This is a genomic window from Nocardiopsis sp. CNS-639 (assembly GCF_000381685.1).
GTDB classification, from domain to species: Bacteria; Actinomycetota; Actinomycetes; order Streptosporangiales; family Streptosporangiaceae; genus Nocardiopsis; species Nocardiopsis dassonvillei.
Genome location: NZ_KB906863.1, coordinates 170,767 through 228,437 on the forward strand (window position 1 = coordinate 170,767; position 57,671 = coordinate 228,437).

A 57,671-nucleotide genomic window follows, 5' to 3' on the forward strand; every position below is an offset into this window, starting at 1 on the left:
CGCGATGATGACCTTGGCCATGATCGGGTCGGACGCGCCGAGCGCGAGGAGCTCCTCGGGGGAGCTGTTGAACTGGGCCGCGACGGGCGCCTCGAAGATGAGCGCCGCACGCGCGCTCTCCACCAGCTCCGGGGTGAAGTTGTACTGGGCGTTGCCCTCGGCGACGCTGCGCAGCACGCTGAAGAGCGCGAAGAAGACCGGCATCTGCAGGAGGAGCGGCAGGCAACCCATGATCGGGTTGGTGCCGCTCTCCTGGTAGAGCTTCATGGACTCCCGCTGCAAGCGCTCCTTGTCGTGCTTGTAGCGCTCGCGGAGCTTCAGGATCTTGGGCTGAATGTCCTGCATCTTGCGCTGCGTGTTCATCTGCTTGACGAACAGCGGCACCAGCAGGAGCCGCATGAGCACGGTGAGCAGGACGATCGACAGGCCCCAGGCCCAGCCGCTGTCCGTGTCGAGGCCGATGTAGGTCAGACCCGAGTGGATCTGGACCAAGATCCAGCCGACGATGTTGTAAAGCCAGTCCAGCACCGGCCAACTCCTATGTGATTCGCTTCAGCTACTGGTCCCCGGGAGGGGTTCCGGTGTGGCCGGCTCCGCCCGCAGACTCCTCGGACTCCCCGTTCCGGCGCCCCCTGGGCGGCGGAACCGGATCAAGCCCCCCCGGATTGAAGGGGTGGCAACGGGCGATACGCCGGGCTCCCAGCCACAACCCGTACAGAGCTCCGTGCACGCGCAGCGCCTCGACGGCGTACGCGCTGCACGAGGGGTAGAAACGGCAGACCGGGGGGAAGAGCGGGCTGATGAAGCGCTGGTAACCCCGGATGGGCAGGATCAACACGCGCGCGAACACCGTCGGTCTGTGCTCGGTCATCGGCCCCACCGCTCTCCGCCCTCGTCCGGGCGTCGGTTCCCTGCTGTCTCGCGCACCGCGGGATCGGCCACCGGGGGCCGAGGCCGGCCCCGGCCAGACCGGCGGCGCGACGACGTCCCGCGGGGGCGCGTCGCCGCGGCGATCGCGCTGTCGAGTTGGGCGGCCAGGTCCTCGTGCCGCGCGGTGGCGGCGGCGGGTCGGGCGCGCACTACAAGCAGGCTACCGTTTGGCAGAACAGCCAACCGAGACCGCATCAGGTGGCGCAGTCTGCGCTGTACGCGCTTGCGCACCACCGCTCCCCCGACCGCCTTGCTGACCACGAACCCGACCCGCGGGGGGTCGGCGTCCGCGACACCGGAGGGCGGGGGGAGGTAGACGACGCCCAGGCAGTCCCTGGACGCGCGCCGTCCCGAACGCATGACGGAGCCGAACTCGGCGCTGTGGCGCATCCGGTTCCTCGGCGAGAGCATCGGCTTCCTTCGTGCTTCGGTACTTCTCCCACGACAAAGGGACCGGCCGGCGAGAAGGCCGGACGGTCCCGAAGGGCTTGGTGCTGGGCGTGGCCTAGTGGCTCACGGTCAGCGCCGCGCGCCCCTTACGACGGCGCGAGGCGATGATGGCGCGACCGGCGCGCGTACGCATGCGCAGCCGGAAGCCGTGGACCTTCGCGCGACGCCGGTTGTTCGGCTGGTACGTACGCTTGCTCACTACTGGCTCCAGGGGCGTGTCAGGATAAGTACTACGACAGACCCCCAGGATATGCGGGGCCTACGGGTGCATGAGCCGTGGCCGCGCCTCCGTGCGAACACGGGCGCAGGCAGATCGTCGGCATAAGCATAAAGAAGATACGACCTGGTCCGGCCGGGGTCAAATCGGGCCTGTGGACGGCGGTTCCACGCGTCCGGCCCGGCCCCTCCCCTCCCCGCCTCCGCGCTCGCTCACGGACGGTCGGCGTGGGACCCGCACCCGCCTCTCCCCCGGCCCGCCCTGTGGACGACTCGTTGTCCACAGGCGTGTGAGACTTCCACACCCCCCGGCGTCTGTGGATAACCTCAGCCTGTGGATAACTTGCCCCTCGCACTGGTCGGCGCTCCCCCGATGCCGGGAGCAACCCTCTTACACACCTTCTGATCTGCACATTGTGGATAACTCTGCGCGGCGAGCGGAGATCTGCCATCCTGTGGACAAGCCTGTGGAAAACCTGTGGACAACCCCCTGAAGCTGTGGATACCGGGGCTGTGGCCACAGAGGCGCAGCTCAGGGGGCCGTGAAGTTATCCACAGGCACATAACCACCCAAACAAGCTGATTTCGCCCCCTGACCCGACCCGGCACCGCCGTGGGAGGAGGACAATGGGAAGTCGCTCCCCGCGGCCCCAGGTCCCGCGAGCGCCCACCCGACCGACGCGCCACGGGCTTCGCCGTGGTCACCACGTCCCCTTCCGCCCCCCACTCCGCACCGCACAGACCCGTACCGAAGGGACAAGCACCCATGGCAGGTCGTCTTGGCTGACGCACAGGTCAACCTCGCAGTGGTCTGGTCCAGCGTCCTGGACGGGATCGACAACGACTCCCTCCCCGCGCACCAGCGCGCATGGCTGCCGCAGACCCGTCCGCTGGGCCTGATCGAGGACACCGCGCTCATCGCGGCGCCCAACGAGTTCACCAAGAAGGTGCTGGAGACACGCCTGTACCCGGCGATCAGCAAGGCGCTCTCCGCCCACCTGGGCCGGGAGATCCGGGTCGCGGTGACGGTCGACCCGACCGCGGTGCCGACCCCGCCGCCCACCCCGACGCCGCCCGCCGCCCCGGGGCCGCAGGGCCCGCGCAGCGTGGAGGGGCACACCGCGCCCGCCTTCTCCCCCGTCGTGCCGGGCACCGCCCCCGGCCCGACCCGGCCGACGGCTCCCCCGGCGGCGCCCGCGGACGCCCAGCGGGCCGTGACCGGCTCCCGGGGACAGCACGCGCGTCCGGCGGCCGAGGCGGCCGAGCAGCCCGCACCGTGGCCCTCGGCCCCTGCTCCGGCCCCGGAGCAGGCCGACCTGCTGGGACCCACGCCCCCGGCCGACCCCTCCCCCACCGACGAGGCGCCGCACACGGTCCGCGACGCGCCCGCGCCCTGGGTCCAGCAGACCTTCGCCTCCCCCCAGGAGACGCCCACCGCGCCCCCGCTGTGGGAGCAGCCCTCGGCGCTGGAACGGCCGCAGGAGCCCACGGGGTGGCAGCAGCAACCCTGGACGGACCCGGAGTGGGACCGCCCCAACCGCTGGGAGACCCCGCGGGAGGAGGCGCCCGCGGCGCCGGGGGCGGAGTCGGCCGAGGAGGCCGCGCAGCCCGCTCCGGAGGCCGTGGAGGCCCCCGTGGAGGACGAGGCCCCGAAGGCCCCCTCCTCTCCCCCGGGGCGCTCGCAGGAGGTCCCGCCGGGCGAGCACGCGCGCCTGAACCCGAAGTACACCTTCGACACCTTCGTCATCGGCTCCAGCAACCGCTTCGCGCACGCGGCGTCGGTGGCGGCCGCCGAGGCTCCGGCCAAGGCCTACAACCCGCTGTTCATCCACGGCGGTTCGGGGCTGGGCAAGACCCACCTGCTGCACGCCATCGGGCACTACACGCACCGCCTCTACGAGGGTTCGCGGGTGCGGTACGTCAGCTCGGAGGAGTTCACCAACGAGTTCATCAACTCGATCCGGGACGGCAAGGCGGACGGGTTCCGCCGCCGGTACCGCGACATCGACGTGCTCCTGGTGGACGACATCCAGTTCCTGGAGAACAAGGAGCAGACGCAGGAGGAGTTCTTCCACACCTTCAACACGCTGCACAACTCCGACAAGCAGATCGTCATCTCCAGCGACCGGCCGCCCAAGCAGCTGACCACCCTGGAGGACCGGATGCGCAGCCGGTTCGAGTGGGGGCTGCTCACCGACGTCCAGCCGCCCGAGCTGGAGACCCGGATCGCCATCCTGCGCAAGAAGGCGGCGCAGGAGGGGCTGGCGGCCCCGCCCGAGGTGCTGGAGTTCATCGCGAGCAAGATCTCCACCAACATCCGGGAACTGGAGGGCGCGCTGATCCGCGTGACCGCCTTCGCCAGCCTGAACCGGCAGTCGGTGGACCTGGACCTGACCAGCCAGGTGCTGCGGGACCTGGTGCCCAGCACCGAGGTCCCCGAGGTCACGGCGGGGGCGATCATGTCCCAGACGGCCGCCTACTTCGGCCTGACGGTCGAGGACCTGTGCGGGACCTCGCGCTCCCGGGTGCTGGTGACCGCCCGGCAGATCGCCATGTACCTGTGCCGGGAGCTGACCGAGCTGTCCCTGCCCAAGATCGGGCAGCAGTTCGGCCGCGACCACACCACGGTCATGCACGCCGAGCGCAAGGTCCGCGGGCTGATGGCCGAGCGCCGGTCCATCTACAACCAGGTGCACGAGCTCACCAGCCGGATCAAGGACCAGCCCTCGCTGACCTGATCCACAGACTGTGCACGAGCCGCGGGGCGGCCTCCGGGACGGGGGCCGCCCCGCGGCGTTCGGTCCGCGGCCCGCAGCGGTGTGTCGGCCTGTGGACACGGCCACCTGTCGACACAGCCACCTGTCGACACGTCCCCAAGGCGACGCAGTCACAAGGCGGCACACGTTATCCACAGGGCCCCACCACGCCTGCGGCCGAGTTATCCACAGGCTTGTGCGCACGAACGCCCGTCTCTGGAGGGGTTCGCCGCCTCTGCCGACCTCCGGACGGGTTCGTGCCCGGCACGCCCTGTTCTCCCTGTTTTCCAGGCCTTCCGGGGCCGCTGTTGCCCTTCCCACACCTGGTCGGAGGCCTCCGCGCCGGTGTTCTGCCCGAGGAAGGGGAAACTCCCCTGTGGACAAACCTGTGCACAGACCCTTTGTCGGGGTTCGGGTGTTCTGTGGAGGGGCTCGGAAAAAAATTTTGGCGCTCTCTCGCCCAAGTTATCCACAGGAGGGGGGTCAAATCTGTGGACAACCCTGTGGACAACCTGTGGAAAAGCGCGTCGAGCCTGTGGGTAACCACCCCTGTCCCTGTGGACACGGCGGTGGGCCATCCGATGACTGAACCACCGATCCTTGTGGAGAACCTGGGGAAAACCTGTGGACGAAGCTGTGGACGGAGTGTGGAAAACCTGGGGACGGCTTCGTTCGTCCACAGGGGGGCCAAGTTACCCACAGGGTTACCCACAGGCCCTGTGGACAAAAATCCGCAGGTTGACCTGCGAAAACAAGGGTTATCCACACTATCCACAGGCCCTACTACTACTGCGCACCTTCATTAACCAAGATGTGGCTTCACAACCGCTCCGCGGAAAATCTGTGGACAACTCTCCGAGACAGGCGCGACGACAGCCCGGTGCTGAGCTGTCAGCGGCAGCGGGTGAATCCGGGTAACGTGTGGTCTCGCCCCTGTCCTCCGCCGCCCGCATCCGAGCGGTGACCCCGTACGGGATCCGAGACAGCTCCCGGCGCCACCGGCGCGGCCTCCACAGCCCTGTGGACGGAGCCCTCGGCGGACCCACAGATCCACGAGCTGCAACGTTGAGGCTTCGACCGGCACGCCGGTCGTGCGGAAAGTGAGTCGGAAAGTGAAGTTCCGGGTCGAACGCGACGTACTGGCCGAGGCGGTCGCCTGGACCGCGCGCACACTCCCGACGCGCCCCTCGGTGCCGGTGCTCGTCGGCATCCTGCTGGAGGCCGGTGAGTTCGACGGCCGCCAGCAGCTGCGCCTGTCCGGCTTCGACTACGAGGTCTCCACCCAGGCCGCGGTGGACGTCGAGGTCGAGGAGCCGGGGACGGTCCTGGTCACCGGTAAGCTCCTGGCCGAGATCACCCGCAACCTTCCCGCGCAGCCCGTGGAGATCTCCACCGACGGCGCCAAGGTCGTCGTCACCGGCGGCAGCGCGAAGTTCACCCTGACCACCATGCCGGTGGAGGACTACCCCACGCTCCCGGAGATGCCCGGTGTGAGCGGGACCGTCGGCAGCGACGCCTTCGCCGCCGCGGTCAGCCAGGTGGCCGTGGCCGCCGGGCGCGACGACACCCTGCCGATGCTCACCGGCGTGCGCGTCGAGATCGAGGGCGAGACCATCACGCTCGCCTCCACCGACCGCTACCGCCTGGCCGTGCGCGAGTTCACCTGGAAGCCGGAGAACCCCGACCTGTCCGCGGTCGCGCTGGTCCCGGCCAAGACCCTCCACGACACCGCCAAGTCGCTCACCTCGGGCGCCGAGGTCTCGATCGCCCTCTCGGACGGCGGCTCCGGCGAGGGCATGATCGGCTTCGAGGGCGGCGGCCGCCGCACCACGACCCGCCTGCTCGACGGCGAGTTCCCCAAGTACCGGGCGCTGCTGCCGGACACCTTCAACTCGGTGGCCGAGGTCAGCCGCTCCGAGTTCGTCGAGGCGGTCAAGCGCGTCTCGCTGGTCGCCGAGCGCAACACCCCGCTGCGGTTGTCCTTCAGCCAGGGCCAGCTGGTCCTGGAGGCGGGCACCGGCGAGGAGGCGCAGGCGGTCGAGGTCCTGGAGGCCGACCTGGACGGCGACGACATCCAGATCGCCTTCAACTCCGGGTTCCTCCTGGACGGGCTCGGCGCCATCGGCACCGACGTGGCCCGCCTGCACTTCACCACCTCGACCAAGCCGTCGATCCTGACCGGCAAGCCCGCGGAGGAGGGTTCCTCCCCCGAGTACCGCTACCTGATCATGCCGGTGCGTCAGCCGGGCTGATCCGCGGCCGGTTCGATTGACTGGCACCTGCCGGATCCGGTCCGCGACCCGGGCCGGCCGGCGTCCATCCACAGGCGGCGAAGGGGAGCAGAGCAACCATGCAGCTCGGAATGATCGGTCTCGGCAAGATGGGCGGCAACATGGCCGCCCGGCTGCGGGAGAAGGGCCACGAGGTCGTCGGGTACGACGTCGCCTCGCCGGAGCGCGACGTCGACACCCTGGCCGGACTGGTCGAACGGCTGGCCGCCCCCCGGGTGGTCTGGGTGATGGTCCCCGCGGGCGACCCCACAGCCGCGACCATCGCCGAACTGGGCGAGCTCCTGGACGAGGGGGACCTCGTCATCGAGGGGGGCAACTCCCACTACGCGGACGACCGCGTCCGCGCCAAGGCCCTGGCGGAGAAGGGCGTCGGCTACCTCGACGTCGGTGTCAGCGGCGGTGTCTGGGGCCGCCAGAACGGTTACGGCATCATGGTCGGCGGCCCGGCCGAGGAGGTCGAGAAGGCCCGTCCGGTCTTCGACTCCCTCGTGCCCGAGGAGGGCGTGGGCTTCGTCCACGCCGGAGCGGTCGGCGCCGGACACTTCGTCAAGATGGTCCACAACGGCATCGAGTACGGCATGATGCAGGCCTTCGGCGAGGGCTACGAGCTCATGGTCGCCTCCGGCCTCGTGGACGACGTCCCCGGCACGTTCGAGAGCTGGCGCGAGGGCACCGTGGTGCGCTCCTGGCTGCTGGACCTGCTCTCGCGGGCCCTGGAGGAGGACCCCGAGCTGTCGCGCCTGCGCGGCTACGCCGAGGACTCCGGCGAGGGCCGCTGGACCGTCCAGGCCGCCGTGGACCTCGCGGTCCCGGCCCCGGCGATCACCTCCTCCCTGTACGCGCGGTTCGCCTCCCGCCAGGACGACAGCCCGGCGATGAAGGTCGTGGCGGCCCTGCGCAACCAGTTCGGCGGACACGCCGTGCACCGCGCCGAGACCTCCGACGACATCGACGTCTGAGGCGTCCTCCCCCCGACCCGGGGACGCAGCCCACGGGCCGTCCCCGGGAGCGACCCCTTCCCCCGACCGCCGCCGCCCCAGGAGGAAGGCCGGATGTACGTATCCCACCTGCAACTGGCCGACTTCCGGTCCTACCGTGAGGCCCTCGTGGAGATGGGCCCCGGTGTGAGCGTGTTCGTCGGCGCCAACGGCCAGGGCAAGACCAACCTGGTCGAGGCGATCGGCTACGTGGCCACCCTCGGCAGCCACCGGGTCTCCTCCGACACCCCGCTGGTCCGCCAGGGAGCCCCCCGCGCGATCGTCCGGGCCAAGGTGGTGCGCGACGAGCGGTCCATGGTCGTGGACCTGGAGCTCAACCCCGGCAGGGCCAACCGGGCCCGGATCAACCAGGCGCCCGCGGGCCGTCCGCGCGAGGTCCTGGGGATCCTGCGCACCGTGCTCTTCGCCCCGGAGGACCTGGCCCTGGTCAAGGGCGACCCCGGCGAGCGGCGCCGGTTCCTGGACGACCTGCTGGTGGCGCGCGCGCCCCGGATGGCGGGCGTGCGCTCGGACTACGACCGGGTGCTCAAGCAGCGCAACGCCCTGCTCAAGTCGGCCTCCGGCCGGATGTTCCGCCAGCGCTCGGCGCCCGACCTGAGCACGCTGGAGGTGTGGGACTCCCACCTGGCGGAGACGGGCGCGGAGCTGCTGGCGGCGCGGCTGGAGCTGGTGGAGGAGCTGCGCCCGAGGATCGCCGAGGCCTACGCCGGGCTGACCGACTCCGGGGGCCCGGCCGTCCCCGACTACCGCAGCGGCGCGGTCCCCGAGGGGGTCGAACCGCCGACCGGCCGTCCACAGCTTGTGGAAACCCTGCGCGCGGCCATGGCCGAGGCCCGCGACCGCGAGCTCCAGCGCGGCGTCAGCCTGGTGGGCCCGCACCGCGACGACCTGGTCCTGCGACTGGGCGGGATGCCCGCCAAGGGCTACGCCAGCCAGGGCGAGTCCTGGTCGTACGCCCTCTCGCTCAAGCTGGCCGCCTTCGACCTGCTGCGCTCCGACGGCGACGACCCGGTGCTGATCCTGGACGACGTGTTCGCCGAGCTGGACAGCGAGCGCCGCCGCAGGCTGGCCGAGCGCGTCGGCGACGCTGAACAGGTCCTGGTGACCGCGGCCGTGCCCGAGGACATCCCCAAGGAGCTGGACGGGGCCCGGTTCGGCGTGCGCGAGGGGGGCGTCGCGGGTGAGTGAGCGTTATCCACACCCTGTGGACCGGGGATCGGCCTCCGGCGCGGCCGACCACGGCGGCGGAGGCCTGCGTCCACAGCCTGTGGACGGGGCGCGGCGTCCGTCGGAGCCGGGGCCGTCGGCTCCCCCCGCCCCGACGGGGGCCGACCTGGCCCGCCAGGCGCTCGCGCGCGCCCGGGCCGAGGCCAAGGACCGAGGTGCGGTGCCCCGAGGCCTCCAGCGCTCGCGTCGGCGTGGCCGGTTGCGGTCACGCAACGAGCCCCAGATGTTCGGTGAGGCCGTGCGCACGTGGCTGATCGAGCACGGCTGGCAGGAGCAGGTGGCCATCGGCGGCGTGTTCGGCCGCTGGGCGGATATCGTGGGCGATTTCAACGCAGAACACCTGCGTCCGGAGAGCTATTCGGACGGGGAGCTGGTCGTGGTGGCCGATTCGCCCACCATGGCGGCCCACGCGCGAGCGATGGTGCGCGATCTCATGCGCCGTCTCAACGAGGAGCTGGGTGACGGCACGGTCGTCGCCATCAAGGTCCGAGGACCCGGTTTCCGGCGCCGCTGAGGCGCGCCCGCCCGGGCCGCGGTACCGGGGCATCCCTTTCCTCCCCTTTCGCGTCTTGTGGATATCCCCAGGTGAACGCCGTTCCGGAGGATGTCCGGCGCGACCGGGGAGGGGTGCGGGCCGCGTCGGGGCCGCCGGTCGCCGCAGGCGCCACTCAACCGCACCGGGACTTGCGCGCAGCCCCTCCCGCGTGTAGGGAGTCGTCTCCCTCCCTGAACGTTCGTTGTGAGGCGGCACAGGGCCGCCAATGCCACTTTGTCGCACCGTGCGGGGTATCATGGAGACGGTTCTTCAGACGCCTGTAGCCGGTCCCACGCCCCCAGAAGAGGGTGGGCGGACGGCCCCTGTGGCGAACGGTGATCCCCCAGGTGTCGCGGCACGCAGACCCTCCCGATCACCGTGTCACGGGTGACCGTCGCCGCTCGGCCGCGGTCGGCAGGCGTCCCCAGCAGGAGGGTGTTCCCACTTGGCCTACGACGCAGGTTCAATCACGGTTCTGGAGGGGCTTGAGGCGGTCCGCAAGCGCCCCGGAATGTACATCGGTTCCACAGGGGAGCGGGGCCTGCACCACCTGGTCTACGAGGTGGTCGACAACTCCGTCGACGAGGCGCTGGCGGGACACGCCGACGCCATCGAGGTGACCCTGCTGGCCGACGGCGGCGTGTGCGTGGCCGACAACGGCCGCGGCATCCCCACCGACCTCCACCCGGTGGAGAAGCGCCCCGCCGTCGAGGTCGTCCTCACCACGCTGCACGCGGGCGGCAAGTTCGACGGCAAGTCCTACGCGGTCTCCGGCGGTCTGCACGGCGTCGGCGTCTCCGTCGTCAACGCGCTGTCCACCGCGCTGGAGGTGGAGATCCGCCTCCACGGGCACGTGTGGCGCCAGCGCTACGAGATGACCGCGCCCACCGGCGAACTCGTCAAGGGCGAGAGCACCGACGAGACCGGCACCCAGATCACCTTCTGGCCGGACGGCGACATCTTCGAGACCACCACGTTCTCCTTCGAGACGCTCGCCCGCCGCATGCAGGAGATGGCCTTCCTCAACAAGGGGCTGTCCATCACCATCCGCGACGAGCGGCCCGAGCACACCGACGGCGGACCGACGGTCAACACCTTCCACTACGACGAGGGGCTGTCGGACTACGTCCGCCACATCAACGCCAAGAAGGAGCCGGCGCACGCGTCGATCATCTCCTTCGAGGAGGAGGGCGAGGGGATCTCGGTCGAGATCGCCATGCAGTGGAACCAGTCCTACACCTCCTCCGTGCACACCTTCGCCAACACCATCAACACGGCTGAGGGCGGCACGCACGAGGAGGGCTTCCGCTCCGCGCTGACCACCCTGGTCAACCGGTACGCCCGCGACCAGAAGCTGCTGCGCGAGAAGGACGACAACCTCACCGGCGACGACATCCGCGAGGGTCTGACCGCCATCATCTCGGTCAAGCTGGCCGACCCGCAGTTCGAGGGCCAGACCAAGACCAAGCTGGGCAACACCGAGGCCAAGTCCTTCGTCCAGAAGGTCACCAACGAGCACCTGCGCGACTGGTTCGAGCGCAACCCCGGCGAGGCCAAGGACATCGTGTCCAAGGCCAGCCAGGCCGCCCGCGCGCGCGTGGCCGCCCGCCAGGCCCGCGACCTGACCCGCCGCAAGACGCTGCTGGAGACCACCTCCCTCCCGGGCAAGCTGTCGGACTGCCAGTCCACCAACCCGGAGGAGTGCGAGGTCTACATCGTCGAGGGCGACTCGGCCGGCGGCTCCGCCAAGGGCGGCCGCAACCCGCACAACCAGGCCATCCTGCCCATCCGGGGCAAGATCCTGAACGTCGAGAAGTCGCGCATCGACCGCATCCTCAAGAACGCGGAGGTCCAGGCGATCATCACCGCCCTGGGCACCGGCATCCACGAGGAGTTCGACGCCGAGAAGCTGCGGTACCACAAGGTCATCCTGATGGCCGACGCCGACGTCGACGGCCAGCACATCCGCACGCTGCTGCTCACCCTGCTGTTCCGCTTCATGAAGCCGCTGGTCGAGGCCGGGAACGTCTACCTGGCCGCGCCGCCGCTGTACAAGATCAAGTGGGACCAGAAGGGCAGCGACGCCAGCTACGCCTTCTCCGACGCCGAGCGCGACCGGGTCATCGAGGCCGGGATCGCCCAGGGCAAGAGGGACCCGCGCCCGCGCGACATGGTGCAGCGCTTCAAGGGTCTGGGCGAGATGAACGCCAACGAGCTGTGGGACACCACGATGGACCCGGACCGCCGTGTCCTGCTCCAGGTCAGCCTGGAGGACGCGGCCCAGGCCGACGAACTGTTCAGCGTGCTCATGGGTGAGGACGTCGAGTCGCGGCGCGCCTTCATCCAGCGCAACGCCAAGGACGTCCGCTTCCTGGACATCTAGGCGGTGTCTTCCGGACCTCCGCTCCGCTTCGGTCCGTGTTCGGACGCCCGAACCGGCCCCCGCGAGCTGAGGCCGCTCCGAGAGGCACAGCCTGGGCCCCGAGGACCCGGGCCCCGCTCCCACCCGTGCTCAAGCAAGCTTCGTAGAAGGGACCGACATCCGTGACGGATGCGAACAACCCCGACGCCCCTGAGGGCGGGGACTCCACTGTGGAGGCCCCGCCGCGCGTGACCGACCGGATCGAGCCCGTCGACATCCAGGTCGAGATGCAGCGCAGCTACCTCGACTACGCGATGTCCGTCATCGTCGGCCGCGCCCTGCCCGACGTGCGCGACGGCCTCAAGCCGGTCCACCAGCGCGTGCTCTACGCGATGTACGACGGCGGCTACCGCCCCGATCGCGGCTACTTCAAGTGCGCCCGCGTCGTCGGCGACGTCATGGGCAACTACCACCCGCACGGTGACAGCGCCATCTACGACACCCTGGTGCGCCTGGCGCAGTGGTGGTCCATGCGGATGCCGCTGGTCGACCCCAACGGCAACTTCGGCTCGGCGGGCAACGACCCGGCCGCCGCCATGCGCTACACCGAGTGCAAGCTCGCGCCGCTGGCCATGGAGATGCTCCGGGACATCGACAAGGACACCGTCGACTTCCGGCCCAACTACGACGGCCGCTCCTCCGAGCCCGTCGTGCTGCCCGCCCGCTTCCCGAACCTGCTGGTCAACGGCTCCTCGGGCATCGCGGTCGGTATGGCCACCAACATCCCGCCGCACAACCTGCGCGAGGTCGCCGACGGCGTCAACTGGTACCTCGACAACCCCGAGGCGCAGGACGAGGAGCTGCTCGACGCGCTCATCGCGCGCGTCAAGGGCCCCGACTTCCCCACCCGCGGGCTCATCGTCGGCAAGCGCGGCATCGAGGAGGCGTACCGGACCGGTCGCGGCTCCATCACCATGCGCGCCGTGGTCGAGGTGGAGGAGGACAAGCGGGGCCGCCAGACCCTGGTCGTCACCGAGCTGCCCTACCAGGTCAACCCGGACAACCTCGCGCTCAAGATCGCCGACCTGGTCAAGGACGGCAAGATCACCGGCATCGCCGACGTGCGCGACGAGAGCAGCGGCCGCACCGGACAGCGCCTGGTCATCGTGCTCAAGCGCGACGCCGTCGCCAAGGTCGTGCTGAACAACCTCTACAAGCACACCCAGCTCCAGGAGACCTTCGGCGCGAACATGCTCGCGCTGGTCGACGGGGTGCCGCGCACCCTGCGCCTGGACCAGATGATCCGGCACTGGGTCAAGCACCAGGTCGAGGTCATCGTCCGCCGGACCCGGTACCTGCTACGCAAGGCCGAGGAGCGGGCGCACATCCTGCGCGCGCTGCTGCGGGCCATGGACCGCATCGACGAGGTCATCAACCTCATCCGGGCCAGCGCCTCCGCGGACCAGGCCCGCACCGGCCTGATGGACCTGCTGGAGATCGACGACATCCAGGCCCGCGCCATCCTCGACATGCAGCTGCGCAAGCTCGCCGCCCTGGAGCGCAACGCCCTGACGGCCGAGTACGACGAGCTCATGGCGCAGATCGCCGACTACAACGACATCCTCGAATCGGACACGCGCCAGCGGAGCATCATCCGCGAGGAGCTCGGCGAGATCGTGGAGAAGTACGGCGACGAGCGGCGCACGCACATCATCCCCTTCGAGGGTGACATGCGCATGGAGGACTTCATCGCCGAGGAGGACGTGGTCGTCACGATCTCCCGCGGTGGATACGCCAAGCGCACGCGCATCGACAACTACCGCGCCCAGAAGCGCGGCGGCAAGGGCGTGCGCGGGGCCCAGCTCAAGCAGGACGACATCGTCCAGCACTTCTTCGTCACCACCACCCACAACTGGATCCTGTGCTTCACCAACCAGGGCCGGGTGTACCGCACGAAGGCCTATGAGCTGCCCGAGGCCGCCCGCGACGCGCGCGGCCAGCACGTGGCGAACCTGCTCCCCTTCCAGCCGGGCGAGGAGATCGCGCAGATCATGGCGCTGCGCGACTACGAGGCCGCCCCGTACCTGGTGCTCGCCACCCGTGAGGGCCTGGTCAAGAAGTCCCGTCTGGAGGACTTCGACTCGGCGCGCGCGGCGGGCATCATCGCGATCAACCTGCGCGAGGGCGACGAGCTGATCGCCGCCCGGCTGGTCTTCCCCGACGACGACCTGCTGCTGATCTCCAGCGACGCCCAGGCGATCCGGTTCCCGGCCTCCGACGAGTCGCTGCGCCCCATGGGCCGCGCCACCAGCGGCGTGATCGGTATGCGGTTCCTGGAGGACGACTACCTGCTGAGCATGGACGTCATCCGGCCCGGCGACGGCTCCACGGACGTCCTGGTCACCACCGAGAACGGCTACGCCAAGCGCACCCCGTCCGACCAGTACCCGGTGCAGAACCGCGGCGGCAAGGGCGTGCTGACGGCCAAGGTGGTGGAGGCCCGCGGCAAGCTGGTCGGCGCCCTGATGATCGACCCCGAGGTGGACGAGGTCTTCGCGATCACCTCCGCGGGCGGTGTCATCCGCACCGGTGCCGACGAGGTCAAGCGGTCCGGCCGCACGACCATGGGCGTCCGGCTGATGAACCTGGCCAAGGGCAACAAGATCGTGGCCGTGGCGCGCAACGCCGAGGCCGCCGAGGAGGAGGCCGTCGAGACGGCCGAGAACGCGGGTGAAGCGGCCGCCGACACGGCCGAGGACGTGAACGCGAACGCCGAAGGCAACCCGGAGGCCTAGACTTCGCGTTAGGCCCCATATGGGCCGCGGGGTTCGTTTTGCGCGGACCCCGCGGACACCCTGGTCGCGCCAATCACCCGTTCTCAAGGAAAGTCCAGCGGTAACGTTTCTATGTCTGACAACCAGCGGAACACCACCACGAACGAAACCGACCCGGACACGGCTGAGACCGCCCGGGACGGGGACGTGGAGACGACCGAGAAGGACACGGCAGAAGCGGGGGCCGCCGTGACCACCGAGGTCGACGACAAGGCCGAGGCGGCGACGGGCGCCACCGAGGCCGGCACGGCCGAGGAGTCCGGCGAGGAGTCGGGGAGCAAGCCCGGCGACGAGGACGAGGGCTCCGCCGACAAGGCGGGCACCGGGTCCGAGACCGCTGCCGGACCGGCCGAACCCGTGGCGGAGGACCGCGCCGAAGCGGGGGGAACGCCAGTGTCCGAATCGAAGACCTCGGTGCCTGAGGGCCCGAGCGCCGTGAAGGCCAGCCTGTCCAGCCGTAAGGCACACCTGTCGGTCTCCCGCGTGGAGCCGTGGTCGGTGATGAAGTTCAGCTTCGTCGTCTCCCTGGTGTGCTTCATCATCCTGTTCGTGGCGATCGCGGTGATCTACGCGACGCTGTCGATGCTGGGTGTCTTCGACGAACTGACCAACATGCTCACGGCGCTCCTGGAGGGCGACGGGACCGAGGACGAGCTCGGCCTCGACCCGGCCTCCTGGTTCTCGCCGGGCCGCGTCCTGGGGTACACCGGCGTGGTCGGCGCGCTGAACATCGTGCTGATCACCGCCCTGTCCACGGTGGGCGCCATGCTGTACAACCTCGTCGCCGACCTGGTCGGCGGCATCGACGTGACGCTGTCCGAGGCCGAGTAGCACCGCCGTGAGGGCCCGGTCCCCGCTGGGGCCGGGCCCTCACGCGTTGGTTCGGAGCACTTCCGCACCCGGGTAAAATGGGAGGTGGAAAGGGACGCGTGCGCCGCGTCCCGCCTCGCGTCCGCCCCGGATCACCGGTTCGCCCCGGTCCCGCCGATGCGGTAGAGTTCCACACGCAGCAAGGGCGTATAGCTCAGTCGGTTAGAGCGCATCCCTGATAAGGATGAGGCCCCAGGTTCAAGTCCTGGTACGCCCACACACGAGAAGGCTCCCCACGGGGGGCCTTTTCTCATGTCCGCGCGTCACACGTGCGTCGTCGGCGCCCGAGGCGCGGCCCGGCCGGGTGCCGTGTCCCCGTGTCGACAACGGGCCTTGTCGACCTGTCGACTCGTGCACCCGTCGACTCGGGGACCTGGTGCGGTCGGGGGCGCCTGTAGGATGCGGCGCACCGGGAGGGCGCCGTCACCTCCGCCCGGAGCGCGGGACGCGGGCGGCCTCCAGAGCGAGGACGGAGAAGCGTGGCCACGACCTTCGACTACCAGCTTCCGTTCCACATCGACCAGGTGTGGAACATGCTCCCCCACTCCGTGTCGCGCACCAAGGGGGCCTCGGGCCCGGGGAACCCGGTGCCCGGCGCCGGTTACCGCTACGCCTTCTCCACCGGCATGAGCCTGCTCACGTGGGGGTTCAACGTGTACGTCGACCTCTTCCCCCATCCCCAGGGCACGCACATGAGGGTGACGCCCAGCATGAAGTTCGGCGTCGTCGACTGGGGCGAGGGCAGCGAGGTCGCCGCCAGCCTGCACCACCACCTCGGCAACATGCTCCAGATCCAGATCAACCAGGGCTACGGCCGGGGCGGGCGGTAGGGCCCGCCCCGGAACCGGTCGGCGGAACGGGCGCCGTCCGGCTCCGCTGCCGCGCCCGGTCGAGCCGGGAAGACGCTCCGGGTCGACGTGTCGACTCGTGCACGTGTCGATTCATGTACCTGTCGACCCGGGGACCTGCCGCCCCGGGGACGTCAGCCGCACGTGCTGACCCTCCCGGCGAGCGCGGCGTTGAGCTCGCACACCATGTCCTCGGGGTGCGGGTCGGTCGAGCCCGGGCGGATCTGCGTGTCCACGTGGTCCCGCAGCACCTCGCTCACGTACGGGTAGTAGGGGGTGCGCGGCCGCAGCAGTCCCTCGCCGACGGCGTCGCGCAGCTCCTCCCAGTACCGCACGTCCCGGTCCTCGGCGTCGCTCAGCCGGTAGCCGCTGCCGCGGGCGGGGAGCAGACCGGCCTCCCGGAACTCCGCCTGGACCTCCTGCCCGGTCATGGCCGCGACCAGGCTCCAGGCCTCGTCCCGGTGCGGCGACTCCCCGGTGACCGCCAGGCTGTTGCCGCCGAGCACGGCCGCGGGCAGCCGGAGCACCCCGAACGCGGGGTCGCCGCCCTCGGCCTCCCCCGCCCAGCCGACCCAGCGCAGCCCCTCCCGGAGCGTCTCGGCGCTCTCGGAGTCGGCCTGGAGCTGGGGTACGACCCGGGGCCAGTGGCGCATGAACACCACCTCGCCGCCGCGGAACCGGTTCAGGCTCTCGGTCTCGGTCTCCTCCAGGGCCGCGCGCGGGATGACGCCCCCGGCCCCGGGCTCCAGCCCCGCCTCCAGCACCTCCAGGCCCTGGAACTCGCCGCTCGCACCGGCGGACGTGGCACAGCCGTCCTCCGCCCCGCCGCCGTCCGCCCCGTCCGACCCGTGGAAGGTCCCCCGGCTGTCCGCCTCCAGACCGGGGTGCCCGCCGAGGACGAACTCCAGGGCGTTGACGGTCAGGCCCTCGTAGTCGCCGAACTGGCCCGTGTACCCGTGCTCCAGGCCGTGCTCGTCGCGCACCTCGTCCGCGAGGCCGAGCAGCCCGCGCCAGCCGTCCTCCTCGATCCGGGCGGTGACCTCCTCGGGGCCGACCAGGTCGGCGCGGTAGTAGAGCAGGCCCACGTCCATGTGGAACGGCACCGCCCGCGCCCGGCCCTCGTAGCACACCGCGTCCCGGGCACGGCCCAGGAAGCCGTTCCACGCCAGCGGGCCGTCTCCGCCGGTGTCCACCTCCGCCAGCCAGCCGCGTTCGTGGAACTCCGGCACCCACTGGTTGTCGAGGAGGAGGACGTCGTAGGCCGCCGGGTCGGCCTGCATCGCCACGACCATCTGCGAGCGCTGCTCGTCCGCCCGGGGCGAGAGCCACCGGACGTCGACCTCCCACCCCTCGTTCTCCGCCTCCCAGCGCTCGATGAGCCGCGTGTACACCCCGCCCCCGCCCGTGTCCTCCGTGGCGGTGACGTCCACGGGGAGGGCGACGCGCAGGACCCGTTCGTCCCCTTCGCCCCGCGCGTCGCAGGCGGCGGAGCCCAGCAGCAGGAGCGACAGGAGCGCGCACACGACCGGCCGCGGCGGCCTCGGGCGGGCCCTCACGGCGTCGCCGCCCTGGTCCCGGCCACGATGCCGTAGACGACCTGTTCGAGTTCGTCGGCGCGCGGGTGGTGGCACTCGGCCCCCGCGCCCGCCAGCCGGCTGAGCAGCCCGTCCCCGCCGCACCCCTCGTCGCCCACGGACACCACGTGCACCCGCACGCGCTCGTCGAGGTTCTCCAGCACGGCGGCCACGTCGTCCGCCCGCGCGCCGCCGCGCGGTTCGGGGAGGGCGACGCCGTCGGTGAGGACGACCAGGGCGCAGGCGCCGGGCTCCCCCGGACGGTCGGCGCAGGACTCCAGCTCCTTGGCGCCGTCGCGGATGGCGTCGGCCAGCGGGGTGGCCGGGAACTCGGCGCTCAGCGCGTCGATCGCCTCGCGCGCCGACTCCTCCCTGCGCGCGTCCATGCCCGGTTCCGGGGGCAGGACGCGCTCCTGGCCGGTGACGTCGTTGCCCGGTCCGCCCTCGGGGAAGGCCCAGACCCCTACGGTGTCCTGCTCCCCCAGGAGGCCGACGGCGGTCCGGGCCAGCTGTTGCGCGGTCGCCAGCCGGGTGCCGCCCGTGCCGGGGCCGCTCATGGAGTCGGAGCGGTCGACCACGAGCAGGACCTCGACCGGGGTGCGGGAGCGCTCCTGCTGCCGCAGCCCGGACTCCAACCGCTCCCGCCACTCCTCGTCCTGCCGGGCCGAGTTGAGGTGTGTGACCTCCATCAGGGACCGCTCCGCATCCCCGCCGATCATGGCGCCCTCCACCGTCCGGTAGCCCTGGAAGGCCGCTGTCTCCCGGGGGTGTCGCATCCACTCCCCGAACGCCTCCACCTCCCGTTCGACCCCGTCGCCGCCCCAGTCCAGCCGTACGAACGGGTGGTCCAGGCCGGGCGTCTCGGAGAAGTAGACGGGGACCAGGGGCTCGTCCGGCGCCTCGCCCGTCGGCCCGCACCCGGGGCCGAGCCGCCCGCCCGTGTTGTAGGCGTTGATCGCGTACTCGGTGCTGAACACCCCGACGGAGGCGGGGTCGGCGCTCCCGCCGCGCAGTGCGCACAGCAGGCCGAGGTTGCCCTCGGCGTCGAGTCCCGCCGAGGTCGCGCGGGCCTCCGCGATCTGGATCTCCTCGGCGCCCCCGTCCCCGTACGCGGAGTACAGGGCCTCGGTCTGGATCAGCGCCGAGACCGAGGCCTCCGGTGAGGGGCGGGCCAGGAGGAGCCCGGCCTCCGCCGCCGCGGCCGTGCAGACGACGAGGTTCGAACGCGCTCCGCCCGGGTCGGTCCCGGAACAGGCGGGGACGTCGCCCGCGGACTCGGGCAGCCCCAGCACCACGGGTGTGAGCCTGGTGGCGCTCCCCTCCCCCGCCTCCAGGCCGGGCGCGTCACCCGGATCCCCGCGCAGCAGGGCGACGTCCGCGCTGGAGTCCGGCAGCCACACGTGCGGGCGGGGCCCCGCCCGCAGGTCGGTCCACCCCTCGCGCAGCAGCTCGCGCGTCCGCGCGGCCCCGCCCGCGACGGTGACGCTGACGCGCACGGGCACGCAGCCGCTCCTCTCGTCCCGGCCGCCGACGTGGGCGGAGAAGTCGTCGGCGGCCCGCTGGACGACGGCGTGCTGGTCCGGGGTGGTGAGCACGGTGAGCTCGGTGGGCGGGGCGCACTGGAGGACCAGCCCCAGGTGGCCGTTGGCCCGCAGCCAGTACACGCCGTTCGGGACGAGGGTGAGCAGCGCGACGGCGGCGACGGCCAGGGGCCACACCGGTCGCCCGGCACCACGGCGCTCCCGTCTCCCCGCCGTGGCACGGCTCCTCCGGGCGGGGACGGCCGCCGTCCCCGCCCGCGTGCCGTGACCGCGCCGTTCCCGGACGGCCACCGCGAGCGTGTGCGGAAGCCTGCGCAGGGAGGAGAGCCGGGCGCGGACGAAACGCCTGGCGGTGTTGCGCGCCGCGCGCGGGAGGTCCACCGGGACGAGCCACGGCTCCGCCCCCGCGTCCTCCCCGACCAGGCGCCGGAAGTCCCTGTCGCGGGCGAACCGCGTGGACCGGCGGGCGATCAGGTCCCCGTTGCGCCGGTCGTGGTCGACGATGACGCCCACCAGCCGTTCCCTGACGAACACGGCGGTGCCGGAGGCCCCCTTCCACGACACGTCGTTGCCGTACTCCCGCTGGACGTCGAGCCGGAGGTCCTTCCTGACCATGCCGTCCCACGGGCTGAGGGTCCCCCGCAGGTCCTTCAGGTCGCGGCCCCCGTCGTTGGCCGCGAGGTCGGGGTAGCCGAGCGAACGGTACGGCTGCGGTTCGTCCGCCGAGAGCTTCCCCCAGCGCACGGAGGGGTGGGGCCGCGGCTCCTCCAGCCGCAGCAGGGCGACGTCCGTGCCCCGGTCCGACCAGACGACGGAGCACCGCAGGAAACCGCTCGGCGGGTCGGCTCCCAGGCGCACGTCGACACGCTCGTGGCCGTCGAGCACATGGGCCGCGGTGAGGACGAGGGAGGGCCCGACGAGGTAGCCGGTCCCTCCCCTGGAGGCGCCCCCGGCCCTGGCGACGCGGACGTCCGCGACACACCTCGGGTCCATCAGTCCAGGTCCCTGCGGTCCTCCCAGACCGCTCCGCTATCAGAGGCGATCGCGAGTTTCCTTCCGTCCGCGTCGGTCAGGGCGAGCTTCAGCGTGATCCGGTGCGTGTCCTTGCGGCCGGCCTTGCCCTCGGCGTTGAGGGAGAGCACACCGAAGCGCACACCGGCCTTCCCGGCTCCCTCCTGGTGCGCCTCCAGGAGGAGTTCGACCTCGGCCTCGACGATCTCGATGCCGATCTCGTGGCCCTCCCCCTTCCGGCGCGCGGCGGCGAGCTCCCGGCGCAGTTCGTCGATGGCCTGGGACAGTCCGATGGTGGGCACCTGATGTCTCCCTGGGGGGCGTTTCGTCATGGGGATGGCGGGAACAGAGCCGTGGTCTACGTCACAGAACGGGTGTGGTAGTCAGTTTTCCACGCCGGTCCGTCGCTAACCGGGTGTTTTTCGCCGTACACGACCGCTCTCGGACGGAGCGCCCTGCTTCTCCCTGTTCACGGCCCCTTCCCGCCCCGAAACGGATTCGTCGCCATGTCGACTCGTCGATCCGCCGACATGTCGTCCGCCCGGCGCCGAGCCGTGGCTGGTCACGAGCCGCGAGCCACCGACAGTGCCATTCATCTAACCGACCGTTCGGTCAGGACATAGCTTTCGAGCTGCGAAAAGTAGGCCCCGGTGTAGAAAGTGCCTTGAGTCACATGGCATGGTGTCCTGGGGCTCAGTCCGGTGTCGGACATGTCCTTCCTGTCGCTTGTGCGTCTGGAGGGATGGGTGGTTGTCACCGTGACTGCCGATACCGGGAGCCCACGAGCGGAATCCGACCTCCGGTCGGTAGAGAACATACGGAGCACCAATGGCAACTTCCGACTCGACGGCCCCAGGGCCGGGCGGCGCGATCGAGACCAGGGAGCGGCGGCGCGTCCTCGCCGGGACCATGGTCGGCACCACCATCGAGTGGTACGACTTCTTCATCTACGCGCAGGCCGCCGGCCTCGTGCTCGCGCCCCTGTTCCTGTCGCCGCTGACCGAGGACAGCCCGGGGCTGGCCCAGGTCCTGTCCTTCGCGACCATCGGCATCTCCTTCCTCTTCCGGCCGCTCGGCGCGATCGTCGCGGGCGCCCTCGGAGACAGGTTCGGCCGCAAGCGCGTGCTCGTGGCGACCCTGGTCATGATGGGGCTCGCCACCTGCCTGATCGGCCTGCTGCCCACCTACGCCCAGATCGGTGTGGCCGCGCCCGTCCTGCTGATCATCCTGCGCATCCTCCAGGGCTTCTCCGCGGGCGGCGAGTGGGGCGGCGCGGCACTGATGTCGGTGGAGCACGCGCCGGTCGACAAGCGCGGCTTCTTCGGCGCCTACCCGCAGATCGGAGTCCCCTGCGGCATGATCCTGGCGACCTTCGTCGTCTGGGTGATCACGGCGGCCATCGGCCCGGAGGCGTTCCTGGAGTGGGGCTGGCGCATCCCCTTCCTCCTGTCCTTCCTGCTGATCATCATCGGCCACCTCATCCGCAAGTCCGTGGAGGAGTCCCCGGTCTTCAAGCTCATGCAGGCGCGCAAGGCCGAGACCTCCGCCCCGCTGGGCCGCTTGTTCCGCGAGCACACCCGTGAGGTCGTCCTCTCCGCGCTGATCTTCATCGCCAACAACGCCGCCGGGTACCTCGTCATCGCTTACCTGGCGACCTACGCCTCCCGGCCGGTCGAGGAGTTCGGCCTCGGCATGGACCGCGGCCCCGTCCTCCTGGCGACCACCCTCGCCTCGTTCGGCTGGCTCATCTCCACGCTCTACGGGGGCATCCTGAGCGACAAGCTCGGCCGGGTGCGGACCTTCCAGCTCGGCTACGTGCTGCTGGCCGCCTGGTCCGTGCCCATGTGGTTCATGGTCGACACCGGCAACATCTACCTGTACTTCGCGGGCGTCTTCATCTTCACGCTCACCCTGGGCCTGAGCTACGGCCCCCAGTCGGCGCTGTACGCGGAGATGTTCCCGGCCGAGGTCCGCTACTCCGGCGTGTCCATCGGATACGCCCTCGGCGCGATCCTCGGCGGCGCCTTCGCGCCCACGATCGCCGAGCTGCTGCTCACCGAGACCGGCGCCTCGTGGTCGATCGGCGTCTACATCGTCGTGGCCTGCGCGGTCTCCTTCCTCGGGGTCACCCTGGTGAAGGAGCCCAAGGGCGTGGACCTGTACGCGGACGGCGCCAGGCCGAACACGGTCGGCGAGTAGGCGGAGTCGGGGCGGCGGACCGGTCCGCCGCCCCGACGCTTATCGCCTTGTCGCCGCGTCGCCTTGTCGCTCCGTCGCCTTGTCGACCCGCCGCGGTCGGGACGCGGTCACCGCCCCCGCGTCTCCGCGCGCTGGCGCGCCGGGCCCCGCCGCCCAGCAGGGCGGCGAAGCGGGCGCCGGAGTCGAACCCTGGCGGGCACAGCCGGTCCACGCTCCCGTCCCCGCCGACCAGCGCCGGCGTCCGCATGCCACCCAGAAGCGCGTAGTCCTCGATGGGCGGAGCCACGCCCTGTCCCCCTCCGTCCACGGCCGGATCGTGCGCCCCCTCCCCGCTACCGCGTCAGCGGCCTCCCCGCCCGTCTCCCGGCAGGAACTCCTGCGCCTTGGACACGACGCCCCGCTTGACCACGGACCACGCCTCGGGGTCGCCCTTAGCCAGGGCCTTGGCCACGCTCTCCATCTGGTCGAGCGTCGCGTGCGGCGGGATCGGCGGGACGGCGGGGTCGGTGACGAACTCGACCACGCAGGGCCGGTCCGCCGACAGCGCCCGCTGCCAGGCGTCGCGCACGTCGGAGGGGTCGTCCACCTTGATCCCCCTCAGGCCGATGCTCTCGGCGAACCCGGCGTAGGGGAAGTCGGGGATCCGCTGCGAGGGGAGGAACTGCGGCGCTCCGCCCATCGCGCGCAGCTCCCAGGTCACCTGGTTGAGGTCGCGGTTGTTGAGGACGGCGACGACCACCCGCGGGTCCTCCCACTCCCTCCAGTAGTGGCCGATGGTGATCAGCTCGTTGATGCCGCTCATCTGCATGGCGCCGTCCCCCACGAGCGCGACCACCGGCCTGTCGGGGTGGGCGAACTTCGCCCCCGTGGCGTAGGGGACGCCGGGGCACATCGTGGCCAGCGTGCCCGACAGCGTTCCGCGCATGCCCTCCCGGAACACCAGGTGGCGCGCGTACCAGTTGGCCGCCGAACCGGAGTCCGCGGTCACCATCACGTCGTCGGGCAGCAGCGGGGACAGCTCGTGGAAGACGCGCTCGGGGTTGACCGGGTCGGCGTCCACGTGGGCGCGCCGTTCGAGGACCCGCCTCCACCGCGCGACGTCGTCCTCGACCTTCTCCCTCCAGGAGCGGTCGGTCTTGCGCTCCACGAGCGACAGCAGCATCCGCAGCGTCTGCGCGGAGTCGCCGACCAGGTTGCACTCGAACGGGTAGCGCATGCCGACCATGGTCGGGTCGATGTCGATCTGGACGGCGCGCGCCTGGTCGAACTCGGGCAGGAACTGGCTGTACGGGAAGCTGGAGCCCACCACGAGCAGGGTGTCGCAGTCCCGCATCATCTCGTAGGAGGGCCGGGTGCCGAGCAGTCCGATCGACCCGGTCACGAAGGGCAGGTCGTCGGGGAGCACGTCCTTGCCCAGCAGCGCCTTGGCCACCCCGGCGCCGAGCCTGTCGGCCATCTCGACGACGGCGTCCGCCGCTCCCCTGGCCCCCTGACCGACCAGCATGGCGACGCGCTCACCGGAGTTGAGGATCTCGGCGGCCTCGGCGAGCCCCTCCGGGGACGGCGTGGACCGCGGGGAGGGGAGGCCGAGGCTGGAGGGCACCATCTTGAACTCGTGCTCGGGCGGTGAGTACTCCAGGTCCTGGACGTCGGCGGGGATGATGACCGCCGTGACCGTGCGCCTGCTCGCGGCGATCCGGATCGCCCGGTCCAGCACGTTGGGCAGCTGCTCGGGGACGGTCACCATCTGGAGGTAGTCGCTGGCCACGTCCTTGTACAGCGACATCAGGTCGACCTCCTGCTGGTAGGAGCCGCCCATCGCACTGCGCGCGGTCTGGCCGAGGATGGCCACCACCGGCACGTGGTCGAGCTTGGCGTCGTAGAGGCCGTTCAGCAGGTGGATGGCGCCGGGACCCGACGTGGCCGCGCACACCCCCACCCGGCCGGAGAACTTGGCGTACCCCGTGGCCTCGAAGGCCGCCAGCTCCTCGTGCCGTGACTGGATGAAGCGGGGCTGGTCGTCGGCCCGCTCCCAAGCGGCGAGCAGGCCGTTGATGCCGTCGCCCGCGTAGGAGAAGACGCGGTCGACCCCCCACTCGCGCAGACGCTTCAGTACGTGGTCGGACACCAGTTCCGCCATGACCGCTTCCCTCCCGGGTTCGACGCCGTCGGTCGGCACCGTTCCCGCGGCGCCGCGTCCGCCGCGGGCGGGGGCCTCGCCCCACCGGCTCGCGGCCCCGGTCCACCGCGGGAGTGCCTCGCTGGCGCGACTACCCCGACTCCCGCGTCCGCACTCACCGCGCGGGCGGCGTTCCCGCACGTCCCGCTCCCGCGCTCCGGCCACCGCTCCCCGCGTCGCGGGCCGGACGTTCGCGCCTGGGACCGGTCGGCGGTGTGCGGCGGCCGCGGTCGGCGGACGTCGCCGCCGTCAAGGTGAGTGACTTGGATCACATCGGGTAATGGTTCACCACCAGCCCCTTTCGTCACAGGGGCTTATGAAAACGGACGTGACCACGCGTGGAGGTAACCATGTCCAACAGGACATCGACCCAGGGCGTGACCAGGGTTCCCGGAAAGCCGATCCGCCTCGCCGCGCTCATCTACGGCATCGTCTTCCTGCTGGTGGGCGTGCTCGGCTTCATCCCCGGCGTGACCACCAACTACGACCAGATGCAGTTCGTCGGCCACCACTCCGAGGCCCTGCTGCTGGGGCTCTTCCAGGTGTCCGTCCTGCACAACCTGGTCCACCTGGCCTTCGGCGTGGCCGGGGTGGCGATGGCCCGCACCGCTAGGACGGCACGGTTCTTCCTCCTCGGCGGTGGCGTGATCTACCTGGTGCTGTGGCTCTACGGCCTGCTGGTCGGGTCCGACGACCCGGCGAACTTCGTGCCGCTCAACAGCGCCGACAACTGGCTGCACCTCTTCCTGGGGCTGAGCATGATCGCGCTCGGCATCATCCTGGCGTCCTCCCGGCGCGACCGGGACAGGCGCTGACGAGGTGACCGGAGGGGTCCGCCGGTCCGGCACCGCCCAGCGCGATCTCGTACCTGTAGCGAGTCTCGAACGTCCAACCTCGCCATAGGTACAAGATCATCACGGAGGAGACCTCCTGGTTCGCACCGGCAACGTTTCCGGCCAGACCATGGGTGCGCCCGAACGGATCGGTGCGCCAGAACGGACCCCGCGCCCGCACCGGGCACGTACGCGACCGGCCCCGGCCCCCGAACGGGGACCGGGGCCGGACGATCGCGGGTCAGCGCCGGTCGAGCCACTCGTAGGCGGCACCCGTGGCGCAGGCGTAGACCGTGTGGTGCAGCAGGTCCACCCCGACCTCCTCGGCGCCCCACTTCCAGGCCGGGGGAGCCGTGCCCGTGGCCGGGAGGGCGACCTGCTCACCGCCCCACACCAGCGCCAGGTGCGCGGCCGCCGCCGCGGTCCCGTGCAGCCCGGCGGCGCCCAGCAGTCCGCGGACCGCCCCCCACGAGGCCCCGTAGCCCCAGTGCACCGCGGTGCTGAACCGCTGCTCGCCGGAGGGGCCCTCCGGCCGCACCCCGAGCACCTTCCCGGCGGCGTCGGCGGGCGAGGTGCTGCCTCCCCTGCCGCGCAGCCTGGCCTCGACGGTGCTGGAGACCGTCATCGCCGCCGTGCCGACCACTCCCGCCAGCAGCCCCCTGCCGACGGCGGACGAGGTGTGCGCGAGAGCCCGTGCGAGCCGTTCCATCACGCCCGCCTCAGCGCTCCACCACGTGCCGCTGGTTGGGCACGCAGTGGGTCATCGTCAGCCCCGACACGTCCCGGGGGCCGTTCTTGCCCAGGTTGGCCATGCGCTGGCGCTCCCCCTCGTCCAGGGTCTGGCTCCGCAGCGGCTCCAGGTGCGCCACGTCGCCCGGACCGATGCCCAGCCCCTCGCCGACGCGCAGCCCCAGGTCGTCGTCGACCATGAGGAAGTGCCAGACCATCCTCTCCTGGATCGGCCGGTCGCACTGGGAGAGCTGCCCGACGAAGTTGCGCACCAGGTCGTCGCGCTCCCACTCCTCCATCAGCGTGTACCGCTGCCCCGCCTGCTGGTAGTCGTTGGTGCGGGAGATGCGCTTGCGCGTCATCCGACCCCGGATCTCCGGCCCCTGCTCGTCGTGCGTGGGGTACTGCCCCTCGCGCAGGCCGCCGTTGATGGACGGCTCGTAGTTGACGTGCGGGTTCTCGCCCCCGGAGTCCTGGTGGTAGGCCATCAGGCCGTCGCGCTGGTTGGTGCGCACGTCGGCGTTCTTGGCCTGGTTCACCGGCAGCTGGAGGTAGTTGGGCCCCACCCGGTAGCGCTGCGTGTCGCTGTAGGAGAAGGTGCGCCCGACGAGCATCTTGTCGTCGGAGAAGTCCAGGCCGTCCACGAGCACGCCGGTGCCGAAGGAGATCTGCTCGTTCTCCGCGAAGTTGTCCGACACGTTCCGGTCGAGCACGATCCGCCCCACCGCCTTGGGCGGGAAGTCCTGCTCCGGCCAGGTCTTGGTGTCGTCAAGCGGGTCGAAGTCGAGCTCGGGGTGCTCCTCGTCGCTCATCATCTGCACGAGCAGCTCCCACTCCGGGTAATCGCCGCGGTCGATGGCCTCGTGCAGGTCCTTGGTCGCGTGCCCGGTCTCGTCCGCCTGGAGGTTGGCGGCGTCGGCCTCGGTCATGCTGCGCACGCCCTGCTTGGGCATCCAGGTGTACTTGACCAGGACGGTCTCGCCCACGTCGTTGACCCACTTGTAGGTGTTGACGCCGAAGCCCTGCTGGTGCCGGTAGTCCGCCGGGATGCCGCGCGGGCTGAACAGGTTGACCAGCATGTGCATGCACTCGGGGGTCTGCGACATGAAGTCGAAGATGCGGTTGGGCTCCTGGCGGAAGGTCACCGGGTCCGGCTTGAGGGCGTGGATCACGTCGGGGAACTTGATGGCGTCGCGGATGAAGAACACCGCGAGGTTGTTGCCCACCAGGTCCCAGTTGCCGTCCTCGGTGTAGAACTTGATCGCGAACCCGCGCGGGTCGCGCGCGCACTCCGAGGAGTCCCTGCCGCCGATGACGGTCGAGAAGCGCAGCGCGATGTCGGTCCGCTTGCCCCTGCCCTGGAAGAGCTTGGCCCGCGTGTAGCGGCTGATCGGCTCGTCGCCCCACGCGCCGTAGGACTCGAAGTAGCCGAACGCGGTCACCCCGCGCGCGTGCACCACCCGCTCCGGGATGCGCTCCCGGTCGAAGTGGCTGATCTTCTCCAGGAACTGGTAGTTCTCCAGCGTCGCGGGCCCCCGCTCGCCGACCGTGCGCTGGTTCTGGTTGTCGTAGACCGGGTGCCCCTGCCGGTTCGTGAGCACCTCGCGGTCGTCTCCCGGCGCGGATCCCTGGCTGGATACGTCGGTCATGGAACTGGTCCCCCACCACGTCGTCATGATCCCTGTCCAGGTGCCCCCTGCCCATCGCCGCGGCTTCGGACGCACGGCGGAGGAAGTTCTTACCAACTGGAGGGAGTACCGCAACCCTCCTCCCGCCGGGGAAGTCCGGAAAGGGGGATTTTCGACCCTCTCCTCCCTCGGTGTTTCACGTGAAACCCCGTCCTCCGGACCGCGCCACAAAAGCCCCATGGAACCGCCACGGGCGGCGTGTCCCCGGCCGCCCGGAGCCGCGCCCGGCGCACGGTGGGAATCCGGACCCATGCTCCCCCTCGTCCGTGGGTAGCGGCAGACCTGGAGACCATCGACGGGCCCCGGGCCCGGGGCGGAGGCGAGCATGGGCGTACGCACGTGGATCGAGTCGTGGCCGGTGTACCGGCAGTTCACGGGGGACGACCCGACGGGGCGCGGGGCCGCCGCGAAATCCCGCCGGTCGGAGAACCTCAGGTCCCGCACCGAGGAGGCCGACCGGGTCGTGAAGTCGGTCTGCCCCTACTGCGCGGTGGGGTGCGGGCAGAACGTCTACGTCAAGGACGAGAAGGTCGTCCAGATCGAGGGTGACCCGGACTCGCCGATCAGCCGCGGGCGGCTGTGCCCCAAGGGGTCGGCCAGCCTCCAGCTCACCACCGGCTCCGCGCGCGAGGAGAGGGTCCTGTACCGGCGCCCGTACGGCACCGAATGGGAGGAACTCGACCTCGACACCGCCATGCGGATGGTCGCCCACCGCGTGGTCCGCACACGCGAGCAGACCTGGGAGCGGGAGCACAAGGGGCAACAGGTGAACCGCACGCTGGGGATCGCCAGCCTCGGCGGCGCCACGCTGGACAACGAGGAGAACTACCTCATCAAGAAGCTCCTGACCGCGCTCGGCGTCGTCCAGGTGGAGAACCAGGCCCGCGTGTGCCACAGCTCCACGGTCGCCGGGCTCGGGACGTCCTTCGGGCGCGGCGGGGCGACCATGTTCCTCCAGGACCTGCAGAACTCCGACTGCATCGTCATCGAGGGCTCCAACTTCGCCGAGGCCCACCCGGTCGGCTTCCAGTGGGTCATGGAGGCCAAGGCCCGCGGCGCGGTGGTCATCCACGTCGACCCCCGGTTCAGCCGCACCAGCGCGCTCGCCGACATGCACGTGCCCATCCGCGCCGGCACCGACATCGCCTTCCTCGGCGCGATCATCAACCACGTCCTCACCGAGGAGAAGTACTTCCTCGACTACGTGCGCGCCTTCACCAACGCCGCCACGATCGTCGGAGAGGACTTCCAGGACACCGAGGACCTGGACGGCCTGTTCTCCGGCTTCTCGGAGAAGGACAAGAGCTACGACGCCAGCACCTGGAGCTACGAGGGCGCCGAGGTCGCCGCCGCCTCCGGCAACCGCAACCAGCTGTTCAGGGAGCGGCTGGAGGAGAACCTCGGCACCGGCCGCTCCGGACGGCCCGAGCAGCAGGGGTCGGGAGGCGCGGTCATCCGGTGCAAGCCCAGGGAGGACCCGACGCTCACCGACCCGCGCTGCGTGTTCCAGGTCCTCAAACGCCACTACGCGCGCTACACGCCGGAGCTGGTCGAGGAGGTCTGCGGTATTCCGAAGGAGACCTTCCGGAGGGTGTGCGACCACCTCACCGAGAACTCCGGCCGGGACCGCACCAGCGCCTTCTGCTACGCCGTGGGCTGGACGCAGCACACGGTCGGCTCCCAGTACATCCGGGCCGCCTCCATCCTCCAGCTGCTGCTGGGCAACATCGGCCGCCCGGGGGGAGGCATCCAGGCGCTGCGCGGGCACGCCAGCATCCAGGGCTCCAGCGACGTGCCCACCCTGTTCGACCTGCTCCCGGGCTACCTGCCGATGCCCCACGCCCACGAGGAGCAGTCCCTGGAGACCTACATCATGGCCGCCGGCAACCCCAGGAAGGGGTTCTGGGACGGGATGGAGGCCTACACCGTCAGCCTGCTCAAGGCGTGGTGGGGCGAGCACGCGACGGCCGAGAACGACTACTGCTTCGACCACCTGCCCCGGCTCACCGGATCCCACAGCCACTACGACACCGTGATGGGGCAGATCGCCGGAAAGTGCAAGGGCTACTTCCTCATGGGCGAGAACCCCGCCGTGGGCTCGGCCAACAGCAGGGCCCAGCGCATGGGCATGGCCGAGCTGGACTGGCTGGTCGTGCGCGACTTCTCACTGATCGAGAGCGCCACCTGGTGGAAGGACGGGCCGGAGATCGAGTCCGGCGAGATGCGCACCGAGGACATCGGCACCGAGGTGTTCTTCTTCCCGGCCGCCGCGCACACCGAGAAGTCGGGCACCTTCACCAACACCAACCGGCTGCTCCAGTGGCACGACCGGGCCGTCAGCCCGAGCGGGGACCAGCGCAGCGACCTGTGGTTCATTTACCACCTGGGCCGCGAGATCCGCGGCATCCTCGCCGGCTCCGAGGACCCCAAGGACCGCCCCGTCCTCGACCTCACCTGGGACTACCCCCTGGAGGAGGACGGCGAGCCCGACGCCGCCGCGGTCCTGCGCGAGATCAACGGACACGACGCCGAGGGCCGTCCGCTCACCGTCTACACCGAGCTGCGCGACGACGGGTCGACCTCGTGCGGCTGCTGGATCTACTGCGGCGTCTTCAAGGACGGGGTCAACCAGGCGGCGCGCAGGAAGCCCCACACCGAACAGGACTGGATCGCCGGGGAGTGGGCCTGGGCGTGGCCGGACAACCGGCGCGTCCTGTACAACCGCGCCTCCGCCGACGAGAACGGGGAGCCCTGGAGCCCCCGCAAGAGCCTCGTGTGGTGGGACGCGGAGCAGGGGCGCTGGGTCGGGCACGACACCCCCGACTTCGAGAACCGCAAGGCGCCCGACTACGAGCCCGAGGAGGACGCCGAGGGCGTCGCGGCGCTGACCGGTCGGGACGCCTTCATCATGCAGGCCGACGGCAAGGGGTGGCTGTACGCGCCCGCGGGCCTCAACGACGGCCCGATGCCCACGCACTACGAGCCGCAGGACACCCCGTTCGAGAACCCGCTGTACGGGCACCAGCGCAACCCGACGCGCCTGCTGTACCCGCACGAGTACAACCGGTACCACCCCGCCCCCGGCACGCCCGGGTCCGACGTCTTCCCGTACGTGGTGACGACCTACCGGCTCACCGAGCACTTCACCGCGGGCGGGATGAGCAGGTGGACGCCCTACCTGGCCGAACTCCAGCCCGAGTTCTTCTGCGAGGTGGGGCCCGAGCTGGCCGAGGAGCGCGGCCTGGAGCACGGCGGCTGGGCCACCGTCGTCACGGCGCGCAACGCCATCGAGGCCCGGGTCATGGTCACCGACCGGATGGCGCCGCTGCGGGTGCAGGGACGGGTGGTCCACCAGATCGGGATGCCCTACCACTGGGGGCCCAACGGGTACTCGACCGGGGACGCGGTCAACGAGCTGATGCCCATCGCGCTCGACCCCAACGTGCACATCCAGGAGGTCAAGGCGATCACGGCCGACATCCGGCCGGGACGCAGGCCCCGGGGCGCCGAGCGCCTCGACCTGGTGCGCGAGTACCGGGAGCGGGCCGGAATCACGGAACAGACGGGACTGGAGGTGTGAGCGTGTCCGCGGAGAGCAACGGGGACGGCAGGCACGAGAGGGTCGGCTTCTTCACCGACACGAGTGTGTGCATCGGCTGCAAGGCCTGCGAGGTCGCCTGCAAGGAGTGGAACATGGTCCCCGAGGACGGCCTGGACTTCACGTCCATGTCGTTCGACAACAGCGGCGGACTGAGCGCGGACACGTGGCGGCACGTGGCCTTCGTCGAACAGCGCGAGCCGCTGGGCCACCAGGACCCGGGCGTGGGCCGCCCCGGGGCCGTGGACCTGGGCATGCCGTCCTTCGAGCTGCCCGGCGCCGCCACGGGGGCCGACGAGCGCGGCGAGTTCCGCTGGCTGATGTCCTCGGACGTGTGCAAGCACTGCACCAGCGCCGCCTGCCTGGACGTGTGCCCGACCGGCTCGCTGTTCCGCACCGAGTTCGGCACGGTGGTGGTGCAGGAGGACATCTGCAACGGCTGCGGGTACTGCGTTCCGGCCTGCCCCTACGGGGTCATCGACAAGCGCGAGGAGGACGGCCGGGTCTGGAAGTGCACCCTGTGCTACGACCGGATCGGCGACGGCCTGGAGCCCGCCTGCGCCAAGGCCTGCCCCACCGACTCGATCCAGTTCGGCAACCTCGACGAACTGCGTGCGCGCGCGGAGGCTCGGGTGGCCGACCTGCACGAGGCCGGGGTGTCCTCCGCCCGCCTGTACGGCGAGGACCCCGACAACGGGGTGGACGGCGCGGGCGCGTTCTTCCTGCTGCTGGACGAGCCCGAGGTCTACGGGCTGCCGCCGGACCCGGTGGTGACCACCCGGGACCTGCCGTCGATGTGGCGGCACGCCGGTGTCGCGGCGGCGGCGCTGGTGGTCGGAGCGGCCGCGACGTTCGTGGGGAGGCGCTGATGAGTTCGTCGGACGTGACCAAGGAGGGCGTGCGCGGGCAGCGCCCCGGACGGGAGGCCGTCACGGGGGCCGCCGACGTCGTCGGGGAGGAGCAGCGCCGCGAACACGGGGAGGGGCGGCGCAGGAGGAGGGGGCGCGGCGAGCCCACTCGGGTGCCCGACGCCGAGTTCCGCTCCTACTACGGCAGGCCGGTCCTCAACCAGATCGTGTGGAAGGCCTCCGACATCGGCGGCTACCTGTTCCTGGGCGGGCTCGCCGGGGCCTCGTCGGTGCTGGCCGCCGGCGCCGAGCTGACCGGCCGCCCGGAGCTGGCCCGCCCCCTCAAGTACACGGCCCTGGGCGCGATCTCCGGTTCGACGGCCGCGCTCATCCACGACCTGGGGCGCCCCGAGCGCTTCCTCAACATGCTGCGGGTGGTCAAGCCGACCTCGCCGATGAGCGTCGGGTCCTGGATCCTCATGACCTACGGCCCCCTCGCCGGGGTCGCGGCGGTGACCTCCGCCACCGGGTGGTTCCCGCGGATCGGTCTGGCGGCCACCCTGGGCGCCGGGGCGGTGGGGCCGCTGGTGGCCACCTACACGGCGCCGCTGGTGTGCGACACCGCGGTGCCGTCCTGGCACGACGGCTACCGGTACATGCCGTTCGTGTTCGCCTCCTCCGCGGCCGCGGCCGCGGGCGGGATGGGCCTGGTCACCGCGCCCCTGGCGCAGAGCGGTCCCGCGCGCCGCGCCGCCGTGGGCGGCGCCCTGGTGGAGACGGCGGTGTCCAGCGCCATGGAGCGCGGGATGGGGCTGTCCGGCGAGCCCTACCGGCAGGGCAGGGCGGGCGCCCTCATGCGTGCGGCCCGGACGCTCACCCTTGCCGGGGCGGCCGGCGCGGTGCTGGGCCGCCGCAGCCGGGTGGCCTCCGCGGTGAGCGGCGCCGCCCTGCTGGCCGGTTCCGCGTGCACACGGCTGGGCGTCTTCCAGGCGGGTAAGCAGTCCGTGGCCGACCCCAAGTACACGGTGGTGCCGCAGCGCCGCAGGCTGGCCGAGCGGGAGGCGGAGCGCAGGGGCGCCGACGCGGCCGCCGTCCCGCGGGCCCGGTCGGCCGGGGACTGAGGAGCGGCCGTCCTCCCCCCTCTCCGCGGCTCGGGCGAGGGGGGAGGACGGCCGTGCGGCGGTCGGGGCGGCCGGGTGCGGTCAGGCGTCGCGGACCTGGTCCGGGCGGCTGACCACCGGGGGTTCCACCGACCAGGGGAAGTTGATCCACCGGTCGGTGTGCCGCCACACGTACTCGCACTTGACCAGGGACCGCGGCTTCTCGTAGATGACCGCGCTGCGGACCTCGGCGACGTGCTCGGCGCAGAAGTCGTGGACGAGCCTGAGCGTTCTGCCGGTGTCCGCGACGTCGTCGGCGACCAGGACCCTCTTGCTGCTGAGGTCGACCGCGTTGGGCACCGGGGGGAGCATGACGGGCATGTCGAGGGTGGTGCCGACCCCGGTGTAGAACTCCACGTTCATCACGTGCAGGTTCTTCACGTCCAGCGCGTATCCCAGACCGCCGGCCACGAAGAGGCCGCCGCGCGCGATGGAGAGGATCATGTCGGGTTCGAACCCGTCGTCGGCGATCGCGTGGGCCAGGTCGCGGATCGCGGTGCCGAAGAGCCCGTAGTCCAGGTTCTCGCGCTCGTCGCTCACGAGGCCCCCTCTCTCCCGGTGGTGTGGTGTGCGCAGCGGCTCGGTACCGCCCCAGGCTAACCACCTCGGCGCCGCTTCGCGCCCGCGCGCAGACGCGGCGCGGTGGCGCGGGCCACTTGTCCACGCCGGTGGGTGTTCTGGGTCACACGATTGGTCGTTTGGCCATTATTCTGCGTGAAATCCTCGACGTTTTCTTGATTTTTGTGCGTTTGTGGCGAACAGATGGCAATGAACAGCACCATGTGTCTGAACACATCTTTCTGACACAGGAGGCTGGCGCCATGGCTGATGACCGGGACCTTCTCCCCTCCGAGCAGCCGGTCCGGCTGCTCGACGAGACCGGAAGCCCGGTGGACGGGGCCGCCCTGCCGTTCCCGGACCGGGAGCGGCTGCTCGCCGCGTACACCTCCCTGGTGATCGGCCGCCGCGTCAACGACCAGGCCAGCGCCCTCGTGCGGCAGGGCCGCCTGGCCGTGTACCCCTCCTCGCACGGGCAGGAGGCCTGCCAGACGGGCGCGGCCCTGGCCCTGGCGGAGGGCGACTGGCTCTTCCCGACCTACCGCGACACCGCCGCCGTGGTCGCGCGCGGGGTGGACCCGGTGCAGGTGCTCACCCTGCTCAAGGGCGACTGGCACTCGGGCTACGACCCCTACGCGCACCGCGTGGCCCCGCAGGCCACGCCGCTGGCCACCCAGCTCCTGCACGCGGTGGGCGTCGCGCACGCCGCCCGCCTGCGCGGTGAGGACACCGTGGTCATGGCGATGTGCGGCGACGGCGCCACCAGCGAGGGCGACTTCCACGAGGCGCTGAACTTCGCGGCGGTGTTCCGGGCTCCGGTGGTCTTCTTCGTGCAGAACAACGAGTACGCCATCTCCGTCCCCCTGGCCCGCCAGACCGCCGCCCCCTCGCTCGCCCACAAGGGCGTCGGCTACGGGGTGAACGGGGAACGGGTGGACGGCAACGACACCCCCGCGGTGCTCGCCGTGCTGGACCGGGCCGTGGCCGCCGCGCGGGCGGGCGAGGGCCCCCAGCTCGTGGAGGCGCACACCTACCGCATGCAGGCGCACACCAACGCCGACGACGCCACCCGGTACCGCACCCAGGAGGAGGTCGACCCCTGGGAGGCCCGCGACCCCCTGCTGCGCATGGAGGCCTACCTCACCAGGAAGCGCGTCCTCACCAAGGCCCGCAAGGCGCGCATCGCCGAGGACGCGGAGGCCGTGGCCGCCGCCATGCGCGAGGGCGTCACCAGGGACACCGACCCCGAACCCGCCGAACTGTTCGCGCACGTGTTCGCGACCCCCACGCCGCAGCTGGACGAGCAGGCCGCCTTCCTGGCCGACGAACTGAGCAGAGAGGGCAACTGACATGGCGACCGACCCCACCAAGCTCTCCATGGCCCAGGCCCTCAACCGGGCCCTGCGCGACGCCATGGCCGAGGACCCGGCGGTGTACGTCTTCGGCGAGGACGTCGGCCCCCTCGGCGGCGTCTTCCGCATCACCGACGGCCTCACCGCCGAGTTCGGCGAGGACCGCTGCTTCGACACCCCGCTCGCCGAGTCCGGGATCGTGGGCATGGCCGTCGGCATGGCGATGAACGGTATGCGTCCCGTGGTGGAGATGCAGTTCGACGCGTTCGCCTACCCGGCCTTCGAGCAGATCGTCAGCCACGTGGCCAAGACGCGCAACCGCACCCGCGGCCGGGTCGGGCTGCCCATGGTCATCCGCGTCCCCTACGCGGGCGGGATCGGCGGCGTCGAGCACCACTGCGACTCCTCCGAGGCCTACTACGCCCACACGCCCGGCCTGACCGTGGTCACCCCGTCCACGCCCGCCGACGCCTACTTCCTGCTGCGCGAGGCGATCGCCTCCGACGACCCGGTCGTGTTCATGGAGCCCAAGAAGCTCTACTGGGGCAAGGACGAGGTCGACCTGTCCGCGCCCGAGCCGCCCATCGGTCGCGCCGTGGTGCGCCGCCCCGGCACCGACGCCACCCTCATCGCCTACGGCCCCTCGGTGCCCACCGCGCTGGAGGCGGCCGAGGCCGCCGCCCAGGAGGGCCGCAGCCTCCAGGTGGTGGACGTGCGCTCCCTCGTCCCCTTCGACGACGCCACCGTGTGCGAGGCGGTCCGCTCCACCGGACGCGCCGTCGTGGTCGCCGAGGCCAGCGGATACGCCAGCGTCGCCTCGGAGATCGTCGCGCGGGTGACCGAGCGCTGCTTCCACTCCCTGGCCGCGCCGGTGCGCCGCGTCACCGGCTTCGACATCCCCTTCCCGCCGCCGAAGCTGGAGCGCTTCCAGCTCCCGGGCGTGGACCGGATCCTGGACGCCGTCGACGACCTTCAGTGGGAGGACCAGTGACGACGCAGACCTTCGACCTTCCCGACCTGGGCGAGGGGCTCACCGAGGCCGAGGTGGTGCGCTGGCTCGTGGCCGTCGGCGACACCGTGGCCGTGGACCAGCCGATCGTGGAGGTGGAGACCGCCAAGTCGATCGTGGAGGTCCCCTCCCCCTTCGCGGGCACCGTCAGCGAGCTGCACGGCGAGGAGGGCCGGGTCATGGAGGTCGGGCGCCCCCTGATCAGCGTGACCGACGGTTCCGGGGTCGGGGCCGCGTCCGGTTCCGGGGCCGCCGCGAAGGTGTCGGCCGAGGGGGAGCGCTACCGCGAGGAGGAGCGCGCCGGAACGGGATCGGGCAACGTGCTGATCGGCTACGGGACGCCGGAGGCGGCGGCCTCCGGGCGCCGTCGGCGTCCGCGTGAGCGTCCGCCCGCGCGCCCGGCGCAGCCCGCCGCGCCGGCCTCCGTCGCCCCGGCCGCCACACCGGTTTCCGCAGCGCAGGCCTCCGCCGCGCCGGCCGCTGCGGCCGCGCGTCCGCCTCTGGTCACCTCGCCCCTGGTGAGGCAGATGGCCCGCGAGGCGGGGCTGCGGATCTCCGAGGTTCCCGGAAGCGGCCCGGGCGGACTCATCACCCGACGCGACGTACGTGAGGCGATCGAGGCCGCGCGGGTCCCCGCCGCCGACTCCGCCGCTCCCGCCGCCGGGCCGGGGCCCGTCGCGACCGGTGGCGTGGACGCCCGCACGGGACTGGCCGAGTCCCGGCGCGTGGCCATGAGCGGGTTCCGCCGCAGCGTGGCGGCGTCGCTGTCCCGCAGCCGCAGCGAGATCCCCGAGGCGACCGTCTGGGTGGACGTGGACGCGACCGAGCTGGTGCGCCTGCGCCGGTCCGACCCCTCCGGGCCCGGCCTGATGTCCTACGTGGCGCGGTTCGTGGTCGCGGGCCTGCGCGCCCACCCCGAGCTCAACGGCAGGGTGGACGCCGAACGCGGTGAGCTGGTCCAGTACGACGGGATCAACCTGGGTCTGGCGGTGCAGACCGACCGGGGCCTGGTCGCCCCGGCCGTGCTGGGCGCGCACCGGCTCACCACGGCCGAACTGGACGGCGAGATCCGGCGGCTCACCGCCGCCGCCCGGGAGGGCCGGGCCTCCCGGGCCGAGATGACCGGCGGCACCTTCACCCTCAACAACTACGGGTCGCTGCGTGTGGACGGCAGCGCCGCCATCATCAACCACCCGCAGGTGGCGATCCTGGGCCTGGGCCGGATCATGGACCGCCCGTGGGTGGTGGACGGCGAGCTGACCGTCCGCAAGATCACGCAGTTGTCGTTCGCCTTCGACCACCGCGTGTGCGACGGCGGGGCCGCCGCGGGCTTCATGCGCGTGGTCGCCGACGCCATGGAGAACCCGGCCGCGGCCATCGCCCGCCTGTAGGCCGGGACGGAGCGGGCGTCCCGGGACCCGGTGTCCCGGGGCGCCCTTCCGCGTGCCGGTCCGGCCGCCGCCGGAGCGGTCGTTCCCGCGTTCGTCGGACCGCCGCGTGTCGACTCGTCGCCATGGAGACTCATCCCCATGGCGACTCGTCCACACGTCGTCCCGTGCGGGAGCGGGCGTCGCCGCCCTACCTGCTCGCGATCCGCTCCATCAGGCCCGCCACCAGGGCGACCTGGCGCGGCGTCCCGCCGACCAGGACGTGCTCGTCGCGCGAGTGCGGCCCGGCGCCCACCGCGCCCAGCCCGTCGAGCACCGGGCGGCCCAGCGCGGAGACGAAGTTGGCGTCGCTGGCCCCGCCCACCGACACCTCCTCCAGGGATGCGCCCAGTTCCCCGGCCACCTCGCGCAGCAGGCCGAACGCCTTCTCCGAGGGCGGGTTGGGGTTCATCGGAGGGCGGTTCCACCCGCCGGTGACCCGGACCGCCACGCGCGGGTCGGCGGCGGCGAGCGCGGCCAGCCCGGCGTCCACGCGGGCCATCTCGGCGGGGTCCTGCACCCGCACGTCCACCCCGCAGCGGGCGTGCCCGGCGACGACGTTGTACCCGGTCCCCCCGGAGACCAGGCCCACGTTCACCGTGGTGCCCAGCTCCGGCGCGGACAGGGCGGTGAGCGCGGGCACGACCTGGGCCAGGGCGTGCACGGCGCTCGCCCCCGCTGTGGGGTCCAGGCCCGCGTGGGACTCCACGCCGCGCACGTCCACGTCGAAGATCCCCATGCCCTTGCGTCGGGTCTTGGGCATGCCCTCCCGGCTGGGTTCGAGGACCAGGGTCAGGTCCACGCCCTCGCTGGCCCGCTCGATGTGCGGGCGCGACGCGGGGCTGCCGATCTCCTCGTCCCCGGTGAGCAGCATCCGCACGGCGGGCCGGGGCAGGTCCAGTTCGCGCAGGAGCCGCAGAGCCCAGGCGCTCTGCACGATCCCGGCCTTCATGTCGAAGCAGCCGGGGCCGCTGAACCGGTCGCCCTCGACCGTGACGGGCCACTCGGCCAGGGTTCCGGCGGGCCAGACGGTGTCGTAGTGGCTGACGAAGAGCACGGTCCCCGCCCCCGTGCCGGGATAGGACACCTCCAGCACGTCGCCGAAGGAGCCCCCGTCGTAGCGGACCCGGGTCTCGGGCGCGCCCAGTCGCCGGGCCAGCCACCCCTCGATGCCGTCCAGTCCGGCGGACAGCAGGTCCCTGTCGCCGCTGGGGGTCTCCAGCTCCACCAGGGCGCGCAGGTCGTCGATCATGCCGGGCAGGGCGCGCTCGGCCGCGTCCGCCAACCTCGCGGTCACCGTCTGGCTCATGTGTCACTCTCCTCGTTGCGGTGGGCGGGGGGTTCCGTCCGGGGCGGAAGGGGCGCGGTCAGCGCACCGGGACACCCGGTCCCAGCGGGATGTCGAGCGCCCACCAGCCCAGGAACAGCAGGGTCCAGCCGACCAGGACGGTGAGGCACAGCGGCAGCGTCAGGGAGATCAGCGTGCCGATGCCCGCGTCCCGGCGGTAGCGCTGGAGGAAGCCCAGCGCCATGACGAAGTACGGGCTCATCGGGCTGATGACGTTGGTGCTGGAGTCGGCGATGCGGTAGACGGCCTGGGTCGTCTCGGGCGGCACGTCCAGCAGCATGAACATGGGCACGAAGACCGGCGCGATGAGGGTCCACTGCGCCGAACCGCTGGTGATGAGCAGGTTCAGCAGCGAGGAGAACACGATCATGCCGAGGAAGAGCACCAGGGGGTGGACCCCCGCCGAGTCCAGCAGCGCGGCGCCGCGGATGGCCACGATCTCGCCGATCCCGGTCCAGCGGAAGTAGGCGAGGAACTGCGAGGCGGCGAAGAACAGCACGACCACCGGCGCCAGGTCGCGCACCCCCGCGGTCATCGCCTCGGGGACGTCCCGCGCCGAGGCCACGGTGCCCGTGGCGCGCCCGTACACGACTCCGGCGAGCAGGAACAGGACGCCCAGCACGTAGGCGACACCGGTGATGATCGGCGAGCCGAGGACCGTCCCGTCCTCCCCGCGCAGGGGCGAGGCGGGGGGCACGAGCGCCACCGCGAGGACCGCCACGGCCGCCAGCACGGTCAGCCCGGCGTCGCGCAGTCCCCGGCGCTCGGCGTCGGAGAGGGTCATGGAGCCCAGCTCCTGTGCCTCCCGGTCTCCCTCGCCGTCGCCGTCCTCGGCCAGGCCCCCGGAGCCCCTGCTCAGCAGGAACTCGGTGACGAGGGTGATCAGGGCGGCGAGCACGACGGCGGAGACGACGCTGAAGAAGTAGTTGTCCAGCGCCGTGACCGTGTAGCCGGGGTCGATGATCGAGGCGGCCTCGGTGCTCAGGGCGGCCAGGAGCGCGTCGGTGGGCGTGATGAGCAGCGACGCGTTGTACCCGGCGGAGACGGACCCGAAGGCCACGACCAGGCCGAGGACGGGGCTGCGGCCGGCAGCCTTGAAGAGCAGGGCGCCCAGCGGGATGAGCACGACGTAGGCGGCGTCGGAGGCGACGCTGCCGGTGATGCCGGTCAGCGCCACGGCGAAGGTCAGCCACCGGGCCGGGACCCTGGTGACGCTGCCGCGCAGCATCGCGTTGAGCAGGCCGCTGCGCTCGGCGACCGAGACCCCGAGCATGACGACGATGATGATCGCCAGCGGCGGGAAGGTCGCGAAGTTGTCGATCGCGTCGCCGACGATGGTCTGCACGCCCTCGGGCGAGAGCAGGCTGCGGACCGCGATGCGCTCGCCGTCCACCGGTGAGACCGCGGAGACGCCCAGCGCGTTGAGCAGGGCGCTGAGCGCGATGACGATCCCGGCCATGATCGTGAACAGCCAGAACGGGTGGGGCAGCTTGTTGCCCACCCGCTCGATCACCTGGAGGGAGCCCAGGAGCAGCCGCATCGGCAGTCTGGGACGTGTGGAATCGGTCGTGGTCACCCGTGCTCCCTGACGTCCGGGCGGGCTGGCGCCCCTCCCTCGCTGCGTTGACCAGTACATTGCATGTGTGGTGGATGGATATGTCAACTGGCAGCAATAAAATGGTGGAATTATTCATCAGATACGGCATATTTGATGACTGAGGTCTTGGCGGAGGCGAATGCGGTGCTGGACGAACTCGACATGGACCTGGTCGCCGCCCTCCAGTCGGCGCCCCGGGCGCCGGTCAGCGCACTGGCCGAGGCCGTGGGGAGTTCGGCGAGCACCGTGGGGCGGCGGCTCCAGCGCCTCCAGTCCGAGCGGTCCGTGCGCGTGGTCGGCCAGGTGGACTGGCCGCTGCTCTCCGACGCCCACCCCCACCACGTGTGGATCACCACCGCCCCCGGCCACTCGCGGCGGGTGGCCCGCCGCCTGGCGGAGCGGCCCGAGACGCAGTTCACGGCCGTGACCAGCGGCGGGTCCGACGTCTACTGCGTCGTCCACCCCTTCCGCCGCGACCGGGCGGCGGACCTGCTCGCCGACGGGATCCCCTCGGTGGAGGGCGTGGCGGCCACACGGTCCGACCTGGTCCTGCGGGCGGTGAGCCGGGCCGACTCCTGGCGGCTGGACCGGCTCGACCCCGCGCGGTCCCGGGCACTGGACCCCTACACCGACACGGGGGAGAACGGGGCCGCGGAGGAGCCCCGTGGCCCGTTGAGCGCGCAGGAGGCACTCGTGGTGCGGATGCTGCACCGCGACGCGCGCGCCGGTTCGGGAGAGGTCGCCCGCGCGCTCGGGGTCAGCCAGTCCACGGCCTACCGCCTCGTCCAGTCCGTGCTGGAGCGCCGCATGGTGCGCCCCCGTGTGGAGGTGGAACCCGCCCTGCTGGGCATGGGCGTGGAGGCGGTGCTGGCCCTGGAGGTCAGCCCCCGCGAGATCGGCGGCGTCGCCGACGCGCTGGGTGCGCACCCCTCAGCGCGCTACGTCTCGGTCGTGGCCGGGACCTCGTCCGTCATCCACCACGCGGTGTTCCGCGACGAGGCCGAGCTGGCCGACTTCCTCTCCGCGGACCTGGGGCGCCTCTCGGGCATCACGGGCCTGCGGGTCTCGGTGGTGCTGGACGTGCTGCGCCGCTACTGGACGGCGCGGGAGGGCGCGCGGCTCGGGCCGCCCGGCCCGTCGGCGCTGCTGGACGGGGAGCCGTCCGCCGGGGAGTGAACGGCCGCCTCCGGGGCCGCGCACTCCTCCGACCGGTTCACGGGCCGCCCGCCGGAGGAGTGCGCGCGGTTTTCCCGGGGGCGGCGCGGGACCGGAGGGCCGCCGCCCTCCTTCTTCCCGGGCCAGCGGACGCCCCTCCCCGCCGCGCGCACCGCGGCGCCCGCCGGGAGCCCCGGCACACACGACGGCGCCCCCGGCCACGCCACCGCCGGGGGCACCGCCTGTCGGTGAGGTCGACATGTCCGTTCGCCGCCGTGCCCGCTCGCTGCTGCGCCACCTGACGACGTGTCCGTTTGACGACATACCTGTTCGGCGACCTGTCCACTCACCGGCACACCCGCGCGCGGACGCGTCCGCGCGCGGGAGCGCGGACGCGCCTACCCCTCCTCGCCCTTGGCGACCAGTGTGAGCACGTCGTAGGTGGCCACGGCCTCGCCGTCCTGGTCGGTGACCAGGGCGTCCCAGCGCACCTCGCCGTAGTCGGCGTTCGTGCGCGGGGTGATCTGCTTGGCGGTCAGCGTCACCCGGATGGTGGCGTCCTCCTTCACCGGGGTGAGGAAGCGCAGGTTGTCCACGCCGAAGTTGGCGAGCACCGGGCCCGGGGCCGGGTCCACGAACAGGCCCGCCGCCAGTGACACCACCAGGTAGCCGTGCGCCACGATCCCGCCGAACAGCGGGTTGGCGGCGGCGGCCTCCTCGTCGGTGTGCGCGTAGAACGTGTCGCCGGTGAACTCGGCGAAGTGGTCGATGTCGGCCCGGGTGACGGTGCGCTCCGCCGACCGGATCGTGTCGCCGATCCGCAGCTGGGACAGGTCCTTGCGGAACGGGTGCACGTCGCCCACGGTCCGCTCGGAGCCGGTGGTCCAGTGGCCGGTGATCGCGGTGACCATGTCCGGCGGGGCCTGCACGGCGGTGCGCTGCATGTGGTGCTTGACGCCGCGCACGCCGCCCATCTCCTCGCCGCCGCCCGCGCGGCCGGGCCCGCCGTGCACCAGTACGGGCAGCGGGGAGCCGTGGCCGGTGGACTCCTTGGCGTCGTCGCGGTTGAGCACCAGGATGCGTCCGTGCCAGGGCGCCAGCCCCAGGACGACCTCGCGCGCCACGTCCGGGTCGCGGGTGACGAGCGAACCCACCAGGCTGCCGCTGCCCCGGGCCGCGAGCTCCACGGCCTCGGCGACGCCGTCGTAGGTGATCACGGTGCTGACGGGGCCGAAGGCCTCCACCTCGTGCGGCTCCCGGGCTCCGGGCTCGGCGCGCAGCAGGATCGGGGACATGAACGCGCCCGACTCGTCGTCGGCCCCGGCCACCTCCACGCTCTCCGGGTCGCCGTAGACGAGCTCGCTGGTGGCGCGCAGGGCCTTGACCGCCTTGCGGACCTCCTCGCGCTGGTCGAGCGAGACCAGGGCGCCCATCCGCGTGTCCGGGTTGTCGGCCGCGCCGACCACCACCCTGGCCAGGCGTTCGGTCAGGGCCCCGGTGACGGCCTCCGCCATCGACGCGGGCACGATGACGCGGCGGATGGCGGTGCACTTCTGCCCGGCCTTGACGGTCATCTCGGTGACGACCTGCTTGACGTACAGGTCGAACTCGGGGTCCTCCTCGGTCACGTCCGGGCCGAGGATCGAGCAGTTGAGGGAGTCGGCCTCGACGTTGAGCTGCACGCCTCCGCTGACCACGTTGGGGTGGTTGCGCAGGATGGCGCCGGTGGCGGCTGACCCGGTGAAGCCCACGACGTCCTGCGGGCCCAGGGCGTCGAGCAGGCCCCGGTGGCTGCCGACGAGGAGCTGGAGGGAGCCCTCGGGCAGCAGGCCCGACTCGACCATGCGCCGCACGACCGCGACGGTGAGGTAGGCGGTCTGCCCGGCGGGCTTGACGATGCTGGGCATCCCCGCGAGGAAGGCGGGGGCGAACTTCTCCAGCATGCCCCACACCGGGAAGTTGAAGGCGTTGATCTGCACGGCCACGCCCGGCCGGGACGTGTACACGTGCTGGCCCACGAACGTGCCCTGCCTGCCGAGCGGCTCCAGGGGCCCGTCCAGGATGACGGTGGAGTTGGGCAGCTCGCGGCGGCCCTTGCTGGAGAAGCTGAAGAGCGTGCCGAAACCGCCGTCCACGTCCACGGCGGTGTCCCGTGCGGTCGCGCCGGTCCGGTGGGAGAGGGCGTAGAACTCCTCCTTGTACCCCGTCAGGTGCTTGGCGACCTCCTTGAGGATGTTCGCGCGCTGGTGGAAGGTGAGCGCGCGCAGCGCGGGGCCGCCGACGGTCCGCGCGTGGTCGACCATCCCCGCGACGTCGGGGCCGTCGGACGAGATCCGGGCGACGGTCTCCCCGGTGTTCGCGTCGGCCAGGGGCGCGCCCTCGTCCGCGGGGGTGAACCATGCTCCCCGCGCGTAGCTCTGGAGTGTTTCGGGCACCGGACGGTCCTCTCCTCGGGCTGTGCTCTCTGACGAACAGTATTACAGACCGATCGGTCAGTAAATAGCCCCAGTGGAGCTGCGCCGCTTCCCACCTGCCCTTTCTCCCGTTTTCCACAGGTCCGCGCGGAGGGCTGGCCCGGACCCCCGGATCGCCGGCGGGAGAACCCGTGCGCCCGCGCGCGCAAACCCCGGTCCGACGCTGTAATACGGAGGCCCCACCGGACAGAAGGGGGTGAGACCGCACGGAAGGAAGTCGATGAGCAGTGAGGACACGGACACGGAGGAACCCGCGAAGAGCGAGTTCACCCGGTTCTTCGAGCGCTACCACGGCGACGTGTACCGATACGCCGTGCGCCGCCTGGGCCCGGACCTCGCGGACGACGTCGCCGCCGAGACCTTCGGCGTCGCCTGGCGCAGGTACGACCGCCTGCCCAAGGACCAGCCCCTGCCCTGGCTCTACGGGGTGGCGCGCAACGTCATCCGGACCCGGCTGCGCGGCGAGCGCCGCCGAGGCGTGGTGCTCAGCGCCGAGGCCGCCGCAGAGGTTCCCGGCACGGCCGACACCGTCCGCCAGGTGGAGGAGCGGGACGCCGCGCTGCGCGCCCTGGACCGGCTCAGCGCCACCGACCGCGAACTGGTGATGCTCCTGGCCTGGGAGGGCCTGGAACCGGCCGAGGCGGCCCGGGTCCTGGGCTGCACCACCGCCACCGTGCGCGTGCGCCTGCACCGGGCCCGCCGCCGGATCGAGCGCTTCCTGGACTCCTCGCCCCCGGCCGGCCGGGACCAGCCCCCACCGCGTCCGGCTGTGCCGGGCCCCACGCACGTCCGAGTTCCCGTGGAGGAGAAGTGAACCGTAACCCCGCCAGCCGCGGCTTGCGCGGCGACACCGAAGCCGTGCGCGGGATGCTCGCCGCGCACGACCCCGCGGCCTCCGTCCGCCCCGACCCCGTGGCCCGCGACCTCGCCAGGATCGAGGCGATCGCCTCGGGCGACCGCCTCCGGGTCCGCGGCCTGACCCCCCGGCGCACCGCCCCGCGCCTGGCGCTGGGCGCCGCCGCCGCGTTCACCGCCGTGGCCGTGCTCGGAACCCTGGGCTGGAACTCCGTCCAGCCCGCGTACGCCGGTCCGCCCCCCGCACCGCTGGAGGTCCCCCTGGCCGCCGACGCGCCCGCGGGCCGCGAGCACCTCCTCGCCCTGGCGGAGGCCGCCGAGGAGCAGCCCCCGCCGCCCGTCGGGGGAGAAGTCGCCTACGTGCACACCGCGGAGTGGACTTTCACCTACTCCCAGGACGCCGACACCGGCGAGGCGGGCTGGGGCGTCCTGCCGACGGACGAGCAGGTCTGGCGCACCCCGCACCAGTCCGGGCGCAGCGTCTCCACCCCGAGCCTCCCCGAGCACGGGGGCGGCGACCCCGCCCCGCTCCGGTGGCTCTTCGAGAGCGGGCCCGAGGAGTTCGAGTGGGGCGGCGGCGAGGGCGGGAACGGCATGTTCTTCACCTTGGAGCCCGACAGCCTCTCCGCGGACCCGGACCGGCTCGCTGAGCAGCTCCTGGCGATCGGCGGCCAGGCCTCCGGGGCCACGCGGGACCCCTCCCCCGCGGTCGGGCTCGTGTACGCCCTCCAGCTGCTGTACGAGGAGGCCCCGGTCGGCCCCGAGGTGCAGGCCGCCGCGCTGCGCGCGCTCGCCGGGCAGGAGGACGTGCGGTACGCGGGCACGGCCAGGGACCGCGAAGGGCGCGAGGGCGAGCTGTTCCTGGTCGAGGAGGAGGCCGGGGACGGCATCGTCCTGGAGCGCAGGATCATGTTCGACGCCGACACGGGCACGCCGCTCTACCACGAGACGGTCGCCGTGGAGTCGCCCGGGGAGGAGGGGCTGCCGAGGGTGAACAACTACACCGTGCTGGTGGAGACCGCCTGGGTGGCGGAGGTCGGCGCCGCCCCCTGACCGGCGCTCCCGGCGCCGGGAGCGGCACCGGACGCACACCGCCCGGTGCCAGCTCGGAACCAGCCGCAAACCGGGGCGGAGCACGCCGAAACCACACATCGATTTGTCGACATTCGTACCCGCGCGGCGACGAATCCGCATGTGGACGTGTCGACACGCGGCCGGGCACCCCGCCCGGCCGCGTGGCCTCTCCCCCTACCTGGTCAGCGCCAGGACCTCGGCGCCCGGCAGGTCCGCGAGCAGCTTGCCGGGCACCAGCAGCTTGGAGCGGCGCACCCCGCTGCCCACCACGACCTCGGCCTCGGCGGCGACCGCCTCGTCCACCAGGACCGGCCACCCCTGCGGCAGGCCGAGCGGCGTGATGCCGCCGTACTCCATCCCGGTCAGCCCGGTGGCCTCGTCCATCGGCGCGAACGAGATCTTGCGGGCGCCGAGGCGGCGGCGGACGACCCCGTTGACGTCGGCGCGCTGGGTGGCCAGCACCATGCACGCCGCGTAGGACACCTCGCCGCCGCGCCTGGCCGCGACCACCACGCAGTTCGCGCTGGTCGCCAGGGGCATCCCGTACCGTTCGCAGAACTGCGCCGTGTCCGCGAGCTCCGGGTCGATCGGCGCCACCCGTGCGTCCTCACGGCCGCGCACCGCGGCCAGGACCGGGTCGGCCAGCAGCTCCGGGTGCTCGTCCGCACGTACCCAGTTCAGCCCATCGGACATGGCACACCTCGATGTCGTCGTGAAGGTCGTTCGGAGGGGGTCCTCCGACGAGGGGACACCGCCAGGCTAACCGCCGTCTCAGTGGCGCCCGGCGATCCGCAGCGCCAGTTCGGCCAGGTCCCCGGCCCGGTAGCCGGGCCACCCGTGCACCGCCTCCAGGTACTCCCCCGGGATCGCGCCCGCGCCCCACCGGGCGCCGAGCAGCGCCCCGGCGATCGCGGCCACGGTGTCGGTGTCGTCGCCCGCGCGCACGGCGGCCCGCAGCGCCGGGGCGAACCCGTCCGGCTCGCGCACCACGGCCGACCACGCCGCCTGGAGGGCGGTGACCACGAACCCGTTGGGATTGAAGGCCCGCGGCGGGAGCTCCTCGGCCTCGTCCAGCCACGCCGCCCACGCCGCGCGCCGCTCGGGCGGCAGCAGCTCCAGACCCGCGCGCACGCCCGCCAGGTCGCCGTGCGCGACCGCGTGCCGGATCCCCTCGCACCACAGCACGCAGGCCTCGGAGGCCAGCGGGTCGCCGTGGGTGAGGCGGCTGTAGCGGTCGGCCGCCGCGGCCAGGCCCTCCGGGTCGTCCGGGTAGGCCAGGGCCAGCGGCCCCGTGCGCATGAGCGACCCGTTGCCCGCACTCGGCACCCCCTCGGCGAAGCGTTCCGCCGCGACCCGCTCCATCACCTCGGCCACCTCCGGACGCCGGTAGGCGTGCCCGGCTCGGCCCATCACCCACGCCGTCTGGTTGCCGATGTCGGTGGCGCCCTCGTTCCTCCAGCGCAGGAAGGCGTCCGCGGTGTGCCGCAGCGCCTCCGCCGACAGCGGGTCCTCGTGCTCGCGCAGGGCATCGGCGATGCACACGGCCATCTGGGTGTCGTCGGAGTACTCGCCCGGGGCGTAGGGGCCCAGGCCGCCGCCGACCATCTCCGGGGTCCGGTCCTCCGGGAGCGGCGGACCGAACTCGTAGGGAACGCCCAGGGCGTCGCCGCACGCGGCGCCGAGCAGGACGCCCGCCGCGCGGTCCTCGCGGGTTCCGGGGGAGGGGAGGTTCACAGGGGCCTCGCAACGTTTCGGTACCAGGGATGCTGCGAGTCGACCCTACTGTTCGGCGTATGTCCGCATATGACCCGGGAACGTGGGATTCGGAAGGGTGCGGGGGAATAGAATCCGTGCCATGGAGACCCCCACTCCCGATCCCCTCTTCGGCATCACGCTGCACGAGCGCTACATCCTCGGAAAGCGGCTGCGCAGCGGCGCCTCGGGAACCGTCCACGTCGCACACGACCTCGGCGGCGACCAGACCGTCACGGTCACCGTGCTGCACCCCTGGCTGGTGGGCGACCACGGCGCCGTGCACGCGTTCCTGGACCGCGCCCAGACCCTGGAGGGCCTGTCCCACCCGGGGATCGCCCGGGTCCTCGGCCACGGCCGCGACGGCGAGCACGTGTACGCGGTCGGCGAGTACCTGTCGGGGCACACCCTCGCGGAGGCGCTGGGCGAGGGCGGCGGGGGGCTGCGCTACCCGGTGCAGGCGGCGCTGGCCATCGTGGCCGGGACGCTCACCGCGCTCGACGCCGCCCACGGCGCGGGCGTCGTGCACGGCGCGCTCGACCCCCACACGGTCGTGGTGGACGGTGAGGGAGGGGTGCGTGTCACCGGTTTCCCCCTGCTCTTCGACGCCGAGGAGGACGCCGGTCCCGAGACCCGTACCGACGTGCACGCCGTCGGGCGGCTCCTGTACACGCTGTTGACCGGCGTGCCCGCGGACCCGGAGGCCCGGCCTCTGCGGCCCTCGGCCGTCATCCCCGGCCTGCCGTCCGACCTGGACATGCTGGTCGCCAACGCCACCGACCCCAACCCGCGCTACCGCCCGCGCGACGCGGGCCAGTACCTCACCGTGGTCGAACAGGTGCTGCGGTCGCTGTCCGGGGCCCCGGTGAACCCCGCCGACGTCGACACCCGGCCCATCCCGGTGATCACCGACGCCCCGCCGGAGCGCCGGGAGGAGCGCGCCGCACCGGTCCCGCTGTGGCGGCGCGTCCCCGTGCTGGTCACCGCGGGCGTGCTGGTCCTGGTCCTGTTCGCGGCCGGGTGGGCGCTGGTCCCGGACGACCGCGTCGCGCTGCCCGACCTCGTGGGCGCCTCCAGCGAGCAGGCCGAGGAGCGGCTGGCCGGGCTCGGCATGGACCTGGCCGTGCGTTTCGAGGACGCCTACAGCGACACCGTCGGCGCCGGAGCGGTCGCCGACAGCACGCCCGCGCCCGGCAGCGACGTGGCGCGGGGAGCCGAGGTCCTGCTGCACGTCTCCACCGGGCCGCGGTACTCCGAGGTTCCCGACGTGGTCGGCGGTACCGAGAACGAGGCGCGCGAGACCCTGCGCCAGGCCGGGTTCACCGGTATCGAGATCGTCCAGGAGCACTCCCCCGACCAGCCCCCGGGCACCGTCCTGTCCACCGAGCCCGCGGCGGGCGAGGAGGGCGACCGCGAGGAGCCGGTCGTGCTCAGCGTGAGCGAGGGCGTCATCGTCCCCACGCTGATCGGTATGGGCCAGGAGGAGGCCGCGACCGCCCTGGCCGGGCTCGGCCTGGTCGTGCAGGTCACCGAGGAGCACCACGACACCGCGCCCGTCGGCGAGGTCAGCGGGCAGACCCCCGAACCCGGCACGATCCTGCCGGAGGAGGCCGCCGTCTCCCTCACCGTTTCCCTCGGCCCCGAGCCGGAGGAGGAAGAGGAGGAGACCGAGGAGGAGGCCTCCCCCTCCGACGAGGACGACCCCCGCTCCGACGAGGGGGAACAGGACAGCCGGGGCGACCAGGACGGCTGGGGCGGCCGGGGCGATGACGACGACGACCGCGGGCGCGGGGACGGCGGCGGCTCCTGCGACGCCCCGCAGTGGAGCGAGGGCACCGTGTACGACACCGGTGACCGTGTCCAGCACGATGGCCGCGAGTACGAGGCGCGCTGGTGGATCCAGGGCTACCCGCCGAGCGGCGACCAGTGGGGCGTGTGGGAGGACAAGGGCTCCTGCTGAGGAGTGCCGCCGCCCCGTGCCGGGGCGTTCCCGGTCCCGTCGCCAGTCGGACCCGGCGCCCGTCACCGGGCCGCCCGGCGCGACGCGTGCCGGGCGCGGGCCCGGAGGTCAGACCGACGCGCCCGCGGTGAAGTGCGCCGCATGCTCGCGCGCCCACGCGCGGAAGGTCAGCGCGGGCCGGCCGGTGACCGCCTCGACGTCCCCCGAGACCGGCTCGGGGGCGTCGACGAGGGAGGCCCAGTAGGCGAGCCCGGCGGTGGCGAAGTCGGCGCCCATGCTCTCGGCGATCTCGGCGCGGGCCTCTTCCTCGGGCTGCTCCTCCCAGCGCACCGGCTGTCCCGTCTCCTCCCCGAGGATCCGCACCTGCTCGGCCTGGGTCAGCGACTCGGGTCCGGTCACCGTGTAGGCCCTGCCCGCGTGCCCCTCGTCCAGCAGGGACCGCACGGCGACCGCCGCGACGTCGCGCTCGTGGACCAGCGAGCGCGAGGCCGGGCCGTAGGGGGCCCGGACCGCTCCGGCGCGGACCTGCTCGGCCCAGATCAGGGTGTTGGTGGCCATGCCCGTGACGCGCAGGAAGGTCCACTCCCGCCCGGAGGCGCGCACTGCGGCCTCCACCCTCCCCCACACGCTGTCGGCGTCCTCCCCGGCCGCGACCGCCGAGAAGTAGACGACCCGGCGCACGTGCCCGGTCAGGGCCGCCACCGTCTCCTCGATCCCCTCGGTGCCGTACCCCGGCCAGAGCAGGTACGCCCCTGTCGCGCCCTCGGCGGCGGCGGACACGGCTCCGGGGTCGGTGATGTCTCCCTCGACGACCTCGACGCCCTCGGGCAGCCGCGCCCTACCCGGATCCCGTACGAGCGCCCGCACGGCGACCCCCTCCGCGAGCAGCCCCGCCACCACGTGGCGGCCGGTGTTGCCCGTGGCCCCGGTGACCAGGATCGTCTCGGCCATGGTTCTTCTCCCGTTCGCTACGGCGGCCCGGACCCCGGTCCGGGCGGGCGCCGGCGCGGCGCCCGGAGGCCACTCTTCTACCTCAATGAATATTGAGGTCAAGGGAGAGGAGAGGCACCCGTGCGGCCGCGCGGCGCGTGTGGGCTCCCCGTACACCGATCCGGGGCCGAATGTATGTGCCCGCTACATGTGAAACGGATCACTCCGGTTCTACCTTCGGGTTGGCACCCCATCCCCAGCTCGGGCGGTTGTGTCGGACAGGCGGGTGCCGACTGGAGGAACAGTGATGCGCAAGACCCCCCTGACCGCCGCCTCCTGCGCGGTCGTCCTCGCCGTGACCGCCTGCGGAACCCCCGGCGAGGCCGCCGGGGGAGGCGAGGACGCGCCCGTCAGGGTCGGCATCGTCTACTCCGCCACCGGCCCCCTGGCCACCTACGGCGAGCAGTACCGGCAGGGCTTCGAGGCCGGACTCGACCACGCCACCGGCGGGACGATGGAGATCGACGGCCGCCCGATCGAGGTCGAGTACATGGACGACGCGGGCGACCCCACGAAGGCGGTCACGGCCACCCGCGACCTCATCGGCACCGGTCACGACATCATCGCCGGGTCCACCGCCTCCGGCATCGCCGTCCAGGTCGCCCCGCTCGCCGAGCAGAACGACATCCTCTTCATCTCCGGGCCCGCCGCCACCGACGCCGTCACCGGCGTCAACGACCACACCTTCCGCTCCGGGCGCCAGACCTACCAGGACATCCTCACCGCTGGAACCTTCATGGACGACCCCGAGGGCGCGGACGTCCTGGTCCTGGCCCAGCAGAACGCCTTCGGCCAGGACAACGTCGCCGCCGTCACCGACGTCCTCGGGGCCGAGGGGGCCGACGTCGACAGCGTCCTGGCCCCGCCGGAGACCACCGACCTCACCCCGTTCGCCGAGCAGGTCAGCCGGGCCGAACCCGACCTGGTCTTCGTCGCCTGGGCGGGCGAGACCGCCTCCGCCATGTGGCGGGCCCTGGACCAGCAGGGCATCCTCGACTCCACCGAGGTCGTCACCGGACTGGACATCAAGCCGTCCTACCCGGTCTTCGGCGAGGCGGGCGGCCGCATCTCGTTCCTCTCCCACTACTTCGACGGCGCCTCCGACACCGAACTGGCCCGGACCATGAAGGAGTCCGTCGAGGAGGCGGGCGGCACCGTGGACCTCTTCACCCCCGACGGCTTCACCGCCGCGCAGATGGTCGTGCACGCCGCCGGGGCCGGGGACGAAGTCCAGGAGCGCATCGACGCCCTGGAGGGCTGGACCTTCGACGGCGTCAAGGGAGAGCTCACCATCCGCGCCGAGGACCACGCCCTCATCCAGCCCATGTACCAGGTCGAACTGGTCGGCGAGGGCGAGGGCGCCCACCCCGAACTGGTCGCGGAGATCCCCGCCGCGGACGTCGAGCCCGCGGTCGCGGAGTAGGCATGGCCACCGAACCCACCGAACCCACCGAACCTGCCGGTCACACCGGAACCCACGGCCCCGCCGGAGCCACCGGGACCGCGGTCGCCGAGGCCGTCGCCGCTCCCCCCGCCCCCGCCCCCGGCGCCGTCCCGGTCCTGGCCCTGGAGAACCTGACCTGGTCGGTCGGCGGCGCCCTCATCGTCGACGACGTCACCATGGCCGTGGACGAGGGAGAGTTCGTCGCACTCATCGGCCCCAACGGCGCGGGCAAGACCTCCCTGTTCAACCTGGTCTCCGGCCTCACCCGGCCCACCGGCGGCCGTGTCCGCCTCGCCGGGACCGACGTCACCCGCCACGCGCCCCACCGCCGCGCCCGGCTCGGCATGGGCCGCACCTTCCAGACCTCCAGCGTCTTCGGCGACCTCACCGTCGGCGCCAACGTCGGCCTGGCCGTCCAGGCCCGCACCGGGGAGTCGCGCCGATTCTGGCGCCCGGCCACCCCCGACGGCGGACCCGAGGCCACCGCCGCCCTGGACCTGGTCCGCCTCTCCCACCGGGCCGACGCCCTCGCGGGCGACCTGTCCCACGGCGACAAGCGCAAGCTCGAACTCGCCCTCCTCCTGGCCCGACGCCCCCGCCTCATCCTCCTGGACGAGCCCATGGCCGGGGTCAGCGCCGGAGAGGTCGGCGAACTCACCACCGTCATCCGGGACGTGCACCGCGAACAGGGCTGCACGGTCCTCATGGTCGAACACCACATGGAGGTGCTCCTCGACATGGCCGACCGCCTGGCCGTGATGCACCACGGCGCGCTGCTGGCCCTCACCGACCCGGACTCGGCCATGGCCGACCCCGCGGTGCAGGCCGCCTACCTCGGGGACGGGGCGTGAGCGCCGGGGGGCCGCTGCTGGAGGCGGCCGACCTGCACGTGTGGATCGAGGGCTCGCACATCCTCCAGGGCGTGTCCCTCACCGTGCCCGGCCGGGGCGTCACCGCGCTCCTGGGCCGCAACGGCGTCGGCAAGACCACCACCGTCAAGGCGCTGCTCGGCCTGGTGCCCCGTACCGGCCGGGTGTCCTTCGACGGCGCGGACATCACCGCCCGCCCCACGCACGCCATCGTCACCATGGGCATCGGCTACGTGCCCGAGGAGCGCGGCGTCTTCTCCGCGCTCACCGTCGCCGAGAACCTGCGCCTGGCCGAGCGCCGCCCCGGCGAACCGCGCTACGGCCTCGTCCACGAGCTGTTCCCCGAACTACGCGAACGGGCCGACCAGCCCGCGGGCACCCTGTCCGGCGGCCAGCAGCAGATGCTCGCCATCGGCCGCGCCCTGCTCAACGACAACAAGCTCCTCATCGTGGACGAGCCCACCAAGGGCCTCGCCCCCCGCGTCGTCCGCGAGGTCGCCGACGCCGTCGCCCGCGCCGCCGAACAGATACCGGTCCTGCTCGTGGAGCAGAACCTGTCCCTGGTCCGGCGGGTGGCCGAACGGGCCGTGGTGCTCGACGCGGGCCGCGTGACCCACACCGGGCCCGCCCTGGAACTGCTCGACGACGCCGACCGCGTCCGCGAACTGCTGGGCGTCTCCCGCTCCGCCGCCGGAACCGAAGGGAGGCGGACCGCGTGAGCACCGTCGTCCTGCTCGTCATCACCGGGCTCGGCCTGGGAGCCCTGTACTTCCTCATCGCCTCCGGGCTCTCGCTCATCTTCGGCCTGATGGACGTGCTGAACTTCGCCCACGGCGCCTTCCTCGCCCTCGGCGCCTACGGCACGTGGTGGGCGGCCGAGCACCTGCCCGGGGCCGGGCCGGACGGGTTCGGCTTCCTGCTCGCCGTCGCCTTCGGCGTCGGCGCGGGCACCCTGGCCGCCACCCTGGTCGAACTCTGCGTCATCCGCCCGCTCTACGGCAGGCACCGCGAGCAGATCCTCGCCACGGTCGGCCTCAGCCTGGCCGTCCCCGCGCTCATCCAGGCGGTCTGGGGAGCCGACCCGCTCACCTTCCCCAAGCCCGAACTGGTGAGCGGCACCGCGGCGGTCCTCGGCGTGAACATCCCCCGGGACCGGTTCCTGCTCATCCTGGCCGCCGCCGCCGTGTTCGCGGCCCTGTGGCTGTTCAACTCGCGCACCCGCTACGGGCTCGTCGTCCGGGCGGGCGTGCAGGACCGCGCCATGGTCACCGCGCTGGGCATCGACGTGCGCAGGTCGTTCACGCTGGTGTTCGCCATCGGCGGCGCCGCCGCGGCACTGGCCGGGGCCCTGGGCGGACTGTACTTCGGCGTGGTCACCCCCACCCAGGGGATGTCCCTGCTGGTCTTCGCGTTCATCGCCGTGGTCATCGTCCTGGCGCTCGTGCTGCTCACCAGGCAGGGCGGTCTGACCGCGAAGAAGTCAGCGGAGAGGGTGGCATGATGACCGACACCGACGTGGCCACCCGGTCCTCCCGGGCCTCCGAGTCCCCCGGAGCGGCCTCCGGGGGGAGCGCGCGCGGGCGCCGCCTGCCCCGCTGGACGGTCCCGGTCGCCGTCCTGGCGGTGGCGCTCTGCCTGCCCTTCTCCACCCTGCGGATCCCGGGGCTGTTCGAGGGCGCCCTCAACAGCCCGCCGACCCTGCACCTGTTGGCGTTCTGCCTGGTCTTCGGCGGCCTGGCCACCAGCTACGACCTGCTGTACGGCAGGGTGGGCCTGCTCTCCTTCGGGCACGCCCTCTACTTCGCCTGCGGCGCCTACACCGCCGCCCTGCTCATGCGGGTGGTCGAACTCCCGCTCCTGTGGGCGGCGCCGGTCGCCGTCGTGGGCGGCACCCTGCTGTCCCTGCTCCTCGGCGCGGTCTCGCTGCGGGTCAACGGCATCGCCCTGGCCATGGTCACCCTCGCCTTCGCCCAGGCCGGGTCGATCCTCGTCTCCCGCGACCCCGGACGCCTGACCGGCGGCGAGGAGGGGCTGTCCCTCGACACCGACATGGTCCCGGACGCGTTCGTGGGCGTGGCCAACACCGTCAACCTGTACTGGGCGGCCGTCGCCTTCGCCGCGTTCGCCGTCGGCGTGGTGTGGTGGCTGACCTCCTCCCCCGTCGGCCGCGTCTGGCAGGGCATCCGCGCCAACGAGCAGCGCGTCGCCGTCCTCGGGGTCAACCCCTACCCCTACAAGCTGGCGGCGTTCACCGTCGGAGGCGGCCTGGCCTCCCTCGGCGGCGTCGCCCACCTCCTCGTCACCGGGGGCGTCACCCCCGGCATCACCACCGCCGAGTTCACCCTCACCCTGCTGGTCATGGTGGCCCTGGGCGGCGCGGGCACCCGCTGGGGGCCGCTGCTGGGCGCCGCCCTGTACACCTACGCCGACCACCGCCTCCTCCAGCTGGGCGGCTCCGAGGCCTTCGCCGCCCTGCCCGCGTGGATCGCCGCGCCGCTGTCCCAGCCCCTGTTCATCCTCGGCACGCTGTTCGTGCTGATGGTGTTCTTCTTCCCCGGCGGTCTCGTCGCCCTCCCCGGGCGCGTCCGCTCGGCCCTACGCGACAGGAAGGCCGCACGGACATGACCGACGTCTGGACCGACGGGGACGAGTACACCGTCCCCGTCCCCGGAGGAGACCTCGCCGTCACCCGCTGGGGCGGCCGTTCCACGACCCCCGTCCTGGCCGTCCACGGCATCACCGCCAACGGCCACTCGTTCGCCCGGGTGGCCGCGGAGCTGGATGGGACCGGTCTGGTCGCCGCGGAGCTGGGTGGGATCGGCCTGATCGCCCCCGACCTGCGCGGACGCGGCCTCAGCGGACACCTGGGCGGTCCGCGCGGGCTGGCCGCGCACGCCGACGACATGATCGCCGTGCTCGACGCGCACGGGGTGGACGCGACCGTCCTGGTCGGCCACTCCATGGGCGCGTTCGTGGCCTGCCTGGCCGCCGTCCGCCACCCCGACCGGGTGTCGGGGTTGCTGCTGGTCGACGGCGGGTACGGGCTGCCCGTCCCGCCGGGGACCGACATCGACACCGTGCTCGGACCCGCCATGGCCCGTCTGCGCATGACCTTCGAGGACCCCGACCACTACCGGGAGTTCTGGCGGGGGCATCCGGCCTTCGCCGGGCGCTGGAACACCTGGACCGACCACTACGTCCTGCGCGACCTGGTGGGGGAGCCGCCCGCCATGCGCTCGGCCTGCGACGAGGAGGCCGTACGCGCGGACGGGGCCCAGGTCCTGGCCGACCCGGACGCGCTCGGCGCCGTCCACCGGCTGCCCTGCCCCACCCGCCTGCTGTGGACGGCGCGGGGGCTCCTGGACGACAGTCCGGGGCTGTACACGCCCGAGCGCCTCGCCGGGCTGCCCGAGGGCGTGGTGACCGTCGAACTGCCCGACGACAACCACTACAGCCCGCTGTTCTCCCCGACCGCCGGTCTGGTCGCCGAGCACGTCCGCGCACTGGTCAGGGCCGTCGCTCCCGGTGTTCCCCAGTGGTCGGCTCCGTAGGTCCTTCGGGGGTTGACCGCGGAGGCGATACCGGCATAGCGCATCCGCTGCGCGCGCAGGCTGCCAGGGCACCTCAGAAGAGGCCACCGCTTGCGTGGATGGTCTGGCCGTTGATCCATGCGCCTTCGTCCGAGACCAGGAACGCGACCACCGATGCGATGTCGGCCGGCTCGCCCAGGCGGCCGAGGGGCGTCTGACTACGGATGGATGCGGCCACGTCAGCCGGCATCTGAGCTTGCAGGGCATCGGTGCGGGTAGCGCCGGGCAACACGCTGTTCACCGTGATTCCGCGCGGTCCGAGCTCGTGTGCCGCCGTCCGGGCCAGTTGCTCAGCTGCCGCTTTACTCGCGGCGTAGAGGCCCGCGCCGGGATGCGCCACGACGGTCGCGCCGCTGGAGATCACGACGACCCGCCCACCGTGGCGCATGTGGAGTACGGCCTCCTTCAGGGCTCTGAAGACGGGCCGGGTGTTGATGGCGAAGTGCAGCTCCAAGTCCTCGTCCGTGGCATCCGCCAGGGATGTGGGGCGCGCCGTCCCCGTATTGCTGACGAGGACATCCAGCCCGCCGTACTCCGCAA

47 protein-coding genes and 1 tRNA gene (2 of these 48 only partly in view) are annotated in these 57,671 nt (G+C 72.2%); 28 read left to right on the plus strand and 20 right to left on the minus strand.

Annotated features, from left to right (window positions below; all coding sequences use genetic code 11):
• The 4 genes from yidC to rpmH form a co-directional block, all read right to left on the minus strand.
• A protein-coding gene (gene yidC / locus G011_RS0116990) for a membrane protein insertase YidC (protein ID WP_019609532.1) crosses the window boundary here: on the minus strand, positions 1-528 show its 5' portion. Its footprint begins 417 nt before the window's first position; 528 of the gene's 945 nt are visible here — the first part of the coding sequence; the start codon lies at positions 526-528; its stop codon lies beyond the left edge, outside the window.
• Between the two features lie 28 nt (positions 529-556).
• On the minus strand, positions 557-871 hold the full coding sequence (gene yidD, locus G011_RS0116995) for a membrane protein insertion efficiency factor YidD (RefSeq protein WP_026338384.1): 315 nt from the start codon (positions 869-871) through the stop codon (positions 557-559).
• Positions 868-1,341, minus strand: a complete 474-nt coding sequence (rnpA, locus tag G011_RS0117000; protein ID WP_019609533.1) for a ribonuclease P protein component — start codon at positions 1,339-1,341, stop codon at positions 868-870. The genes yidD and rnpA overlap by 4 nt, the downstream gene beginning before the upstream one ends.
• A gap of 94 nt (positions 1,342-1,435) precedes the next feature.
• Positions 1,436-1,579 carry a 50S ribosomal protein L34 gene (gene rpmH / locus G011_RS31185; RefSeq protein ID WP_013155858.1) on the minus strand — a complete coding sequence of 48 codons (144 nt, stop codon included), beginning with the start codon at positions 1,577-1,579 and terminating at the stop codon, positions 1,436-1,438.
• 823 nt (positions 1,580-2,402) lie between these two features.
• On the opposite strand from rpmH, the gene dnaA reads away from it, so the two are divergent.
• The 10 genes from dnaA to G011_RS0117050 all read left to right on the plus strand — a co-directional run bounded on the left by dnaA (position 2,403) and on the right by G011_RS0117050 (position 16,299).
• Positions 2,403-4,334 carry a chromosomal replication initiator protein DnaA gene (gene dnaA, locus G011_RS0117005; RefSeq protein WP_019609534.1) on the plus strand — a complete coding sequence of 644 codons (1,932 nt, stop codon included), beginning with the start codon at positions 2,403-2,405 and terminating at the stop codon, positions 4,332-4,334.
• Between the two features lie 1,130 nt (positions 4,335-5,464).
• Entirely contained in the window at positions 5,465-6,604 is a 1,140-nt protein-coding gene (gene dnaN, locus G011_RS0117010) for a DNA polymerase III subunit beta (RefSeq protein WP_019609535.1), read from the plus strand.
• Positions 6,605-6,702: 98 nt separating this feature from the next.
• Positions 6,703-7,602, plus strand: a complete 900-nt coding sequence (gene gnd / locus G011_RS0117015) for a phosphogluconate dehydrogenase (NAD(+)-dependent, decarboxylating) (protein ID WP_019609536.1) — start codon at positions 6,703-6,705, stop codon at positions 7,600-7,602.
• Between the two features lie 93 nt (positions 7,603-7,695).
• Positions 7,696-8,829, plus strand: a complete 1,134-nt coding sequence (gene recF, locus G011_RS0117020; protein ID WP_013151064.1) for a DNA replication/repair protein RecF — start codon at positions 7,696-7,698, stop codon at positions 8,827-8,829.
• Between the two features lie 79 nt (positions 8,830-8,908).
• On the plus strand, positions 8,909-9,382 hold the full coding sequence (locus G011_RS0117025; RefSeq protein WP_174546430.1) for a DUF721 domain-containing protein: 474 nt from the start codon (positions 8,909-8,911) through the stop codon (positions 9,380-9,382).
• A 466-nt stretch (positions 9,383-9,848) separates the two neighbouring features.
• Entirely contained in the window at positions 9,849-11,786 is a 1,938-nt protein-coding gene (gene gyrB / locus G011_RS0117030; protein WP_013151066.1) for a DNA topoisomerase (ATP-hydrolyzing) subunit B, read from the plus strand.
• Between the two features lie 161 nt (positions 11,787-11,947).
• Positions 11,948-14,560: a DNA gyrase subunit A gene (gyrA, locus tag G011_RS0117035; RefSeq protein ID WP_026338385.1), complete on the plus strand. Its 2,613-nt coding sequence runs from the start codon at positions 11,948-11,950 to the stop codon at positions 14,558-14,560.
• 111 nt (positions 14,561-14,671) lie between these two features.
• Positions 14,672-15,430 (plus strand): DUF3566 domain-containing protein, encoded by a 759-nt coding sequence (locus G011_RS0117040; protein ID WP_019609540.1) that lies wholly within the window; start codon positions 14,672-14,674, stop codon positions 15,428-15,430.
• A gap of 182 nt (positions 15,431-15,612) precedes the next feature.
• Positions 15,613-15,686 (plus strand) — tRNA-Ile (locus G011_RS0117045).
• Positions 15,687-15,948: 262 nt separating this feature from the next.
• Positions 15,949-16,299, plus strand: a complete 351-nt coding sequence (locus G011_RS0117050; RefSeq protein ID WP_019609541.1) for a hypothetical protein — start codon at positions 15,949-15,951, stop codon at positions 16,297-16,299.
• 152 nt (positions 16,300-16,451) lie between these two features.
• On the opposite strand, the gene G011_RS0117055 is transcribed toward G011_RS0117050, so the two are convergent.
• The 3 genes from G011_RS0117055 to G011_RS0117065 are packed head-to-tail and all read right to left on the minus strand — an operon-like array spanning position 16,452 to position 20,745.
• Entirely contained in the window at positions 16,452-17,873 is a 1,422-nt protein-coding gene (locus G011_RS0117055) for an extracellular solute-binding protein (protein WP_026338386.1), read from the minus strand.
• Entirely contained in the window at positions 17,870-20,425 is a 2,556-nt protein-coding gene (locus G011_RS0117060; RefSeq protein ID WP_019609543.1) for a trypsin-like peptidase domain-containing protein, read from the minus strand. Before G011_RS0117060 ends, G011_RS0117055 begins: the two co-directional genes overlap by 4 nt.
• Positions 20,425-20,745, minus strand: coding sequence for a trypco2 family protein (locus tag G011_RS0117065; protein WP_019609544.1), 321 nt, complete (start codon positions 20,743-20,745; stop codon positions 20,425-20,427). The genes G011_RS0117060 and G011_RS0117065 overlap by 1 nt, the downstream gene beginning before the upstream one ends.
• A 526-nt stretch (positions 20,746-21,271) precedes the next feature.
• Between G011_RS0117065 and G011_RS0117070 the strand changes: the two genes are divergently transcribed.
• Positions 21,272-22,642, plus strand: coding sequence for an MFS transporter (locus G011_RS0117070; protein WP_026338387.1), 1,371 nt, complete (start codon positions 21,272-21,274; stop codon positions 22,640-22,642).
• Here G011_RS0117070 and G011_RS33005 read toward each other — a convergent pair.
• Together G011_RS33005 and G011_RS0117075 are read right to left on the minus strand one after the other, a co-directional pair.
• Positions 22,569-22,889 (minus strand): hypothetical protein, encoded by a 321-nt coding sequence (locus G011_RS33005; RefSeq protein ID WP_369757375.1) that lies wholly within the window; start codon positions 22,887-22,889, stop codon positions 22,569-22,571. The two genes, G011_RS0117070 and G011_RS33005, sit on opposite strands and share 74 nt — an antisense overlap.
• Before the next feature lie 93 nt (positions 22,890-22,982).
• The gene (locus tag G011_RS0117075; protein WP_019609546.1) at positions 22,983-24,782 is read right to left on the minus strand and encodes a thiamine pyrophosphate-requiring protein; all 1,800 of its coding nucleotides are present in this window, start codon (positions 24,780-24,782) and stop codon (positions 22,983-22,985) included.
• Between the two features lie 389 nt (positions 24,783-25,171).
• On the opposite strand from G011_RS0117075, the gene G011_RS0117080 reads away from it, so the two are divergent.
• Positions 25,172-25,636, plus strand: a complete 465-nt coding sequence (locus G011_RS0117080) for a DUF4383 domain-containing protein (RefSeq protein WP_026338388.1) — start codon at positions 25,172-25,174, stop codon at positions 25,634-25,636.
• 259 nt (positions 25,637-25,895) lie between these two features.
• Here G011_RS0117080 and G011_RS0117085 read toward each other — a convergent pair whose 3' ends face one another.
• Complete coding sequence (locus G011_RS0117085) at positions 25,896-26,363, minus strand: hypothetical protein (protein WP_013151078.1); 468 nt, start codon at positions 26,361-26,363, stop codon at positions 25,896-25,898.
• A 10-nt stretch (positions 26,364-26,373) separates the two neighbouring features.
• Positions 26,374-28,032: a catalase gene (locus G011_RS0117090; RefSeq protein ID WP_019609548.1), complete on the minus strand. Its 1,659-nt coding sequence runs from the start codon at positions 28,030-28,032 to the stop codon at positions 26,374-26,376.
• Between the two features lie 364 nt (positions 28,033-28,396).
• Here G011_RS0117090 and fdh point away from each other — a divergent pair, with 364 nt between their 5' ends.
• The 3 genes from fdh to nrfD are packed head-to-tail and all read left to right on the plus strand — an operon-like array spanning position 28,397 to position 33,638.
• The gene (fdh, locus tag G011_RS0117095; RefSeq protein WP_019609549.1) at positions 28,397-31,651 is read left to right on the plus strand and encodes a formate dehydrogenase; all 3,255 of its coding nucleotides are present in this window, start codon (positions 28,397-28,399) and stop codon (positions 31,649-31,651) included.
• A complete protein-coding gene (locus G011_RS0117100) occupies positions 31,648-32,538 on the plus strand; it encodes a 4Fe-4S dicluster domain-containing protein (RefSeq protein ID WP_019609550.1) in 891 nt (296 codons plus the stop codon). Before fdh ends, G011_RS0117100 begins: the two co-directional genes overlap by 4 nt.
• On the plus strand, positions 32,538-33,638 hold the full coding sequence (gene nrfD, locus G011_RS0117105) for an NrfD/PsrC family molybdoenzyme membrane anchor subunit (protein WP_019609551.1): 1,101 nt from the start codon (positions 32,538-32,540) through the stop codon (positions 33,636-33,638). Before G011_RS0117100 ends, nrfD begins: the two co-directional genes overlap by 1 nt.
• Positions 33,639-33,719: 81 nt before the next feature.
• Here the strand turns inward: nrfD and G011_RS0117110 are convergent, their stop codons facing one another.
• The gene (locus G011_RS0117110; RefSeq protein ID WP_013151083.1) at positions 33,720-34,217 is read right to left on the minus strand and encodes a phosphoribosyltransferase; all 498 of its coding nucleotides are present in this window, start codon (positions 34,215-34,217) and stop codon (positions 33,720-33,722) included.
• A 56-nt stretch (positions 34,218-34,273) separates the two neighbouring features.
• Complete coding sequence (locus G011_RS31815; RefSeq protein ID WP_155979794.1) at positions 34,274-34,459, minus strand: hypothetical protein; 186 nt, start codon at positions 34,457-34,459, stop codon at positions 34,274-34,276.
• A gap of 39 nt (positions 34,460-34,498) precedes the next feature.
• On the opposite strand from G011_RS31815, the gene pdhA reads away from it, so the two are divergent.
• The 3 genes from pdhA to G011_RS0117125 are packed head-to-tail and all read left to right on the plus strand — an operon-like array spanning position 34,499 to position 37,987.
• Positions 34,499-35,584, plus strand: a complete 1,086-nt coding sequence (gene pdhA, locus G011_RS0117115; protein WP_019609552.1) for a pyruvate dehydrogenase (acetyl-transferring) E1 component subunit alpha — start codon at positions 34,499-34,501, stop codon at positions 35,582-35,584.
• A gap of 1 nt (position 35,585) precedes the next feature.
• Positions 35,586-36,578, plus strand: coding sequence for an alpha-ketoacid dehydrogenase subunit beta (locus G011_RS0117120; protein WP_019609553.1), 993 nt, complete (start codon positions 35,586-35,588; stop codon positions 36,576-36,578).
• Complete coding sequence (locus tag G011_RS0117125; protein ID WP_019609554.1) at positions 36,575-37,987, plus strand: dihydrolipoamide acetyltransferase family protein; 1,413 nt, start codon at positions 36,575-36,577, stop codon at positions 37,985-37,987. Before G011_RS0117120 ends, G011_RS0117125 begins: the two co-directional genes overlap by 4 nt.
• A 187-nt stretch (positions 37,988-38,174) precedes the next feature.
• Here G011_RS0117125 and G011_RS0117130 read toward each other — a convergent pair whose 3' ends face one another.
• Both G011_RS0117130 and G011_RS0117135 read right to left on the minus strand, forming a co-directional pair.
• Positions 38,175-39,332: a M20 family metallopeptidase gene (locus G011_RS0117130; RefSeq protein ID WP_019609555.1), complete on the minus strand. Its 1,158-nt coding sequence runs from the start codon at positions 39,330-39,332 to the stop codon at positions 38,175-38,177.
• Between the two features lie 58 nt (positions 39,333-39,390).
• A complete protein-coding gene (locus G011_RS0117135; RefSeq protein WP_019609556.1) occupies positions 39,391-40,911 on the minus strand; it encodes an AbgT family transporter in 1,521 nt (506 codons plus the stop codon).
• A gap of 171 nt (positions 40,912-41,082) precedes the next feature.
• Here G011_RS0117135 and G011_RS0117140 point away from each other — a divergent pair, with 171 nt between their 5' ends.
• Positions 41,083-42,144: an Lrp/AsnC family transcriptional regulator gene (locus tag G011_RS0117140; RefSeq protein ID WP_231391513.1), complete on the plus strand. Its 1,062-nt coding sequence runs from the start codon at positions 41,083-41,085 to the stop codon at positions 42,142-42,144.
• Positions 42,145-42,521: 377 nt separating this feature from the next.
• Here the strand turns inward: G011_RS0117140 and paaZ are convergent, their stop codons facing one another.
• Positions 42,522-44,558 (minus strand): phenylacetic acid degradation bifunctional protein PaaZ, encoded by a 2,037-nt coding sequence (paaZ, locus tag G011_RS0117145; protein ID WP_019609558.1) that lies wholly within the window; start codon positions 44,556-44,558, stop codon positions 42,522-42,524.
• A 259-nt stretch (positions 44,559-44,817) separates the two neighbouring features.
• On the opposite strand from paaZ, the gene G011_RS0117150 reads away from it, so the two are divergent.
• Together G011_RS0117150 and G011_RS0117155 are read left to right on the plus strand one after the other, a co-directional pair.
• The gene (locus G011_RS0117150) at positions 44,818-45,411 is read left to right on the plus strand and encodes an RNA polymerase sigma factor (protein WP_019609559.1); all 594 of its coding nucleotides are present in this window, start codon (positions 44,818-44,820) and stop codon (positions 45,409-45,411) included.
• Positions 45,408-46,505: a CU044_5270 family protein gene (locus G011_RS0117155; RefSeq protein WP_026338390.1), complete on the plus strand. Its 1,098-nt coding sequence runs from the start codon at positions 45,408-45,410 to the stop codon at positions 46,503-46,505. The genes G011_RS0117150 and G011_RS0117155 overlap by 4 nt, the downstream gene beginning before the upstream one ends.
• Before the next feature lie 195 nt (positions 46,506-46,700).
• Here the strand turns inward: G011_RS0117155 and G011_RS0117160 are convergent, their stop codons facing one another.
• Together G011_RS0117160 and G011_RS0117165 are read right to left on the minus strand one after the other, a co-directional pair.
• Entirely contained in the window at positions 46,701-47,219 is a 519-nt protein-coding gene (locus G011_RS0117160) for a YbaK/EbsC family protein (protein WP_019609561.1), read from the minus strand.
• 78 nt (positions 47,220-47,297) lie between these two features.
• The gene (locus G011_RS0117165; RefSeq protein ID WP_019609562.1) at positions 47,298-48,260 is read right to left on the minus strand and encodes an ADP-ribosylglycohydrolase family protein; all 963 of its coding nucleotides are present in this window, start codon (positions 48,258-48,260) and stop codon (positions 47,298-47,300) included.
• Positions 48,261-48,381: 121 nt separating this feature from the next.
• On the opposite strand from G011_RS0117165, the gene G011_RS0117170 reads away from it, so the two are divergent.
• Entirely contained in the window at positions 48,382-50,238 is a 1,857-nt protein-coding gene (locus G011_RS0117170) for a PASTA domain-containing protein (RefSeq protein WP_019609563.1), read from the plus strand.
• A 108-nt stretch (positions 50,239-50,346) separates the two neighbouring features.
• Here G011_RS0117170 and G011_RS0117175 read toward each other — a convergent pair whose 3' ends face one another.
• Positions 50,347-51,189: an SDR family oxidoreductase gene (locus tag G011_RS0117175; protein ID WP_019609564.1), complete on the minus strand. Its 843-nt coding sequence runs from the start codon at positions 51,187-51,189 to the stop codon at positions 50,347-50,349.
• 286 nt (positions 51,190-51,475) lie between these two features.
• Here G011_RS0117175 and G011_RS0117180 point away from each other — a divergent pair, with 286 nt between their 5' ends.
• From G011_RS0117180 to G011_RS29945, 6 genes are read left to right on the plus strand one after another with little or no spacing between them, the layout of a single operon-like run.
• Positions 51,476-52,651 carry a substrate-binding domain-containing protein gene (locus G011_RS0117180; protein WP_019609565.1) on the plus strand — a complete coding sequence of 392 codons (1,176 nt, stop codon included), beginning with the start codon at positions 51,476-51,478 and terminating at the stop codon, positions 52,649-52,651.
• Positions 52,652-52,653: 2 nt separating this feature from the next.
• Positions 52,654-53,523, plus strand: a complete 870-nt coding sequence (locus G011_RS0117185) for an ABC transporter ATP-binding protein (RefSeq protein WP_019609566.1) — start codon at positions 52,654-52,656, stop codon at positions 53,521-53,523.
• Entirely contained in the window at positions 53,520-54,260 is a 741-nt protein-coding gene (locus tag G011_RS0117190; protein WP_019609567.1) for an ABC transporter ATP-binding protein, read from the plus strand. The genes G011_RS0117185 and G011_RS0117190 overlap by 4 nt, the downstream gene beginning before the upstream one ends.
• On the plus strand, positions 54,257-55,042 hold the full coding sequence (locus tag G011_RS0117195; RefSeq protein ID WP_019609568.1) for a branched-chain amino acid ABC transporter permease: 786 nt from the start codon (positions 54,257-54,259) through the stop codon (positions 55,040-55,042). Before G011_RS0117190 ends, G011_RS0117195 begins: the two co-directional genes overlap by 4 nt.
• Positions 55,042-56,166, plus strand: coding sequence for a branched-chain amino acid ABC transporter permease (locus G011_RS0117200; protein ID WP_019609569.1), 1,125 nt, complete (start codon positions 55,042-55,044; stop codon positions 56,164-56,166). The genes G011_RS0117195 and G011_RS0117200 overlap by 1 nt, the downstream gene beginning before the upstream one ends.
• Positions 56,163-57,092: an alpha/beta fold hydrolase gene (locus G011_RS29945; protein ID WP_019609570.1), complete on the plus strand. Its 930-nt coding sequence runs from the start codon at positions 56,163-56,165 to the stop codon at positions 57,090-57,092. The genes G011_RS0117200 and G011_RS29945 overlap by 4 nt, the downstream gene beginning before the upstream one ends.
• 73 nt (positions 57,093-57,165) lie before the next feature.
• Here the strand turns inward: G011_RS29945 and G011_RS0117210 are convergent, their stop codons facing one another.
• Positions 57,166-57,671, minus strand: the 3' portion of a protein-coding gene (locus tag G011_RS0117210; protein ID WP_231391514.1) for an SDR family oxidoreductase. The gene runs 304 nt beyond the window's last position; the window shows 506 of its 810 coding nt (coding positions 305-810); its start codon lies off the right edge, out of view; the stop codon is at positions 57,166-57,168.

Excerpts from the sequence above, each read along its gene's own strand:
- yidD (WP_026338384.1), bottom strand. The coding sequence starts at position 871 with ATGACCGAGCACAGACCGACGGTGTTCGCGCGCGTGTTGATCCTGCCC.
- rnpA (WP_019609533.1), bottom strand. The coding sequence starts at position 1,341 with ATGCTCTCGCCGAGGAACCGGATGCGCCACAGCGCCGAGTTCGGCTCC.
- gnd (WP_019609536.1), top strand. The coding sequence starts at position 6,703 with ATGCAGCTCGGAATGATCGGTCTCGGCAAGATGGGCGGCAACATGGCC.
- recF (WP_013151064.1), top strand. The coding sequence starts at position 7,696 with ATGTACGTATCCCACCTGCAACTGGCCGACTTCCGGTCCTACCGTGAG.
- G011_RS0117040 (WP_019609540.1), top strand. The coding sequence starts at position 14,672 with ATGTCTGACAACCAGCGGAACACCACCACGAACGAAACCGACCCGGAC.
- G011_RS0117060 (WP_019609543.1), bottom strand. The coding sequence starts at position 20,425 with ATGGACCCGAGGTGTGTCGCGGACGTCCGCGTCGCCAGGGCCGGGGGC.
- G011_RS0117070 (WP_026338387.1), top strand. The coding sequence starts at position 21,272 with ATGGCAACTTCCGACTCGACGGCCCCAGGGCCGGGCGGCGCGATCGAG.
- G011_RS33005 (WP_369757375.1), bottom strand. The coding sequence starts at position 22,889 with ATGCGGACGCCGGCGCTGGTCGGCGGGGACGGGAGCGTGGACCGGCTG.
- G011_RS0117075 (WP_019609546.1), bottom strand. The coding sequence starts at position 24,782 with ATGGCGGAACTGGTGTCCGACCACGTACTGAAGCGTCTGCGCGAGTGG.
- G011_RS0117080 (WP_026338388.1), top strand. The coding sequence starts at position 25,172 with ATGTCCAACAGGACATCGACCCAGGGCGTGACCAGGGTTCCCGGAAAG.
- G011_RS0117085 (WP_013151078.1), bottom strand. The coding sequence starts at position 26,363 with ATGGAACGGCTCGCACGGGCTCTCGCGCACACCTCGTCCGCCGTCGGC.
- G011_RS0117090 (WP_019609548.1), bottom strand. The coding sequence starts at position 28,032 with ATGACCGACGTATCCAGCCAGGGATCCGCGCCGGGAGACGACCGCGAG.
- fdh (WP_019609549.1), top strand. The coding sequence starts at position 28,397 with ATGGGCGTACGCACGTGGATCGAGTCGTGGCCGGTGTACCGGCAGTTC.
- nrfD (WP_019609551.1), top strand. The coding sequence starts at position 32,538 with ATGAGTTCGTCGGACGTGACCAAGGAGGGCGTGCGCGGGCAGCGCCCC.
- G011_RS31815 (WP_155979794.1), bottom strand. The coding sequence starts at position 34,459 with ATGGTGCTGTTCATTGCCATCTGTTCGCCACAAACGCACAAAAATCAA.
- pdhA (WP_019609552.1), top strand. The coding sequence starts at position 34,499 with ATGGCTGATGACCGGGACCTTCTCCCCTCCGAGCAGCCGGTCCGGCTG.
- G011_RS0117120 (WP_019609553.1), top strand. The coding sequence starts at position 35,586 with ATGGCGACCGACCCCACCAAGCTCTCCATGGCCCAGGCCCTCAACCGG.
- G011_RS0117130 (WP_019609555.1), bottom strand. The coding sequence starts at position 39,332 with ATGAGCCAGACGGTGACCGCGAGGTTGGCGGACGCGGCCGAGCGCGCC.
- G011_RS0117135 (WP_019609556.1), bottom strand. The coding sequence starts at position 40,911 with ATGCGGCTGCTCCTGGGCTCCCTCCAGGTGATCGAGCGGGTGGGCAAC.
- G011_RS0117140 (WP_231391513.1), top strand. The coding sequence starts at position 41,083 with ATGACTGAGGTCTTGGCGGAGGCGAATGCGGTGCTGGACGAACTCGAC.
- G011_RS0117150 (WP_019609559.1), top strand. The coding sequence starts at position 44,818 with ATGAGCAGTGAGGACACGGACACGGAGGAACCCGCGAAGAGCGAGTTC.
- G011_RS0117160 (WP_019609561.1), bottom strand. The coding sequence starts at position 47,219 with ATGTCCGATGGGCTGAACTGGGTACGTGCGGACGAGCACCCGGAGCTG.
- G011_RS0117170 (WP_019609563.1), top strand. The coding sequence starts at position 48,382 with ATGGAGACCCCCACTCCCGATCCCCTCTTCGGCATCACGCTGCACGAG.
- G011_RS0117175 (WP_019609564.1), bottom strand. The coding sequence starts at position 51,189 with ATGGCCGAGACGATCCTGGTCACCGGGGCCACGGGCAACACCGGCCGC.
- G011_RS0117180 (WP_019609565.1), top strand. The coding sequence starts at position 51,476 with ATGCGCAAGACCCCCCTGACCGCCGCCTCCTGCGCGGTCGTCCTCGCC.
- G011_RS0117185 (WP_019609566.1), top strand. The coding sequence starts at position 52,654 with ATGGCCACCGAACCCACCGAACCCACCGAACCTGCCGGTCACACCGGA.
- G011_RS0117200 (WP_019609569.1), top strand. The coding sequence starts at position 55,042 with ATGACCGACACCGACGTGGCCACCCGGTCCTCCCGGGCCTCCGAGTCC.
- G011_RS29945 (WP_019609570.1), top strand. The coding sequence starts at position 56,163 with ATGACCGACGTCTGGACCGACGGGGACGAGTACACCGTCCCCGTCCCC.